Origin of the sequence: Paenibacillus senegalimassiliensis, from assembly GCF_001486585.1 — a bacterium.
Taxonomy (GTDB): Bacteria; Bacillota; Bacilli; order Paenibacillales; family Paenibacillaceae; genus Fontibacillus; species Fontibacillus senegalimassiliensis.
This window is the reverse complement of sequence record NZ_LN909044.1, coordinates 784,871-842,541: the sequence shown is the minus strand read 5'-3', so window position 1 is coordinate 842,541 and position 57,671 is coordinate 784,871. Positions and strand designations below refer to the sequence as shown.

Here is a 57,671-nt window from a genome sequence, read left to right as displayed (position 1 = left end):
TGTACTACAGAGTATATAGTAAGATATTATTTCTTCATAACTATGCATTTTGGTATTTTTATGAGGCGGATAGAATGAAAAGGGACGGAAATTAGCTGAATATATGGGATATATAGGATGAAATAAAGGGGGACGATGGAAACTGTTCCCTACTACGGGCATTGTACTCGTAGCTTAGTAGTTCGGAGGAATTGGCTCAGGTGCATGAAAGTTACATGGGTAAAATTGAAAGATCAGAATAAGGTTTGTTCTATTGAAGTGCTTGAAAGAGTCACAAGTGCTCTGGGCATTTCATTAGAAGCATTTTTTCATTATATCCAACCTCTTGATAGTGTCAGACAAGAAGAATTTACAATGGAAGAGATTGTTGATCAATTACGAGGACGTAATGAAGAGGAGCAAAAGAGGGTGCTGGGAGTAATTAAAGCACTCTTAGAGGATGATCGTAAGGAATGATTTGATGTTTAGGGCTGCAATATATATCTTTGATTAATCTGTAGTCAAGCAGCCTGATATTCCCTCTGAACATAGTGACATCAAGCTCAGTTCCGTCCCAGTAAGGGTTAAGTGTGGTGTTATTTTCCTTATAGGTCAATGCGGACTCCCAATCTCCAGTGCGATTCTAAAGCTATTCCATCCCCTGTGCTCTCCCTTGCCGAAACTGCTAAAAGATACGTTGTTCCGTCGAAATTGAACGTCTTGTCCAGAAATTTCAGCAGTTGCTCCTTCATGCTTGTGTTTGTGTGAAAGTTTTCTTCCATTTCAATCCCCTCCTAATTTATTGGCGTTCAATATATTAATATTTGCCTATGATTTTTTTGCTTTACGGTAATAGAGGATTGTATTGATATTCAAAATATTATAAAAAAGAGAAAAAATAAATAGAAATTGTATTGTGTAGCGTTACACAATACAATATGTTTATTGTTATTCTTATATTTTTCAGAGGAGGGTATGGAATGGTTGCTAATTCTGAGGACGGAAAGAAATTTGTTGGTTCATACATTAGAAAAACAGTTATTCCGCAAGGAATGACTGTAAAAGATGCTGCTGAACTATTAGGTGTGGGGCGCCCAGCGTTGTCTAATCTTCTTAACGGAAATGCTTCACTTTCTGCTGATATGGCTGCACGTATTGAGCGAGCGTTTGGCAGTAGTGCTCAGGAGTTGATGGATATGCAAGCAATAAATGATACAAAACAGGCTCAGGAAAAAGGCGTTACTGCGTCTACGAAGGCGTATATACCTCCTTTTATGCAGTTTAAAGCTAACGATATAGAACAATGGGCATCTACAATTAAAGCTCGAACCCGCTTTGCAGTTTTTCTTCGAACCTTGATAAACTCAACAGGACAAAAAATCAAGAAAATTGATTTTCCTGGAAATGATGATGCTGAGCGTCCAGGTTGGGACGGATTTCTAGAGACTGAAGAGGGCACTCCGTGGATACCAACTGGATTGTCTGGCTGGGAGTTTGGCATTAACAACGATCCAAAGCCAAAGGCAGATAAAGACTATAAGAAGAGCGTTGAGCAAACTGCAATTGAAGAAAGAAAGAACATTACTTTTGTGTTTGTTACACCGAGACGATGGGATAAGAAGAATACATGGAGAAAGGAACGTTTGAACGAGAAGAACTGGAAGGATGTGCGTGTCTTTGACGCCAGCGACCTTGAACAATGGCTTGAACAGTCGATTTCTGGCCAGGCTTGGTTTTCAGGCGAAATTGCTGTTCCTGCTCAAGGTGTAAAATCTCTCGATAAGTGTTGGGAGCAATGGGTCGTAGATACTGAGCCTGCTCTGACAGAGGCATTATTTGAAGAGGCAGTGGAAAAATCGGAGTCCACTGTGCTAAAAAAGTTAACAGATTTCGAGCCAATTACGATATGGAGCGATTCTACAGTTGAAGCGTTAGCATTTTTGAACTGTTTATTTTCAGTTAATAACTCTCAACTGTCACAATTTCGCGATCGAGTAGCCGTATTTACAACGCCTGATACTTTACCAAAGCTGGCGACAAAGCCTGCAGATTTTATAGCTGTAATTCCCAATCGTGAAGTGGAACGGGAATTCGCCCCTTACAAAAAAGATTTGAGGGCTATCATCATATACCCTAGTAATGGTACTAATTCGGAGCCTGATATTATTTTAGAGCCACTGAGTTATGCTGCTTTTCATAAATCTTTAGGTGCTATGGGATACAATGACGATGAAATAAATAAGTTGGGTCATGAGTCTGGACGATCACTGACTGTCTTGAGGCGCAGACTTTCCAGCTTGGAAGGCGTTCGTTCACCGGAATGGGCATCTGATAAAAAAATAACAACGCTGCTTTCTTGTTTTCTTTTTGCAGGAGTATGGGATGATTCGAATGAGGCGGATAAAGCAATTCTTTCACTTTTGGCGGATAGTTTAAACTACTCTGAACTTGAGCGAGAGTTTGCTGACCTTTTGTTACTTAATGATAGCCCAGTTTGGTCTATTGGTCGTATGCGTGGATTGGTTTCAAAAATTGATGCTTTATACGCTATTAATAAAAGGTTGGTATGGGAAGATATTAAGCGGTTTTTAGATGTAGCAAGATTGGTTCTTTCCGAGGATGACCCGTCATTAGATCTACCTGAGGAGCAGCAATGGGCGGCAAGTATTTATGGGAAAACACGAGAGATTTCATCCAGATTAAGAAAAGGGATCAGTGAATCTTTGGTGCTCTTAGCTGTCCATGGAGAGGCACTTTTTCGAGGAAGATTAGGACATAATCTTGAGTCCGAAGTCTGCCAACTCATTAATTCACTCCTCAGTCCTCTTACAGTACGCAAATTAGAAGCGCAGTCTAGTGACCTACCTACTTACGCAGAAGCAGCTCCAGACATTTTTCTTAAAATTTTTGAGAATGATCTCAAATCAGAAGATCCTCAGTCTCTTAGACTAATGAAACCTGTAAATGCAGGCTTTTTTGGGCGGCATTCAAGGACTGGATTACTGTGGGCCTTAGAAAGTGTTGCATGGTCACCAGAGTATCTTATTAGAACTGTCGACATTCTCGGAAAACTTTCGGAGCCAGAATTGAATGATAATTTGGTCAATAAACCAATTGCCAGTCTTGGTGCCATCTTCCGTAGCTGGATGCCCCAGACTACTGCGCCTTTGGTCGCAAGAATTGCAGCATTTAAATTTTTGGTTAGAAAATATCCTAAAGTTGCATGGCCTCTGTGTATGGAGCAAATTAGTTCATATTCAAAGATTGGTTCATACAGCTATAAGCCTCGTTGGAGAACTGGCGCTCATGGTGCTGGGCAACCGGTACAGTACCATGAAAGTAACGAGTTTGTTTTGAAATCACTTGAATGTGCAATTGGGTGGGGTTCCCATTCAGTAGATACATTAGGGGATCTTGTGTCTCGCAGTGGACACCTGCCTCATGAGTATCAGGATCAAATCTGGAATCTTGTTGAAGCCTGGAGCAGTGGCGCAAATGAAGAGGATAAGGCAATTCTTAGAGAAAAAATTAGGACAACCACTTTCACGCGACGTGGGAAGATGAATAAAAACAAATTGGAACAGCGTGCGCGCAAAGCATACCATATCTTAGAACCCAAAGATATAGTCGTCCGTCACGAATGGTTATTTAAGAATCAGTGGGTTGAAGAATCCTATGCAGAAATGAAAAGTGAGGAGTTTGACTATAACACATACTCTACCAGAATTGAGACTCTGAGATTAGAAGCACTTAAGACAATAATGTGTGAGAGAGGACTTGATGGAGTATTAGAACTTGCAGGCCGTGGGGAAACCGCATATCTCATTGGGGACATGCTTTTCAAAATTGTACGCGATCATCGTAAGGCGCTAGATTTATGCAAAAATATTCTTGCGCGTGGGGTACTGGATGACTCACACGTTCGCCAGTTGATAATTTCAGGGTTGATGTTAGGACTAGTAAATGAAGGGCAAGCTGCTCTTATCCACGAATTAATTGATCCTAACGATAATAAAAAGAGTGTATCTTTATTGCTTCAGGCACCCTTTTCTAAAGAAATTTGGGATATTGTCGAAACATTGGGTTCCGAAGTAAAGGAGAGTTACTGGAAGAAAATCACTCCGTCATTTTCCTTTCGAAATGAAAAGAAGGATTACATTCAATATGCCCTTGATCATCTTATCAGTGTTAACCGACCTAGAGCTGCTTTTAGATCAATACAGTATTGTTTAGATATAGTTCCACCAGAGCTTTTATATAGAATTGTCGCGGCTATAGCTACTAATTCTGATGAAACTACGGGAAGCTATTTGGTTGATAGCTATCACTTAAAAGAGGCATTTAAAGTATTGACAGCTAGTGGAGAGATACCTTTTGATCAAATGGCAGGCCTAGAATTTCAATTTATTGAGGCTCTTTCTGGAGAAGAAGCAAGTATCCCAAATCTCGAGAAATATGTCGAGGCTCATCCAGAACTTTTTGTACAAGCATTAGTCATGGTATATAGAAGAGCTGATGGGGGAGAGGACCCTAAAGAATTGCAAGCACCAGATCAACAAACAGGAGAACAACGCGCAAAGGGAGGATATCGCCTCTTGGAAAAGTTGTCTTCAATCCCGGGGCACGACAGTAATGGGGAACTGAACCCAGAATTAATTGAGCAGTGGGTTCAAAAAGTTCGTGAGTTAGCAGGTGAGCTATCTCGTAGAGATATTTGCGATATTTGTTTAGGAACCCTATTCTCTAAGGCTCCAGTTGGTAAGGATGGAATTTGGCCTTGTGAACCTGTTCGTGAAGTTATTGGAAGTATTTGGACAGAAAGGTTTGCAAGAGGTTTATGTACTGGTCTCTATAACAGTCGTGGTGTTTACTGGGGTGGAGAAGGTGGAGAGGAAGAGCGCCGACTGGCTGAAAAGTATGCAAACTGGGCCGCTGCCTTAGAATTTAGCTACCCATTGGTTTCAAATATTCATAAGGAGATGGCTAAGTCCTATGTGCGTGATGCTATATGGGAAGATGAACGAGCAGAGGTGCGTAGACGTTTGCTTGAATGAGATATAGAAACAGTTATAAATACTTAAACTTATTGCTTAAAGTGTTGTAAATGTGTTGTTTAGATGTAAAGATGATTTAATTTATATTCTGATAGATTATCATCTGATATAATTTTCCAATGAGTCGGTTGTTGCCGATAGGGAGGATACAAATGAAATTAATTTCGTTGTTTAATAACAAGGGAGGCGTTGGTAAGACAACGCTTGCATTTCACTTGTCACACAGTTTGTCTGAAATGGGTTATAAAGTTCTTATGATCGATGCTGACCCTCAGTGTAATTTAACAATCTGTAGCTTACAAGATGAAGAAATTAAATCAATTTGGGAGAAAGAAGACGAATTTATCGACGGCTTTGAATCTGCGATGAATAAAATGGCTGAGGCAGAGTTCGTTAGGCATAATGCGGAACCGCGCACATTACATTATCTTTTGAAGCCTACTGAAGAAGGTACAGGGGAAACCGGAATATTGCCTCCACCTGTCGAATTGACCCCTAACTTAGGACTGATTCCTGGTAGATTAACCATGCATATGTATGAAGATAAAATTGCAGAGAGATGGAATGGTGTCTACAGGGGAGACCCACTATCTATTCGTACTATTACAAAGATTCGAAATTTGGCTGAGTTATATAGTGAGGATTTCGGCTATGATTTTACTATTGTCGATACTTCTCCAAGTCTTGGAATATTAAATAAGGTTATCATCTCAACTGTTGACGGATTTCTTATACCTTGTCTGCCGGACATGTTTTCTTTATATGGAATAAGAAATATTGGGGATTACTTAACGAGATGGAAGAAGGAGTTTGAGACAGTTTACGGTTTAATCTCCGATGAAAAGAGAGCTCAATTCCCCAAAAATTTTGTTAGGTTTTTAGGATTTACAGTATATAATGCAAAAAAATATCGTGGTGCTACACCATTAGATTTAGCTCAAGCACATTATGATTATGCAATAAAAATACCTGAAACAGTTGTGGATTTTATACAGTACGAGGTTCGAGAACACCTTTCAGAAGATATGCTTGAAAATCCAATCGGAGGCACCTCAGTGATGCATTCTCACAATACTTTTCCGAATATTACACAAAAATATAAAAATCCAATGTGGAAAATCCCTAATTTGGATAATCTTGAGAGAGATGACATTGCTACAATTAGAGGAGGAAGCAGAGTAATATATGAAGCTACTAGGGAAAAGTATGAGGAATTTACCAACGATTTGCTTAATCGGGTCCATACTTTAGATGAATAGGGGAATCTGTATGGATAAAGATGAGTCTATCAATTCTTGTATTAATCTATATAAATCTAACCATCATAAGTTTTTGCAGTTTTTAGATGGGGTTAAAGTATTTTTTGAAACAGAGCCTCCGTTCAACATTGAAAGTAATTGTGTTATTCATTCAATAAAAAGTAGGTTAAAAGATCCCGAGCATTTAAGGGATAAGCTTGAGAGAAAATGGAACGAAGAAAACCCAATACTAATCGATAATTTCTTCAGTAGAATAACTGACTTAGCAGGAATTCGAGTTCTCCATCTTTATCATGATCAATTTCCAGTAATTCATTCTAAAATTATGGAGAAGGTTGAACAAAATGATTGGTGGCTTGCAGAGTCACCTAAAGCGTATACTTGGGATCCGGAAAGTGTGAAGTTTTATACTGATATGGGGTTAGAATGCCAGCAAAAGGAAAGTTTCTACACAAGTATTCATTATTTAATAAAACCAAGAGAAGATAGTCTTATAACTTGTGAAATTCAAGTAAGAACATTATTCGAAGAAATATGGGGTGAGATTGATCATACAATTAACTATCCTCATCCGATTGGAAGTATCGCATGTAATGAACAAATAAGAGTTTTATCAAAATTAGTTTCTACAGGAACCCGATTAGCCGACTCCATATTTCGCACTTATAATGATCATATTAAAGTTTATCCTGGGGGCCACTCTGATTGAGTGGCCTTAAAACTTGCCGCTTCAGCTATCGCGGTGAATCGTATCATAAGTAGGGGCAAGTTTTATACGAAAAACTCGCAGGAGCCTGTATTTACAGCATATCCACGATAGGAGGAGGGTAGGCAATACTCTGGTCGTGGCGGTGCATAAACGGGTTTCTGCGGGTTTATTTGTATTATCAGAAAGAAAGATGACGTACCTCAAAAGGAACTTTTTTGCCAATTTACAACAACGCTTTTCGCTGTTTTTGCTAAAGTGGATAGTTTGAGAAAATAGCTATTTCACCCTGGAGTTTTAATTCTAGTTCTTGATCTTCAAGTCCTTAGGGATACCGAGCTGAATCTACTTTGAAGCGCTTATTATTAGTAAATTAATTCATAAATGAAAGAATTCCAACGCCAGTTGGAGACCAATAATGCCACAAGGATGCCATTTACAGGTATATTCAAATTGGAGTACTATAGACCTATACTATATTTAGGAGGAGGTTCTACATAATGGGAAGTAGCGGATATTCAGGTGGTAGTTACGGAGGAGCAGGCGGAGGTACTGGTAATAGTTGTGGAGGTACGCTAATCATTCAGCTTATTATTAACCAAAATCAAAGCAACATCTGGTCTATTACTGCTGTTAATGATGATGTTTACATAAACCTAAATAAAAAAGTATCTTTACCTGTACTAGAAATTCTAAGCTTGAAGGGCAACATGCTGATTGGTGTTGCTCCTCCAAGCTTTGGCTGGATTATCAATTGTATTGATAGTGGTTGGCAATATCAAGGAACAATTATTAAAAAAGAAGGTTCCGAGTATGACCCACGAATAACGGTACAACTCAATGGTGTGAAATGATATGGTAAATACTCATCATGCAAGTGTTGTGTTAAAGGAATTATGGGATGTGTATGGCGGTTCAATAGAGCAAGAGTATAGTTCATTAAAAAAAACAAAAGAGCATGTCCTTGATGAATTTTTCTTTGTTTTATTAGGTGGTTTCGGAATAAGTTATGAATTGAATTTTTCAGGTCTTCAGGTCCTTAAAGAGCAGGATTTATTTAATGAATCTTTCTATCAAGAAAAAAATATGCTAAACATCATTGAAGAAAAGATTAGAGGAGAGTTTTCAAAAAAACAATTTTCTCCAGCTACTTCCAATGGTCAGCTAAGAAAGTATAGATATACCGAGACAAAACCTAGAATAATATCCAATGCTTGCTACTGGTTATGGGAAGATTGTGAATGGGAGCTTCAAGAAAAATTACAGTCTTTGAATTCTTGTGAGTCAAGAATGTGGTTATGTAATTGCCCTGGAATAGGTATGAAGTCTGCAAGTTGGTTATTAAGGAATACAGGGTTTAGTGAAGACTGTGCTGTGTTTGATGTTCATATTATAAAATTCTTAACCTATTTGGGATTTCAAACTGATCAACCACTAACTGAGAAAATATATTTGAAATTAGAAGATGGATTACGAAAAGTGTGTAACAGCATAGGAGTATCTTTAGGAAAGATGGATTACTTATTATGGCTTTTGTCTAGAAATGGGTTTCTTGATTACGCAAATCGAGGTGAACGTGTATGAGTCTCGCTGTATTTGGAGAAATTGGATTGGATCTTTTACTCGATAGTGATGCAAGAATAACTCCTAGAATTGGTGGGGCTGGTTTGTATGCGGCTATGGCCGCAGCAAAACAGGGATTAAAAATAGACTTTTTCACTGTTTATGGGCCTGAAATTGAACAATACAGCCTGAAATTTTGGAAAGTTATGGGGATTTCAACACAGCAATCATTGTATTTGGATAATTATAGTGTGCCCAGATACTTAGTAACGGGATACAAAGCTTTTGAGCATAAAAACAGCACACCAATGACTGATGTGAAAATGGGGGTGAATTATAATCCTTCTCTAAACAATGAGTGTAAAGGTTTGTTACTGTTTCCCCTGGACCACTCCTTCCCCGAATCTATGTGTAGACACGCATTTGAAAAAGGCATTCCTATATTTCTGGATCCGAAGCCTAATGATAAATCTATAAAGCAAGCCAGAGGAATCCTAAAATATGTAACAGTACTTTTAGTAAACGAAGAAGAAGCACTGTTGTTATCAGAATCATTGGAGATTAATGAGGCCATTAGGAAAATAGAGAAAATGGGACCTAAGTACACAATAATTAAAAGAGGTCATAAGGGCTGCATTTTGGTTCAAGGTGAAAAAACAATTGAAATTCCTGCATATAAAAGTAATGTTGTTTGTACTCTTGGTTCGGGAGATGCTTTTGGGGGGGCTCTTGCAGCTACATTTTTGGAAACTGGGGATATTGAATATAGTGTTCAGATTGCAAATTGCGTGGCAGCTAATTTTATTGAGAGCTTCGCTATTGAGACATTAATTGACAAAGCTGGCGTAGAAAAAGATATCCATTATCGTGAGAAGTTTATAATTAATGAAGCTAGTCCAAAAAGAATATATCTAGCGGGTCCATTCTTTAGCAAGCAAGAATTAGATTGGGTTCGCCATGTTGAAAATAGATTGGAAAATGCTCGATTTACTATCCTATCTCCTTCAAGAGAAAATGGTGTAATTAATAATGATACATCGCTTGAGCAAAGATACAATATCTTCCAATCTGATATTAATCTTTTAAACTCTGCTGACATTGTGATAGCCCTATTAGATCATGATGATCCAGGCACATGCTTTGAAATAGGGTATGCTTTTCAAAAAAAAATCCCTGTATACGGTTATAAAACATCTCAAAAAAGCCCAAATAATATGATTCAATTTGGGTGTGTTCAAACAACTGATAATATTGAAGAACTAATAAGGGTCTTATATGAACAAAAGTAAAGTTGTACTGCTATTTTCTGGTGGAATTGACTCTACGGTCCTTTATTATTGGCTGAATGATGCCAATTTCGATGTTTTTCCTATTCATATTAATTATGGACAAACTACCTATTTAGGTGAAATAAATGCTATTAAAGAGTTGATCTTAGATTTAGGAGAATTTATACGGCCACCTTTTTTCATAGAGGTTCCGGGTCTCAGGCAAATAGGTTCAGGTACACTAGTCGGTGAATTTGTTTCAGATAATTATTCAATTGATAAATGGAACAAGGATGAGTTTTTTCCGAATAGAAATATGATATTCATTTCTATCGCTGCCTCTTATGCATTTAAAATAGGGGTTCATAGGATAGCTATTGGAGTGGTGGGCGAGAATACTTATTCCGATACAAGAAGCTCCTTCATTAATAGTATTACCACTACACTGTCCGAATCGTTAGCAGATTTTGAAATTATAGTACCATTTGTTGATCATAACCGTAAACTTGTGTTAGATGAATCAATAAGGCTAAATGTCCCGATAGAAAAAACATTTTCTTGTAATTGTCTAGGAGATAGACACTGTTTATTGTGTAATAGCTGTTTAGACAGGCAGCATGCTTTGGAATGGCTGGGAAAGCAGAATGCATTTTAGTTATAAGACCAGCTTCTATCGCTGGACTTATCTACTCTTATTATACCAAACCAAATTGACTATCTATGAAATTCAACCTACTAACTAGATGCGGTCAAACGTGGAGTGATTTAACTAATGCTTCTTGTTTAAATTTTATTTATAATTGGAGATGAGTAGGTTGCCAAGAATGGAATGGAGAAAATTGCTTAATAGTAAAAGAGTAAGAAAATCAGAATCACTATATCCCAAATTACACCGGAATGAATTTGATAAAGATTACGAAAGAATCGTTTATTCTTCCTCCTTACGTCGTTTACAAGATAAGGCTCAAGTCTTTCCACTTCAGGAGAATGATTTCACTAGAACGAGACTTACACATTCTCTGGAAGTAGCTTCTTTAGGAAGATCAATTGCTTGGGAGATTGCTGTTTGGTTATTGGATGAAAAGAAGGTATTTAAAGATTTTTGGAAAGCAAAAGAACTAGCTTCTTTAGTAGAAGTTACTTGTTTAGTTCATGATTTGGGAAATCCACCATTTGGTCATTACGGAGAAGATATTATTAGAAATTGGTTTCAAAACTGGTTTCAAAGTGATACTTTTAAAGAAATAGAGAAAAAATATATTGAAAATGGAGATATCCCCCTGAATGAGCAACAAATGAATGATTTTAAACTCTACGAAGGAAATGCGCAAGCTATTAGAATATTATCTAAACTTCAATTCTTAAATGATCAATTTGGAGCAAATTTCACCCTTGGTTCATTAGCAACTTTAATGAAGTATCCATGGGCGTCAGATCACGAACTCGCTATTAGCAAGAAAAAGTTTGGTTATTTTTACTCGGAACGGGAATTGTTTGATAAATTAAATAAAGAGGTTGGGATCGGAGAACAGAGGCATCCAGCGACTTATTTACTTGAAGCTGCGGATGATATCGCATATTTATCAGCAGATATTGAGGATGGAGTTAAGAAGGGCTCTGTTCCTTGGGATGAAATTTATGCTGATACAATTAAAGAATTTTTTAAAAAAAATTATCCAAAACAATATGAAAATCTAGAAACAAACAAGATTAAAGCTTTGAAAAATAAAGTTCCCGATAAAAAATTAGTTGGTGTCCAAAATTTCAAAGTTGTTGCTCAAGGCATTATGATTAATGCGGTTGTTGAATCTTTTAAAGATAATTATGATTCTATTATGGAAGGTACCTTTGAGGGAGATCTATTAGAAAAATCATCTGCAAAAGAATTGAAGAGAATATTGAAAAACATATCAATTGAATATTGTTATAAAAATTCTGAGGTATTAACTCTTGAGTTAGTAGGGGATAGGGTGCTTACTGATTTATTGAATTTATTTGTTAATGCTGTAGTAAATATTGATGAAAAGCCAAAAGCAAAATTGAGGGAAGAAAAAATATATCATTTGATATCGGCTAATTTTAAACATATCCAAACATTAAAAGATGGTGTACCAACGCTAGAGATTGATCAACTATCATTATATATGAGATTGTTATTGGTTACAGATTTCATTTCTGGGATGACAGATTCCTATGCAGTCAATTTACATCAACAACTTATGGGAATAAAGCTACCATAAAATCTAAAAAAAAGGTGATCATATGGACACCGAAATAACGATAAAACATGAAATCTTGGGATTACTAAAAACACACACTGAAGCAAGTAGATTTATAGAATTACTTTCTCAAATAGGAGAGTTACTATTTTTTGGTGGATCCATAAGGGATTATTACATTAATCAGAAGTATGAGACTTTACCTCGTGATTTTGACATAGCCATTAAATTTGATTCGAATAATTCTAAAGAATCTAATAGCACGCTTCAATATATATTGAAAAACTATAACTATAAAAAAAATCGTTTTGGTGGTTATAAAGTACAGGTAGAGCATATAGAATTTGATATATGGGACATGAAAAATACTTGGGCTTTTAAAGAAGAGAAGTTGGTTCCTAAAGAAGAAAATTTAGTAAAGACGGTTTATTTGAATATAGATGGAATAGTATATAATTTTAATAAAAATATTCTTTATTACGATGAGATAAATAAGTCCTTAGAGGACAAATTGATAGACATAGTACTGGATGATAACCCTCAAAAAAAATTAAATTTATTACGAGCTATTGTATTTAAAAAGAAATACAACTTGCAATTTTCTTCAGATCTTATAGATGAATTCAAAAAAAACATAAAAAGTAAAAGTGATTTTAGTAATGAACTTTATTTGCTTCAATTTACTCATTATAAGGAAGAACGTTTAAATATAGAGGAGATACGAAGAGAACTTTCTACAATGACATGGTAATTATGTATAATTTCCAAATGAGATGTGATTTCTGACGTTAACCGTGTACGAGCATAGAAAATCGTCTCTGTGGAAGAGGGAATTGGATTGGTCTTAGGTTACTCTCCAGATAAGAACACCTTTTTAAATATAGCTTATGTAAAAGTAGTTGTAAGCTAAAGTAGATAACTTAAAATAAATGCTTCATTAAAGCTTTTTGTCTATCTCATAGAGTATCTTAGCCACTATAAGCTACTGCAGTCAGGATGTTGAACTTTATTATAAGTGACGGGATTTTTTAAAAGAAGAACTCGCAGGCACCTGTATTTAAAGCATGTGGGCCATTGGAGAAGTTAAGATCTCGCTCGGCCGGATCATTGCGTAAACGGGCTTCTGCGAGTTTATTTGTGCTTCAGAGTGCCCTCCACGAGCTGCTAAGTCGATTTTATTAAATTCATTAATCTCCATCCAACCACATTCAAAATATCCGCAGTTTTTTCAATCAGCATATCCGCAATTTTTCGATCTAAAGTAAAGTCTTCTTCCGAATAACATAGGAGATCAATTTTATGTACTAGGTCAGCAATTTCGGGATCGATATTGAGGTTTTTACATATAAGCAAAAGGAAATCATCAAAGATGATATCTTGGCTATATGGATTGGACTTGTTTTCATAAATATACAGAGCACGTGCTGTGGACGTTAGCACTAAGTTGCATAGTATGAGGGAAGTTTTGAACTGATGCTTGTTTCTCATCAAATAAGCCAACTGCATATAATGGTTAGCTAATTTTTGATAATTCATTATTCTGTAGCAGATATCTTTTTCCATCAATTCACATCCTTAGAGGTAATTCGGATACACCTTAATGATACATATAAATATTAAAAATACAAATGATATCTATATATCGGTGTTTACTCTCAGGAATCTTGTCTACACTTTTGACTTAGAGAGGGTGTATGACGTGAAAGATAAAGAAATATTAAAGCTCGTAGGCGCTCGTATTCGAATATTGCGTAAAGAAAGGGGCCTGTCCCAAGAAGCTCTAGGAGAAAAGGGAGGGTTTCACTTTTCATATATTGGTCAGGTGGAAAGAGGGGAGAAGAACATCTCCTTGCTCAATTTAACCCAAATTGCTGAAGCACTTGAAGTTAATTTGATTCAACTCTTTTCTTATGTGGATGAGAAAATTGAAGTTACATCAACAGATAACAGTATTCAAGAGGTTGTTGAAATGCTTCGAGAAACTACGGATGAGAAGATAAAACTGGCTAAAAACGTATTGAAGGAAATTTTAAAAGCGAACACTTAGGAATTTAGAAAAGACTTTTCGGGGTTAAAGGAGTATTTATGAAAGAAATCATCGGGTTTATACTACTAATTATTGTTTTAGGTGTTATATCTGGCTTGCTGCAAGGTACTAAGAAAAAAAACGTAGCCGCTCTCCAAGTAAACGGAAACCAACAGATAAGAAGGGGACTTCCGCTTCATTCAATCGTTCTTCGACAACATGTAGGCCGGATGAGGTTATCATTAGCGCACCTTTGGATCAAATCAATGGAGCAGAGTTTGAAAGATTGTTGTCACTCTATTTCCGGGATCAAGGCTATGCGGTAAAAGAAGTGGGCGTTGGTGGAAGAGATGGCGGTGTAGATTTGGTTATCATTGATAAACGAGGCGAGAAGACTGCCGTACAAGCCAAATGTTACGCTGAGCATAATAAGGTGCAGGTGATGACTGTCAGAGAACTGGTGGCTGCCAAGCGTAATCATGATTGCATCCTCTCCCTGCTCATTACTACTTCTGATCTTACCGCTGATGCGAGACGGGAAGCCGAACAGTTCAAAGTTGATTATTGGCATGGAGGACTTATAGAGAATAAGCTCCGAGCTTGGGGGAAATGGCAACCGGGGAAAGGGAACAAGAAGCCTAAAAAAGCTACTCCAACTGGTTCAACTGTTAAAACCATAACTTGTGCCTGCGGCGCACCGATGGTTGCACGTAAGAACAAGGAGGGAAAGGCCTTTTGGGGATGTAGCACCTACCCTGTTTGTAGAAAAACAAAAGCAATGTAATTCATAAATCAATTGCAGACTAAGACACAAACGACCGTCGAGAAGGCAGCTTTCACTGACTTTTTGGACGGTCGTTTGTATGGATTGGCCTCTATTTGCAGTTATATGCGAGAATGACCCTAACGTCGAGAAATGGTTGGAATCATCTTCATAGGGTATTTTTCTGCTCTTACGTCTAAGTGCAGAGGTTTTCGTGAATAATAAAAGAAAATCATAAAGCAATCTCGAATATTTTTATGATGAGATTTTTCTTTATCTATCTGTGAATGGTGGTGAGTGCATGAACGAACAAATTATTACTGCGGCAATGCAAGTGCTGGAAGAACATCATGGCTTTGCTCGGACGAAGGAGTTTATTACGGCTGGTATATCTCCTTATTACATAAAAAAGCTGGAGTCCATTGGCGAAATTGAACGGATTAAGCAAGGAGTTTATCGACGGGCTGGTCAAATTAACGAACTGCCCAATGAAATGGTTGAAGTATCCAAGCTAGTTCCCAAGGGGGTTATCTGTCTTCTCTCTGCCCTCTCCTACTATGAACTGACAACCTATAATCCTTGGGGATATCACGTTGCTATTCATCGCGGCGGTAAAAAACCAAAGCTTCCAGACTACCCGCCCATTAAAATAATTTATTTGGCAGATGCTCAGTTCAACATAGGTATCGATGAGATTAGTATTGATGGCTCGGCAGTTAAAATTTATGACCGTGAAAAAACAATCTGCGACATGGTGCGGTACCGCGAAAAGATTGGTATTGATTTGATGAAGGAAGGGCTGAGGAATTATCTTCAATTCCGTCATAACCAGGCTTGTCTCTTATGCTGATAAGCTACGGATTCGAACTGTTTTGCAAAAGTATTTGGAGGTGCTGATCTGATGAGTGAGATTAAGAATATCCCCGCCTCTATTTCAGAACGCTTGAAAAATATAGCGAAGAAATCAGGAAAATCATTTGATACGTTGCTGCTCCTTTATTTTCAAGAGCGTTTTTTATATCGCTTGTCCATCTCCGGTTACAGGGATAAATTTATTTTGAAAGGCGGCTCGTTCCTATTCTCACAAACTCAATTTAAAGCTCGCTCAACCAAGGATGTTGACTTCTCGCCAGACAGATTGCTAATGAGTTAGACATATTAAGGGAGTCATTTGTTACGATTTGCTCCATACACGTTCCTTCAGATGGCATTATGTTTCAACTGGATGAAATGACAACGGAGAGAATTAAAGAGGATGCTGACTATGAGGGAGTAAGAGTCAAAGTAACGGCTCTTCTAGGGCGAATGAGAAAGAGCTTGCAGTTTGATATCGGGTTTGGTGATGTCGTAGTTCCGAAGCCGCAGCTTATCGACTACCCTGTTTTGCTTGATATGGCAACTCCACAGGTGCAAGCCTACTCGAAGGAATCCGTCATTTCAGAAAAATTTGAAGCGATGATTACATTGTCGGTAATGAACAGTCGGATGAAGGATTTTTATGATATCTATATCCTGCTAACGACTAATGATTTTGATGGTCGCATTCTTTACGAGGCAGTGTTTGAAACATTACAGCGACGAGGTACAGTATTGGAAAAAGAACATCCTTTGTTTATTGCAGATTTTGCTGAGGATGAGAGTCGGACAAAACAATGGCTGGCTTTCGTACGCCGTTTAGGGATTGATGAACCGCCTGCATTTAAGATTGTAATGACTTATCTTGTTGATTTTCTTAAGCCTATCTATCAATCAATACTTAACGAGAAAGAGTTTTTTGGTCATTGGAGTTGTATAGACAGAGCTTGGATGTAACAGGGTACAGAATATTCACAAAAAAATGAGGATAACTGGTGGCTGCCAAACGCAATCATGATTGCATCCTCTCCCTGCTCATTACTCCCTCTGATCATACAGGGAGCCCGGGCCTCCCAGGACCAAAACACAAAGGACCGTCGAGAAGGCAGCTTTCACTGACTTTTTGGACGGTCTTTTGTATGGATTGACCTCTATTTTCATGGGGGGCAGGGAAAGTAAGAAACCCCATAGATATATGTGATCTTCTGCTTATGTTTTTTGCAGTTTAGAGTGTAAGATAGGTTTCGTAAAAAGGTAGTCTAGGAAAACTTGCCGTTACAGCGAGCACCTAGAGCCATACACAAGCAACCCTAGATTCCCGCAAATTTATGGGTTCATACGGAGGACAAAATGACTGAATTATTAGCTCCAGCAGGAAATATGGAGGCTTTAAAGGCTGCAATATCCAATGGTTGTGATGCAGTATACTTAGGCATGAAAAAATTTGGTGCACGTGCATACTCATCTAATTTTGATTTGGAATCGTTAGAAGAGGCTGTTGCGTATGCGCACCTGAGAAATATTAAAATCTATATCACCATGAATACTATCGTTTTCGAGAACGAGGTTGAGGAAATGAAGGAGCAAATACGCCAATTAAATGATGTCGGTGTGGATGGTATTATCGTCCAGGATCTGGCTGCTTTCAATTATATCGTGAACAATTTTCTTGACATGGAGGCGCATTGTTCAACTCAAATGGGGATAGACGATTTAGACGGAACTTTATTATTTAAAGAGCTTGGTGCCAAGCGAGTGGTTCTATCCCGCGAGGTTGAGATGAAAAAAGTAAAAGAGATCAAAAGAAAAGCTGAAATCCCTTTAGAAATTTTCGTTCACGGTGCTTTATGTGTATCTTATTCGGGGAACTGTCTAATGTCAGGATTAATGGGCTATCGAAGTGCAAATCGCGGAAGATGTGTGGGCTCTTGCCGTAAGGAATATGAACTGGTGGATAAGACATCAGATATCTCTTTTGGGAAGAACCATATTCTGTCTACTAAGGACTTGAACACCATCGACTATATCGAGGATTTAAGGGAAATCGATTCTTTAAAAATAGAAGGTCGAATGAAAGTGCCTACATATGTTGCTAATGTTGTATCCAAATATCGCCTGGCCTTAGATCATACAATCACCGAAGAGGATAAAGAAGATCTGAAAAAAACATTCAATAGAACATTCACCAAAGGATATTTATTCCGCGAAGATAAGAGAGATATTACGAATATCTTAAGACCTAATAACTTTGGCTATGAAATTGGAACCATCAGCAAGATGATTAAAAACATGTACGAAATCACACTTACACGTCCTTTAAATCAGAACGATACCATCCGAATAAGTCACAACAAGGAAGATGTTAATTTAACGGTTGCCAAGCTGTACGATAAAGAGGGCGAATTAATTAACAAAGCCGATCATGTCTGCTACATCAAAATCAAAGAAAAGCTGTCTGTGGGCGATCTAGTGTATAAAACGAAGGATTATTTCTATAACAAAGAATTAGAAGCATCCCTGGAAAAAGAATTTAAGCGATTTGACCTCGATATTAGAGTATATGCACGTCCAGATTCAAAGCTATTCATAGATGCGGAGGGCTTAGGCTTTCATTATTTCTATGAGAGCGAGGAAATACTAAGCGAAGCCATTAATAATCCAACCACAAAGGAGCAGGTAATCAAGCAATTCTCAAGATTAAATGATACGATATTCCAGCTTCATCAGGTGGATTTTGAAGAATGCCATGCGTTTATCCCAGCTAAACTGTTAAATGCAGCAAGAAGGGATATTGTAGTGGGCTTATATGACCTAAAGCTTAACAGCCAAGAGAAAAGAACCAAGGCTTGGGAAGCAAAAGAAAAAATAAGCTTTGCCCCTAAAAAGCCATACCTTACGGCCTCTGTAACGACGAAGGAGCAGTATGATGCTTGCGTGAACTGTGGAATCGAGGAAATCTATTTTAACAACGTGGTTAGAAGAAATCAGAATCATTATAAGGAAAAAGAAGGGCAGCTACTCATCGGAGGGTACGGTGGAATTTATCACTACAGAGGGAGCAATCCGTTTGTTACGGACTATTCGCTAAATGTTGTTAATGCTACCAGTTGCTATGAATTACACAAATTGGGCGCGCGACGAGTCACCTTATCTTATGAATTGAATAAGAGTCAAATTGAAGATTTAATGAATGCCTATGTTGAAGCAAATGAGGGCTATCCCGCACTGGAAATGATTGTATACGGCAAGACGCCTTTGATGTTTACAAAATATTGCCCGATGAAAAAAATGGATCTATGCAAGATTTGCAAAACAAAGAGCTACGAGTTAAAGGATGAGCACGGAACGTTCCCGATCATTTCCCATGATGATTGTACAACGACTCTCCTTAATGGGAAGACGCTTAACCTTCTGGATGAGTTGCCCAATCTCAAAGGAATCGAGGCGCTCAGATTAAACTTCACCGTTGAATCCAAAGAGCAGGTTATGAACGTCATTCATATGGCGTCAGGTAAATTAAATGGCTCGATGAATCAGGCTACCTTTAATCAGGAAACAGACACAAGAGGACATTTTAATAAAGAGATTGTGTAGGCAGCCTGCCACCCCTTGATCTTACCGCAGCGTCAATTGCTAGAATAAACCTAGAACTCGGAAGGGAGTCTTAGGGATGAACAGATCTGTTGCCATAATTGGGGGGAATGGGAAAGCCCTATGGTTATGGCATGTGTGTGACCATACCGGATGGTGTCGGGGGGCTTTACGCTTTGACTTTGATGGAGCCTGTGAAAGCAAATAACTAACCGGGTCCCCAAACCAACATAATCCTAATCTAGCGCGATGTGCTATAATTCTGACAATAAAAACTTGCCACGGACCGGTTGTCTCCATCCCATGTCATAACCGGCTGAGTTTATACCAACCCTAACGAAGGAACAGGACGTGCAAACATGTGAGATCCATGCTGAACGCTACTGAGATAACCAACTAAATAAGCCCAAGGGCTAAGGAGCGATTGAGCATGGAGATGACATGGGAGCTGGAGAGCTTGTATCCGTCCTTCGGATCGGAGAAGTATGAGGAAGACCAGACGCGGGCGACGGCGCTCGCACAGGATTTAAAGGAATGGACGGCGCAGCATCTGGATGAAGGCAGCCGCATAGAGGCATTACGGACGCTGGAGACTTATTTAACGCGTTATGATGCATATCGGAGTATTTATCTTTGCCTCTTCAGTTATGCGGAGCTGCGATTCAGTATAAATGGTAGTGATAATGAAGCCATGAATGCGATGGATGAGCTGGAACAGGTGGAGGCCGTGGCTGAACAAGCCCATAACATATTCGGCAAATGGCTTGCCGAGCTGGAGAACTTGGAGTCTCTGGCCGCAGAGTCGGCTTATGTGCGTGGTCAGCTTTTCTATTTGCAGAGATTACGGCAGCAGTCTACGCATCGACTAGGGCAAGAGGCAGAGACAGCGATAACCTTGATGCAGAGCACGGGCTCCAAGGCGTGGGGGAGACTGTACATGCGGACCATCTCTGGCTTGCGCCAAGATATAGCTGTTGGCGGGAAGACCCGGAGTGTGGGGCTATCGGATCTGCAAAATCTGGCTTATGACAGTGACATGGCTGTGCGTAAAAAAGCATACGCCTTGGAGCAGGAAGCCTGCGCGAGCGTGGCAGAACTGAGTGCGGCTTGTATTAACGGCGTGTATGGGGAAGCCATTGCGATATATGGGTTGCGGGGCTACGCCTCTCCGCTGGACAAGGTGCTAGAGGCCTCTCGGATGGAGCGAGGCACGTTAGAGGCCATGATGACGGCGATTCGTGAAGGACTGCCTTCTTTCCACCGCTATTACAGAACTAAAGCGCGGTTGCTGGGGCATTCCGGGGCTTTGCCCTTTCATGACGTATTTGCCCCGCTGGAAGGCGAAGCTTCCGCTCTAATATCTTACTCCACAGCGAAGGATATCATCGTGTCTGGATTCCAGCGGTTTAGTGCGGAGCTAGGCAGATTCGCTGAGCGTGCGTTCCAGGGGCGCTGGATCGATGCAGAACCGCGTGCGGACAAAGGCGGGTTCGGGATGTGCGTCGATATTTTCCCGATTGGCGAAAGCCGGATCATGACTAGCTTCAATGGCCATTATATCGATGTCAGCGTGCTGGCGCATGAGCTTGGACACGCCTACCACAGCAGTTGCCTGATTGGACAACCGATGGTGAACACGGATTATCCTGTGCCGCTTGCAGAGACAGCATCGATTTTTTGCGAAAGCCTTATTCAGCAGGAACTGCTTGAACTTGCGCCGAAGGGCGAGTCATTGGCATTGCTGGAACGGGCACTGTCTGATGCCGGTTATTATATCGTTGATTTCTATGCTCGTTATTTGTTTGAGAGTCGGCTATATGAGCGGAGACAGCTCGGGGCGTTGTCTGTTCAGGAGTTGAACAGCTTGATGCATGAGGCGATGGTGGAGGCCTACGGTAATGGCGTGGATACGGCAAGCATTCATCCTTACCCGTGGATCAGCAAAGCCGGTTATTATATGGCGGGGAATGAGTTTTTGAATTTCCCGTATTCCTATGGCTTGTTGTTCTCCAAAGGCTTGTACGCCCAGTATAAGAAGCAAGGCGATGATTTCGTGCAGCGGTACCGCACGTTTCTTGAAGCCAGCGGACGCACTACTGTTGCGGAAGCTGCAAGGCTCATGGGCGTTGAGCTGGATTCACCCGCCTTCTGGCGGGAGGCGATGGCTCTGCTTGCGGAGGAGATTGAAGCCTTTGCCAACGAGGCATAACATCCCGAGCCGGGGTATACAATAACAAATCTTTAAGAACAGGGTCATCCATTTGAGGATGGCCCTGACCCGGAGGTATCGCAGACTTAAAAGGAGGAGCACATGAGCTGGAGTAAATTAAAGCAAAATTTGGATCAGTTTCTGAGTCCTTCATTAGCTGAAAGGGTGGAATACCGTTCGACAAGCTATCGGTATTTGCCTGATCGGGCGGGGCTTTGTCATATAACGGTGGACAAGAGAAATATCTTTAACATGAAGGAGACCACCAGCCCCATCAAGTGGTATCAGACGGAGCTGGAGATCAAAAACGACCCTGATATCAGGGTTGTCGTTAACGAAGAAGAGCTGGATGCATTAAGGAAAGAGACTCAGGGAAAGGTGCCTGAGGAGCGTCTGGTAATCATGGCCGAGAACCGAAGAAAAACCGAGTGTGCAAAGGAGCTTTTAGCGGCCCAGACAGCGCTCAGCAAGTCCAATTTTACCGTTGTAGCCAACCAGTTCCTAGCTCGCCCCATCGAAGAGAGTCTGGAGAGCAGGGATATATTGCTGAATGTCCTGGCTCTCGTGGACAGACGTGTTGGTAAAAAGCGCTTGCTGAATATGGCCGTGAGAATCAAGGCCAAGCATCCGGCGGTACAATATTTTTATGAGCTGAGGCTGAGTACGTTCTAGGAGGTCGGTTGAAAATATAGGCATCGTAACAAGTAGGGTATAATGACATCATGTAGTAAGCTTGGAGTACGAGCACCGTATACAATCTAATCTAATACAGGAAAAGGAAGTAGACAATTATGATCAGTATCATCATTCCCACCCCCGATGTTACCATTACGAAACAAATTGCTCCTCAGGAAAGCAACATTTACGGCTTCACCCAATTTCACCTGATTACTAGAGAGTTAGGTGGGATTTTTATGTTTTATAACGATAAAGATGAATTGTTGTTCGTGGGAAAGGCTAGAAAGCTAAGACCGAGAATAAAAAAGCATTTTGAGGATTCTGTATCCCCGATCAGAATGCATAGAGACGAAGTAACGAAAATTGAAGTTTGCATCGTTGAAGATCCTGTCCACAGAGAAATTTACGAGACGTATATCATTAATGAAGGCAAGGCCAAGTATAACGAAGACAAAGTATTTTTTAGGCAGGCTTAACTCGCAATGACTGGCTGCCATCTGGCGGCCTTTTTTACTTTCAGCTTCATCATTGATTTATCAAAGCCCTTTAGCAAGGTCTTTTTTTTATTAAGTAGATCTCTACCTATGAAGAGGAAAGAATCCCCCCTATAATAGATACAGAGTGGAATCATGGAGGGGATAGACATGGGAGTAATTAGTGAAAAGTATGTCGATACATGTGAAAACTTTAACAAGGTGCATGCGTTCCTAAGAAAAATGATTACGTTAACAGGTAAACTTCAAACCTGGGAATTTGTCAGATTAGAGTTTTGGAAGTGGAATGAAGCAGCCAAAAGCACAGACCCCAACTTTATGGAGAATCATGCCAACTTGTGGAAGAATGAAGCCGATGAGGTGGTTGGCCTTTTCATTTCCGAATATGGTGGTGATTTCTTTAGTTTGGTTATCCACCCTGATTATCCGCATATAGCCAAGGATATGGTATCATGGGCCAAGAATGTTTGGGGTAAGGAAAATAAGAGGTTAACCACTGACTGTTATGATCATAGTTTGGAGGTTCAGGCATTATTGGATGCTGGTTTCAAAAAAGATTCTCATATTGGAAATACAAGAAAATACGATCTTGAGCATACCGAATATGCCCTATCCTTAGAGGAAGGATACTCCATTAAATGCATGAAGGAAGCAGGGAACTACGAAGGGAAGCTTGATTTAATTCAGCAAATATTCCCGGATTCCCGTTCAGGGAAAGCCGTTTATTGGAGAAAGGATATACCATCCTATTGTGAAGAACTTGATTTATCGGTTGTTGATGATCAAGGGAACCATATAGCTTTCTGTTTTGGATTTGTGGATAGAGAGAATGGTGTCTCTGTTATTGAGACCATTGGGACTCATCCGGATTATCAGCAGCGTGGATTCGGAAAAGCTGTTGTTACAGCATGCTTGATGCAACTGAAAGAACAAGGTGTGAAAACTGCCTATATTACGGGGTTCTCCGTTGCCGCTAATGCGTTATATCAATCCCTGAAGCCTGTGGAGATTGTACCACTTTATTCCTATAGCTATGGGAATGTGGAACAAGGACACGACTGCAAGGATTCATAAATGCAATTCCTCCTAAGTTAAGCTACTGGATACCTGCACAGACCGCTTTCCAGTATCGGAAAGCGGTCTTGTCATGTCTACGCATTATTAAAAGCATACATAAAGCTAATCAAAAAAGAGATAACAAAGGCAAGCACATTGAGAGTTGTGGCGACGATTCCGCATACCAATCCTGCAGTTGCCATGCCGCGGCCCCGTAGCCGAGTTCGCTTGATTTCTTTTAAAGATAAAGAAGATAACACAATCGCAACGATCCCACTGGAGAAGCCAACGATTCCAAGGAATAGGATACTTCCAAATGGTAAAGTAATTAAGGATAGGATACCTAGGATCAAAGAGGGAGTTGCTTTACTGCTCACCTTTGCCTCTGGCGGAACTTGAGATGGGTTTAGCGGAGAAAACCCATGTTGCGGTTCTTGGTAATTGTTATTCAACGAAGATCCTCCTATGATTAAGTCATTATTTCTATTATACTTCTCGTAGTCAATCACTGTATGAGGGGGATTCTCTAATATGAACATTACGAAAATATCTAGAGATAATGCGGAACATTTTACTTGGGGAGATCACTGTGACGGTTGGCGGTTAGTGAAAAGTGATGGTCTGAGTGTGATCCATGAGTCTATGCCAGCAGGTACTTTTGAGGTGAAGCATTACCACCAGAAGGCAAGACAATTTTTCTTTATTTTATCCGGGACGGCGACGATGATTATAGATGAAGAGGTAATTATTTTGGAAGCAAAGGAAGGTGTGGAGATTCCCCCATTAGTTCCCCATCAAATGTTGAATAAATCGACTAGTGAAGTGGAATTTATGGTGATCTCTCAGCCGAACAGCAGTGGTGACCGGATTAACGTTAGCGAATAGATTAGGTAAAATATCTTATAATTTTTAGAGGGTAGGAACATTAGTAATGATAAATGAAAACAAACAGCGTTACCGCTTTAGTGAAGCACCTATATGGAACATTCAGCGGGAGTACTACGAAGATAAAGGAACAAAAGCCTGGAACAATGACCAGGTTCCTCAATATATAACGAGTAATCCGATGATTGCTGCTTCCTATGCGGAAATGATATTCGGATTTCTTCAGGATCGCGCCAATAAGGAATACAGTTCGGAACCGGTTACGATTGTGGAGCTAGGAGCAGGAGCGGGGCGATTTGCCTTCCATTTGTTAAATGAGTTGTGCCAGTTAAGGGATTATACCGGGATTTCATTACCTCCGTTCCGTTATATTATGACGGATTTGGTGACAAATAATGTTATGGCCTGGATGGAGCACCCCGCGCTTCAAGCTTATATTGCCGAAGGGATGCTCGATTTTGCGACATTCGATGCGGTTCATGATACGGCTCTGAACCTTGTTGTATCGGGTACAACGATTCGTGAGGGAGATTTACAGCAGCCTTTAATCGTGATTGCCAACTACTTTTTTGATAGCCTTCCTCAGGAGTTACTTTATGTGGGCGAGGGTCGAATTTATGAGGTGGATGTTTTTGTTGAGTACCCCGAGCACCACGCATCTCTTAAACCGTCTGACTTATTAAGCCAAATCTCCCTGCATTATGAGCATAGGCAGGCCCCGGAGTATGAGCAGGACACCTTCCCATATCGGGATGTCATCGCAGTCTATCAGGAACAACTGGAAGATTCGCATATTTTGTTTCCTGTCGCTGGACTCACTTGTTTAGAGCGTTTGAATCGGTTATCTCAGGCTGGATTTATATTGATAACGGCAGACAAGGGGGATCACCTGCTGGATAACTGGAAATTTGCTGAACCGCCAGAGTTGATCCTGCACGGAAGCTTTTCTTTAACGGCCAACTACCATGCATTTCAACATGTTTTTGAACAAAGGGGAGGCATGGCGTTATTTCCCCCGCATCATTATAAAAATATAAATGTGGGCTGCATTCTCGCTGTAGATAAACCGCTGGACTATTTCAATACCCGATTAGCTTATCGTCAATGTGTTATACGCTTTGGTCCGGATGAGTTTTTCAGCTTGAAAATGGGGATAGATCGCAATCTGGATAACATGGGACTACAAGAGATTTTAAGTTTTTGGCGTTTGGGTGGATATGATGCTGAATTTTTCATTCAAAGTACGAAGCGAATCTCTAGTCTATTGCAGGATGCAGACGATGGGGAGAAACAGGATATTTTAAGAGGTATACGGCTGATGTGGTCCTGGCATTACGTCATGGAGCAGCGTTATGATTTGGCACTGGATGCGGGATTAATCCTGTTTGAGTCGGAAATGTACGAGGACGCCAAGCAGTTCTTGGAAATCTCGATAGAGCAAGAACAAGATGAAGTCGTATCGACCGTATTTTATTGTCTGGCTATTTGTTGTTTCGAGTTAGAGTTAGACGAAGAAGCTCTCGAATACTTGCGGAAATTAATCGAGCTTGAGCCTGATCATGAAGAGGCATTGGCATTGTTAGGCCATTTTGAGTCGAATTAGTTGAAATAATCACGAGTGGTTCACATCAGCAGGCTTTGAGCAAGTTGAAGGGTGTACTTAGAGAAGTATGGCTGGACGGACGAACGCCAAACAGAATCGATTTGCGAAGTTTCATTCCAGAGGGAAGAGAGGCCGTCCGCCACAGCTATTGCATTAATGCTTAAACAGCGTCTATCTTCTAGCCAAACTCTCCCAAATTTCATGTAGCCAGGAGTCGAAGTCAGTAGCTTTGTCGCCCTCGTAAGTATCATAAATATCCAGACGTGTCTTTTGCAGCTTTTCCTTAAACTGCTCGAATGTGTGACCTTTAGGAAGGCTTTTCTTGATCCGCAGCAAAATTTTGTTAAGGCCCTTAAATAGCTCACCCTTATTTTTGGTAGGGGGTTGTACATCTTCATCCAGCTGCTTCAGCTTTAAATAGGCAGCTTCGCGCACCTGAAACACTTGATCACTTGTCAAAACATTTTGCAGCAACTTAATGGTAGGGGGTGTTTTCCAGTCCCCCAATTCGTTCACCGCATCCAATCTTTCTCTCCAGCTTGCTGTCCGATTAACCGCTCGTTTGAGCTCCTTAAAATTTTCCGGCAGTTCGCTGATTTCTCTAACATCAGGGTTGTTCGTCAAAGTTCAATCTCCTTAATCATTGCCATCTCGGCAGAATGATGAATGTTATTTATGTGAAAACTATTATATCACGAACCTGACTAAACTACTCCTATGAAGCAAGGAACGATGCGGAAAGATATGAGGATAAGACGTGTGTGTACTTATCTAGTCCCATACTAGGGGAGGAGGAGACGTTACCCAACGTCACACACCATCATGCGAGTCGATCGATTGCTGTCCATGCTGCTGATCATCTCCGGCATTGGCATTGTTAGGCCATTTTGAGTAGTATGATTTCCTGATTCCATGTATATACTGGTATATACATAGTTTCGGGGGTGTGATAAAATGAGAGAAAAGAATCGAAAAAAGGAGGGACTCTCCATGTCGACCACCGTACAAAAGTGGGGAAACAGTTTAGGTATTCGTATTCCTAGTCAGATAGCAGAAAGGATTGCGGTTAGTCAAGGCTCGGAAGTCGACCTCATTGTGAGTGATGATCATTCGCTCATCGTAATACCAAAAAAGAAAAAGCCGACGTTGGAAGAATTATTGGCCCAATGTAAAGTGGAAAATCGGCATGATGAAATAGATTTTGGTGTAGAAGGGAAGGAATTACTTTAAATGAGTGCGGATCGAGGCGACCTAGTATGGATAAACTTTAATCCCCAGGCGGGTCACGAGCAGGCGGGGAGAAGATCGGCCATCGTGCTCTCTCCAAAGGCTTTTAATGAAACGACGGGGTTTGTTTCAGTGTGCCCAGTCACTCATACAGTTCGAGGCTGGGGATATGAAGTGCTCCTTCCTGAAGGATTGGTATTTAGCGGAGCCATATTAACGGACCAGGTCAAAAATCTGGATTGGCGAGCTAGACGAATTGATATCGTTGGCAAAGTCCCGAACGATGTAGTCAACGAGTGCATAGATAAAATCCATACATTTTTGTAGCAGGTTCCGTACTAGCCACTAATATGTGTAAAAGACACACCCAAGCGGGTGTTTTTTAATGAATAAACTAGAGAACCGTGTTACTCTGAGTAACGGTAAGCTCAAAATTTAGTTATAAAGAAAGGTAACACTAATGATAAAAGTTGATCACTTATCTTTCTCGTTTCCGCAAAAAGAACTATATACAGACATTTCATTTACGCTTGAAGAGGGGCAGCATTGCGCCTTTATAGGAACAAGCGGCAGTGGGAAAAGTACGCTGATTGATATCCTAATCGATCCGGAAAGATATTTGTTCGATGGCAAATTAGAGATCGATCCAAATTGCCGAATTGGGCATGTCAGTCAGTTCCCACAAGTAGACAAAGCTCAAGACACAACTGTTTTTGAATATATAGCAGAAGCCTTTCTTAGGCTACAGAATGAAATAACATTGATTTGTACGGAAATGGAAACCTCATCGGATTTAGACTCACTATTGGAAAAGTATCAACTCGCATTAGATGCATTCGAATCCATGGGTGGCGATGATTTTGAAAGTAGCATTCATAAGCAACTAAATGTAGCCAACCTTATGAAGCTGAAAGATCAAAGGGTATCTGACCTAAGTGGTGGAGAACTCAAGCTCATTCAAGTGATGAAGGAGATGCTTGTTAATCCAGACTTAATAATTATGGACGAGCCCGATGTATTTTTAGACTTTGAAAACCTAAATGCGCTTAAAAAACTTATTAATTCCCATAAGGGAATGCTGCTGGTTGTTACGCACAACCGCTATCTATTGAATCATTGTTTCAACAAAATAATACATCTTGAAAATAAGGAGATCCAGGAGTTTGATGGGCGATATATAGAGTATAACTTCTCCTTACTTCAGACCAAAATTGAGCTGCAAGAGCTGGCATTCGCTGAACAGGAAGAGATTGAGCGCAACGATACGATCATTGATAATCTTAGGGCGATCGCAACTTATAATTCAGACGCAGCCAGAGGTAGAGCGTTAAAGGCCAGAGTCAAGTTTCAAGAAAGACTGGAAGCACGCAGAATTAAAGCGCCGTTTGTTGATATCAAGCAGCCCAATATTAGCTTTGGCATGGATCATGAAATGGGAGATACTCTAGTTGTACAGGTTAATAATTATAGTGCTGCCTTTGATGAGTTGCTGTTACACGAGGTTAACTTTGAAATAAATTCTACAGATAAAGTAGCTATTATCGGTGCGAACGGTACCGGAAAAACGACTTTACTCCGAGAAATCTTCAACAATAATCATGATTCGATTGAAATTAATGCGGATGTGAAAGTGGCTTATTTATCTCAACACCAAGGCGAAACGCTAAAGGATTCGAATACCATACTGGATGAATTCATCGATGCCGGATTTAAAACTTATGATGAGATTAGATCGTATCTTCTAAACTACGGCTTTGAAGGGGAAATCCTGAATCAAAAGATCGAATCTTTATCCGGTGGAGAAAAAAACATGCTGCAATTAGCTAAAGTTGGGGCCAGTCAAGCAAACCTACTACTGCTTGATGAACCGACAAGTCATTTAGACATCTATGCTCAGATTGCACTGGAGAAAGCCATTCAGGACTACAAGGGTGCAATTCTTATGATTTCTCATGATTTCTATTCCGTGGTAAACGGTATGGATTATGTGTTAATCATTGACGATAAGAAGATTAGAAAAATGAGTATGCGGAAATTCAGAAAGATGATTTATGCCAGTCATTTTAATAAAGACTATTTAGAAATTGAACAAAAGAAAAAGTCAGTTGAAATGAAAATAGAACTGGCTTTGAAAGAGACTAATTTTGAACTTACCAAAGGTTTGCTGGATGAGCTGGAGGATCTGATCAAGCTGCTTTAAATGTATAGGGAATGGACCAAAGTTGATTAATTAAAAGGGGTTTACTTATGAGCGAGCAAGGCTTTAAAGATTATAAATTAGGCGAGGACATTACCCGGTCATTGGACAGCTTGGGGTATCATCAACCCACGGAAGTTCAACGCAAGGTGATCCCCTTCGCTCTGGAGAGCAAGGATATGACCGTCAAGTCTCACACGGGAAGTGGGAAGACCGCGGCTTATGGCATTCCGATCTGCGAGCTGATCGCATGGGAAGAGAATCGGCCTCAGGCCCTGATCTTGACGCCAACTCGTGAGCTTGCCGATCAGGTTACGCAGGATATTATGAATATCGGACGATATAAACGAATCAAGGCGACTGCCGTGTATGGAAAGCAGCCATTCGCCAAACAGAAGGTGCAGCTACAGCAGAGAAACCACGTCATTGTAGGCACACCTGGGCGGTTAATTGATCATATCGAGAAGCAGACCATCGACTTGGAGCAGATCAAGTTTCTAGTCATCGATGAAGCCGATGAGATGCTGAACATGGGATTCATCGAGCATGTGGAGAAGATTATTCGCGAACTGCCCCAGAATCGAATGACCATGTTATTCTCGGCGACGTTGCCGAGGGACGTGGAGCGTTTATGCCATAAATATATGAATCACCCATTGGACATCGAGGTACAGACCGAGGCAAGAACGACAAGCCAAATCGAGCATTCACTGTATTCGGTCAGAGACGAGAACAAGCTTAAATTGCTCCGGGAGGTCACGATCGTTGAGAATCCGGAAAGCTGCATTATCTTTTGCCGTACGCAGATCAGGGTTGAAGTGGTGTATAAAGAGCTGCATAAGCACGGATACCCCTGCGGCAGAATTCATGGGGGAATGGAGCAGGACGATCGCACGGCAATGATGAACGCGTTCAAACAAGGCAATTTTCGCTATCTGATCGCAACGGATGTCGCTGCGAGAGGGATCGACATTGAGAGCATCAGCCATGTCATCAACTACGATTTTCCGCAAGAGAACGAGAGCTATGTCCATCGAACCGGACGAACGGGAAGAGCTGGACAATCGGGGACAGCCATTTCCTTCGCCACACCAACCGAAGGGAAATTTGTTGCTAACGTTGAGCAATATATAGGGTTTGAGATCCCGACGAGGAGCCAACCTTCCAAGGAAGAAATCGCACGTCATACCCCTGCATTTGAGTCGAAGATGAAGAACCGTCGAACGGTCAAGAAGGGCCAGGACTCTCGTACGAATCGGGAAATTCTGAAGCTATATTTTAACGGGGGGAAGAAAAAGAAGATCCGAGCGGTAGACTTCGTCGGTACAATTGCGAAGATTGAAGGGGTGTCGGCCGATGACATAGGGATCATCACGATAGAGGAGAATGCCTCCTACGTGGATATTCTCAACGGCAAAGGGCACCTCGTTCTGGGTAAGATGAAGGACACAACCGTCAAGGGCAAGCTGCTGAAAGTGCATGAGGCGAACCGGAAATAAACAAATCAGATAAATAATTTAAATGGGGGTAGCGGCATGGCAGAAGAAGTAATATTAACACAGGATGGATTCGACAAGTTACAGGCGGAACTCGACGACCTTAAATACGTGAAACGCAAAGAGCTGGCGGCGCGTATCAAGCTGGCCATTAGTTATGGCGATTTGAAGGAGAATAGCGAGTACCATTCAGCTAAGGACGATCAGGCTTTTATGGAGACACGCATTATCATTTTGGAGAAAATGCTGAACAATGCCCAGATTGCAGATACGACTCATACTAGTTCAAGCACGGTTCACGTGGGCTCTAATATTGTATTAAAAGATATCGAGTTCGGCGACACACTGGAGTATCAAGTTGTTGGACCTGCTGAAGCAGATGTGGTGAACGGTAAGATCTCTTATGAAAGCCCGCTTGGTAAAGTGCTGATAGGTAAAGCCATCGGCGATACTATCAACGTAGATGCACCGATGGGCATTATTCAATACGAGCTGTTGGAAATTAAGGGGTGGTAGTTCTAACCCGCTTATAAGATACGCTCCTCTTTTTTGCTGACTACTACTTTAGTAGGACCTCAATTATCTGGGATTCTACTATGATGTGGAGAGCAAATGGAATAAATATAGAGGGGCGAGTAGGGATGAAACAAACCGTTATAAATCAAGTCACGGGTGAACAGATTACTTTTTTGGAAACAGCAGACGATACAAATGGAAAGTATTTATTGATTGAAGTTGCACTCCCTCCATTTGGGAAGGGACCACCGCTTCATATTCATGATCAGTTTGAAGAGGAATTCGAGGTCCTTACGGGGACGCTCACCGTAACCTTAAATAAAGCCAAGCATGTATTGCAACGGGGTGACCGCTGCATGGCTCCCCTCAGAACGCCTCATACCTTTACCAATGAGCATGAGCAGCCCGTTCTATTCCGTGTTCGGCTTACGCCTCCGAGCAAGTTCGAGCAATCAGTGCGCATTCATTACGGGCTTATGGACGATGGGCTGACGGATGAGAAGGGTAATCCTCGTTCACTGGCTCATACCGCCTTGGTCTTAACCCTGCAGAACACCCTGATTGTGGGCATTCCCCTCTGGATTCAGCGCTATCTCTTTGCAGCCATTGTCAAACGTGCCCGTAACAAGGGAGCTTATGTGGCCCTGGAAAAGTATACGGGAGAGCAGATGTAATCCATGAGGCTACAATACGGAATCCTCCTTGCTGGCTGAGTTGGCTGGTTGCTCCACGGAAATTTTGCGCTTCATCGGTATAAATAAGGTGATGGCAAGCGCGGCAATGGATAAAATCATCATAAAATAGTAGGCGTCGCTCGCCCCTAAAATCGATGCCAGGGCTTTGAGTTGCTCGGTCGTAGTAGAGGCCTTGTTCTGCATCAGAGAAGCCGCATGACTTGTCGCCTGATTAGTATAAATGGTAATGACGACAGCCGTCCCGATGGCCCCGGCAATTTGCCGTATGGTATTACTGACTGCGGTGCCATGCGTACCCAATTCTTTGGGCAATGCATTAAGTCCGGCCGTATTGAGCGGCATAGTAATAAAGCTTAAGCCTAGTCGTAGGAAGATGGTTCGAATTACGAGATACATATAGGTGGTGGATGCCGATAAATCGGTTACGGCCCACATGGCGGGTATAATGAACAGTAGGCCTGTGATAAATATCGGCTTCGCCCCAAATTGATCGTACAATTTGCCGGTGATGGGTGACATGAACGCATTCACCAGTGCACCCGGCAGGAGTAGAAGCCCGGCTTCCAATGCTGTGAAACCACGGCCCTTCTGTAAATAGATAGGCAATAAAATCATGTCCGCGTACATCATCATGGTGATTAGCAGGTTAATCAGGGACGTTAAGGTAAAGATTTTATGGTTAAAGACAGACAGGTTCAGCAAAGGGTCACCCGATCTGATCTGACGAATACAGAACAAGGCCGTTACAAGAGCTCCAATTGCCAAGGTAGCAATGACCAGGGCATCCCCCCAACCTTTACTCCCCGCACTACTAAAGCCATAGAGAATCAAACCAAAGCCCATCGTCGATAAGAGAACACTTAGCATGTCAAGCTTGGACCTGGAAGTTTCAGATACGTTTACTAAGAACTTGATGGCCAGCAGGATAACAATAACGACAAAAGGAATGAGGCCAATAAATAACCAGCGCCAGGAATGATATTCCACAATAAATCCCGAGAGGGTTGGCCCGATGGCAGGAGCGAATATCACGGCCAGTCCGAGCAGCCCCATCGCCCCACCGCGTTTCTCCACCGGGAAGATGGCGAGCACAACACTCATCAGGAGTGGTATGATAATGCCGGCACCCACGGCCTGAATCATTCGTCCGGCTAAGAGTACGCTAAAGCTGGGAGCTGCAGCACAGATGATAGACCCGGCTAACAAAAATAACATAGAACTTAGAAATAATTGGCGTGTGGTGAAACGTTGCATTAAATAGGCAGTAACGGGAATCAATATTCCGTTAATCAGCATATAGCCTGTTGACAGCCATTGAACGGTGGTGGCAGTAACATCGAATATATCCATTAGGCTACTTAAGGCCACATTCATTAGCGTTTGGTTAAGCATAGATAAGAAACAACCCAGGATTAAGATGGTTAGTAGAATCCCTTTGTTTACTTCCTTCGTTTTTTCTTGCATAGCGGAGCCTCTCTTCATTGCTTTTTCAACACGGTGTCGATAAAATGAATTATATCAGCCCCAAAACGTTAATCCTATTTGCAATTTCCCTAAAACTGTCGACTAATTGACAGAATGGGTCGATTCGTTGACGAAATATCAATAAAGAATGTAGAGGGATGAACATGGATACGAAAAAGAGGGTAGATCCACGCACGATTCGTACAAAAAAGATGATAAAGGAAGCCGTTTTTTCATTATTGGCGGATCATGTGGAGATTTCCCAATTAACGGTTCAAAAAATCACCAGTCGTGCGGGGTTGAATCGGGCAACGTTTTACCTGCACTACGAAGATATTAACGATTTACTGCGCCAGTTGCTGCATGAAATCTTTGACGACCTTTCTAAGAAAGTGGAGCCGTTATTAAAAATAGGGGGGAGCAACGAACCCGAACATATTGCCACCTTATTGAGTTATTTCCAAGAGCACCGGAAGGTCTTTGCTGTAATAGTGGAGCATAAGAGCTTTGCAGGCCACCTGTCCAACCTATTGAAGAACACGATTGAAAAACGGAGAATGGTGGGGAAGCCAGACCCCACCAAGCAACTGGTCTCTATTGATGTGATGATATCGTCCCTGATGGGAATTATGATGTGGTGGATTAAGGATGGCAGCGAATATAGCGCGGAGTACATAGCCAGTCAAATGACTTTGTTATATAAACGAAGATATTTATAAGCAGAGAGGAGCAACACCCATGGAAGTAACCGCGCAGGAAGTAGCGGAATGGATGGTCAAGGAAATCAGGTTTCGAGGGACGTTATATCAGGCGGATGCCATCGAGTATGTGAAAGTTCATTTCGGTGAATCCTTTGTGTTCGTGAATGAGAACGGAAATGCTTCGCTGTCCAAAGAGGTGAAGAAGGCCTTCCGCAAGCAGCATGGCGGCCGAATTGCCTGGGACCGCGACGGATTTTTTTGGGCTTGGACCTAAGCGGGGAGGATAAATCAATGTATATCGTATCTCGGTCACAACCGTTGCAAGAGAGCCAGAGTCAACTGCTCACGAGTGAGGACTTGGCTCTGTACCCGGCAGGCTACGTTCAGTTCATACAGAGATGGGGTGAAGGGACTTACAGAGGTTGGATGAATGTCCAATTGCCCGATACAGAGGTACTGAAGCCCTTCGCTGATTATGGGTTATGGGAATTTGACGAGGATAGTCCCATTCAAGAGCAGCAAATTAGCGAGTGTATCTCGATAGGTACAACGGTAGATGGTGACTTTCTGGCGGTGCATCCCAAGGCCGGACTGCTCTGGCTGCCCCGTCATGCAGATCAGGTCAAGGCAATTTCGTTAGAACAGGAACAGGCTGCACAGACGGCGGGGGACGACGATACGTATTCTTTAGTGCTTGATGATATCTACCGCCAGGTGTACGAACGCAGCCAGGAGGACGGCGTTTATTATGAGCCGTGGACAGGCACACGGAGTCATGTCTTTTTGCATTTGCAGACAGGGGAAGGCCAGCCTTCGCTACCCGAATTGGCCGGAGAGTGCCGGGCAGCCTATCCGCCCGACTTTTCCATAGAGACTCCCTATGTTTGCCTCCTGTTCTATCGACAACTGGAAGGCTATATACGTTTTAACTATGCCTATGAGAAAGAAGTAGCTGTCTTCTACGAGTTGGATAGGGAGCAGGCATTCAGCGTTATGCAGCAATGGCTTGTATCCAAAGGCTGCAAGATTATGGCCTAAAACAGGACCAGAAGAGTGGAGTGGTACAATGATCGTCCTATTAGCGCATGATTTTGCGTACCCACTTCACCTTGTCGCCATAAGGCGGGAACAAGAACGGGATGTCGAGCTTTGTACTTTTGCTCAGCACACTTTTGGTATGGGAGAACAGCTCGAAGCTGTGTTTGCCATGATAGGCACCGATGCCGGCATGGCCTACTCCACCAAAGGGCAACTGAGGGTTGGCCACATGGCTGATCGTATCATTCACGCAGCCTCCGCCGAAGGAGACACGGCTCAGCACCTCCCGTTCAACAAGGGAATCCTCTGTGAACAAATACAGCGCAAGCGGCTTGGGCCGACCATTCACTTGTTCAATGGCCTCATTCAGACTACCAAAGCTCACAATCGGCAGGATAGGTCCAAAGAGTTCGTCCTGCATCGCGGCATCTGACCAAGCGGCAGGGGCGAGTAGCGTTGGCTCAATGTAGAGCTCCTGCTTGAGGGCGTGACCCCCAACACGCACTTTGGCCTGATCCGCTTGCAAGATGCCTGCTAGCCGATCGAACTGACGTTCATTAACGATTCGTCCATAGTCGCCGCTCAATCTGGCATCGGTTCCGAAAAAAGCGGCGAGGACCAACTTCATCTTCTCCAGCAACGGCTCCTGAATCTCCTCATGAGCCAATACATAGTCCGGAGCAATACAAGTCTGGCCTGCATTCAACATCTTTCCCCAAATAATCCGTTTGGCAGCAACCTCCAGATTGGCCGTTCGATCCACAATAGCTGGGCTCTTGCCTCCCAGCTCAAGCGTGACGGGGATGAGGTTCTTGGCGGCCGCCTCCATCACAATCTTGCCTACAGGCACACTTCCTGTAAAGAAGATGTAGTCGAAGGGGGAGTGAATCAACGCCGAAGTAGTCTCCTTCTCGCCTTCAATGACACGGATATACGATTCATCGAAGGTATTTCCGATCAGCTTCTTGATGACCGCTGTGACCGCCGGGGTATTCTCCGAAGGCTTCAGGACGGCGGTGTTCCCGGCGGCAATAGCCCCAATCAGCGGTTCAATCAGTAGCTGGAACGGATAGTTAAAGGGGCCAATAATTAGAACGGTGCCATAAGGTTCCTTGTGCATATAGCTCTTGGCAAGTCCATGATACAGGGGTGTTCTGACTTTCTTTGGCTTCATCCACCGCTTAAGATGCTTGCTTGCGCTGCGAATGCTGTCCAGGGTGTAGCCAATCTCTGTAGCGTAGGCCTCAAATTCGCTCTTATGGAGATCCTGATACAGAGCCGATAATAGTTCCTGCTCATGCTGCCGGATTGCCCCAGACAGCTTCTCAAGCTGCTCCAGACGATATGTTGCGCTACGTGTGCAGCCGCTGTGGAAGGTCTGGCGATGCTCCCGAAGGATGTCTTCAATCTGCGCTTGTGTCCACGATTCCATTGCTTGTGTCCCCCTTACAACTGTACTTCCTTAAGGCTAGGCATTCCCGCTTGGGCGCCAAATTTCATGACGGAGAGCGAAGCGGCTCGCACGGCGAAGGCGAGAGATTGCTCCAGGCTCCATCCCGAGGCCAGACCAAAGCCAAGGGCTCCATTCAAGCAATCACCAGCTCCGGTGGTATCGACAGCCTTGACCATCGGCGCGGGAATCGTCATGGGCTGGTCATTTTGAAGATAAGAGGCGCCTTCACGCCCCCGGGTCAAAATCACTTTATGGCTGTAGTGACGGCTCCATTCATTTAACGCAGCTTGCCAATCCGATTCCACTTGGGATGCTTGCTGTTGCAGAGAACTGCTGTAGAAGGCGAACTCGGTCTCGTTGGGTGTAAAATAGTCAGCCAACGCCAAAATATGAGGGGTCAGCTCGCGGGCCGGTGCCGGATTAAGAATGGTTGGCACACCAGCTTCACGCGCAATTCGTAGAGCGGCTTCGACGCCATCCAGCGGAATTTCCAATTGCACGAGCAGAATATCGGCTTGGCGTATGGTCTCGGCTGACTGCTCAACCCGTTCAGCCGTTACATGTCCATTGGCACCGGGAACGATAATGATGCTGTTATCCTCGGGGGTGTGCACAATGGATGCCACACCGGTGTGCGTATCCGTAAGCTGGGAGACGTTGCTCGTAGAGACACCAAACCCCTCCAATTCAGCTAACATGGAGCGGCCGAAGGTATCGTCGCCCACAGCACCAATCATATCAACCTGGGCGCCAAGTCTGGCACAGGCCACCGCCTGGTTGGCGCCCTTGCCTCCTGGAATATAGTGAATAGACTCCCCAGTGAGCGTCTCGCCCGGTAAAGGCATCCGGCCAGAGGATACAACGAGATCTTGATTTAAACTGCCGACAACGGCAATACGTGGAATTTTCATAAGGAACTCCTCATCATGTATGGTGAAAAAAACGTCTAGAATCATAATTATAATAACTGTGTGGCAGAGTTAAGGCAAACGCGGACTATATAAGTTGAACTTATGTTTAACGCAAAGAAGCAGACGAGAAAATGTTCTTACGATCGCTGCCCCTCATGGATTTCTTTTATTCAATAAATTCTTATAAGGTAGAAATCCATTCCCAAAGGCGAACGCTCCGCTTCTTCAGAATCATTTTTCTCGCTTGCTTGTGTTGCCTTTTCTTTAATTCAACTTATATAGCGCATAAGATGTCTTGCCCACACCTAAGCCTAAAAGCCATTCGCTCATTTAAACAAAAGCAAGACCCCGGGAACGTTGTTGTAGTTCAACATTCATTCCCGGGGTCTTATCTATTCATCTGTGCCGTTACACTTCGAACTGAGCAACTTTTCCTTCTGTATCTACATAATCAATGACTGTGCGGCCTTGGTTCAGGTCAATATGCAGGGTGCAGCGTAGCTCACCTTGGGTCCATTCCAGCCGGACCTCATGGCTGGCTGATTCCAATACGTGGAACTCGCCGCCAAAGACAGGGTATTCATTGCGAAAGCGAATTAACGCGAGTAGGCGCTGAACGGCACCTTGGCCCACGGCCTGCTTGATCTCGTCCATACTGTAGTTATGGCGGTTGATCTCCCGACCTTCGCCCGTGCGGCGTACTTCCTCTTCATCGTTCTCTCCGAACAACAGTCCCACATAATACACCTGCGGAATACCCGGGGTGAAGAACTGGATGGCACGGGCCGCCAGATAAGCGTCGTCGTCACTACTCAGCACGGAATAGTAAGAACAGCGAATCTGATGCACATCAAATCCATCCTCATCCTTATGCTCGTCAGACACGATAAGACTGAGATTGGCCCCGCGCTCAAGGCAAGTATCGACCAGCTCACGCGCTTCCTTGGTGTCAATCATTCCGTCCAGGTCGGGCTTTACCGGGATGCCGTCATGGCAATCCAGCATGGTGAACTGCTTGGCGGGGCGCGTGGTTAGGTACTTCTTCAGCGCATCCGCATTTTTATTCAGGAGCGTATCCAGAATACGGTAGGGCAGAATGAAGTCATAAATCCAGAAGCCGTGCTCAGCCAGCTTATATTGAATGCTGTAGTGGGAATGAACCTCTGGTAATAATTCGATGTCCATTGAATCGGCCAGTTCCTTAATCCAGTCCAGGAACTCATAGATGTCGGGCTCCACGAAGAAGCAGCTTGTCCCAAGCTTCTTGATGATGTAGCCTACTGCATCCAGCCGCACAATCTTCACGTGATTCTTGCGGAAGTTCTCGAAGATATCCGTTAGCAGACGCTTGACCTGCTCTGAATGAATATCAAGGTCAATTTGCTCGGATGGATCGGTTTTGCCGAACGTCGTCCACACTTTTTCTTCTTCGCCCGTCTCTTCAATCGTGAAGGTGGAGTAGGGACGAGGGCGACGCAGGAACATTTTATCAATATCGGCTTGAACAGGTTGTCCATCGGCCCAGACTTTGTCTAACGTGAGGAACAAATCGGCATAGGGTGAACGTCTGCCTTGTTTCAGAAAATCCTGAAAATAAGCTGACTGCCGCGAAATATGATTGACCATCACATCCAGCAGGATATCATGCTTCTCGCCAATGGCTCGTACATCTTCCCAGGAGCCAAAGGCAGGCTCAATCTCGAAATACGTAAGTGGGGCAAATCCCCGGTCCCCCGAAGAAGGAAACGGAGGGAGGATATGAATGCCACCCTTGAAAATATCTGCAAAATGCTCATTCAGCACCTGGTTTAAGGTTTGCAAGCTCCCGCCCAGGGAATCAGGATACGTAATCAGTTGCACTTGATTGTGAATCGTCATGCTGCTTGTCCTCCTAGAGTTGGTACTTCGTCTTGAACGTCTCAAGTAGCGGTAAGTCGACGACGGCCCCTGTATATTGCAGCTTGTACGCGCTGACAGCCAGCCCGAATTCAAGCGCCTTGCCCACGGGATAGCCCTTCACAAGGGCGGCATAGAATCCGGACCAGTAGGCATCCCCGGCCCCTGTTGTGTCGGTGACCTCTGTTGCCAGCGTATCGAATTGCAAGGTCTCTTGTCCATTGGAGACGAGCGCACCATCCTTGCCCAAGGTCAGAATGACCAGCTTCACGCCCAGGTCGAGGAACTTCTGAAGCTGATTCTCCGGGGTGTCCTTTCCGAATAACCGCTCGGCATCATCTTCCGAAGGCTTGGCAATATCGACAAGGGGAAGAATGGTCTTCAAATATTGTACCCCATCTTCACCCTCTTCCCATAGGGCGGGATGATAATTGGGGTCGAAGCAGACGAGCGTTCCGTTCTGACGCGCTTCCTGAATCACTTGCTCTACGGCCGACCTAACGGGCTGTCTGGACAAGGGCCAGCAGGAGAAGTGAACGATCTTCGTCCGATGCAGCGCAGCACGTAGTTCCTCGGTGAAGCCCAAGCGGTAGTCGGCTCCCCGGTAGAAGATCGGAATGGGCGTAGACTGGCTCTTATTCACCACGACCAGGCTGGTGGATTCATTCACCCGCTGCACGCAGCTTGTATCCATCTCGGCTCTATTCAGATGCTCGACCAGAAATTGCCCCAGCCCATCCTCACCTACCGCAGATGCTACAAGGGGACGGATGCCTAATTTCTTGGTATTCATGGCAATATTTGCGGGCGAGCCGCCGAAATAGCGGTGATACGTCCCGTTCTCCAAGGTATCACCGTAATCGCCAGATATCATGTCCACTAGCAATTCACCAACCGTTAGCAGATCGAGGTCCTTCTCTTTAAATTCCACACTATGTTCAAAATCAAACATGGGTATTCCTCCTTAGTCAAAGCCCCTGATTGTTTTTCTTATAAGACATAGGAGAGATTCCCGTCACATTCTTAAAGAGCTTGGAGAAATAGAGGGAATCCGATATGCCCACGGAAGCCGAAATCTCCTGAATGTTAAGGTCTGTCTCCTGCAGCAGCACCTTGGCGTTCTGGATGCGAATCTTCCCGATATATTCCGGAATGGACATTCCGGTGATTCGCTTGAAGTAACGGGATAGATAGGAACGGCTGTAGTTAACGTGCTTGCACAGCATATCAACATCGATATGCATGTAATAATTTTGCTCAATGAACAGAACGGCTTGCTGCACCACACTTTCAGACCCGGTTCGCAGGCCAGCTTCGCCATAATGCTTGGTACCTTGCTCCACCAGGTGGAAGATATGCAGCAGATAACTGATGCATAGCAGTTGCCCGTCTTGCGACTCCGGAAGCTCCTGGATCAGCAGCAGCATTTTGTTGATGATAGTATGCGTAGTAATTCCTGTTAGGCAACAGTGATTTATATCCAGTCCCATCAGGCTCAAATAATAGGGAATATGCTTGCCGTTGAAGGAGACCCACATGATCTCCCAAGGGTCCTCGGGATCGGCATAGTAGAAGTGCTTCTCCCGGGGAATCAGCATGAACATGTCGCCCTGGCTCATTATTTTGTTAACATGATCGCCCTGCGTTAAGTAGCCTTTGCCGCTGATGACAAATACCATCTTGTAATTCTCCAGGACGCGTGGACCTACGACATGATCTTTGCCGCATTTTCGGTGACCTGCCCAGGTAATGTAAGGAGACTGCTCCATTTGCATTTTGGTTGGTGAGTGAAAATGTTGTACGATATGCTCTTCCATCCCTGCTTCACCCCCAGAGAGTTACCCGTAATGTTAATGATTTCAAAGAAAGCCCCATAAGGGGCGGAGCAAGGGGCCGGCCTATTCGGCGCCAGTCACCCATTGCTCTGTGAAGGAGAGAAATTTCATCGTGCGACGGTTGCCGAAAGAATAAGCCGCATGAATGCTTCCGTCCGCAGCTTGCATAATGCAAGGGTACTCGTATCGGCGGTTGCGAATCAGGTTCTTGTGGCCGCTGAAGCCTTCGCCCGTCTCCACATGGCGGCGGTATGGCCAGGTTCTGCCCTCATCCTCAGAGATAGCGACAGTAACCGGACAGCGTTCGAACGGCCAGACGGTGATATCCGGCTTGTCGTTGAAGCGCAAATCATTATAGATGATGGCGAGATTCCCGCTCTCAAGCTTAATGGCCGAAATGCTGGAGTTATTGTTCGGTAGCTCGGTGCGCACCGGCTCTGTCCAAGTATCTCCATTGTCGTCGGATTTGGCAAAATAAATATTGTCTGCTGCCCGGCTGCGGAACAGTCCGATCAGCTTGCCCGGTTCCATCTCAATCACGTTACAGTGAACGCGGCCACGACTCTCAGGAACCTCGACGCTGCGCCAAGTGGCCCCTTCGTCATCAGAGATATTCATAACCGTGATATCACTGCCGTTGCGAGTATTGTCATTGAAGCAGATCCAGTTCTCGAAGATCCATCTTCCGCTGGACAGAATCTGGATTTTCTGACGGCAGAACGATCCCTCGCGTGAGAACATAACTTCTGCCTGCCCCCAGGTATGTCCATTGTCCTTGGACACCTTGCGGTAAATTTTGGAGGTATATTGCAGGTTGAATTCGGGATGCTCATCCGCTGTACGGGCCCGCTGAGCCGTGTACATCACCCACAGTTCACCGTTCGGATGAAGGAATAAGGACGGGTTCTGCTCACTGAAGCCGTTATCGTCGGAGATTCTCACTGCAGGAGTCCAGGCCTCGGAGCCGGCAGCGAGGCGGGACATCACAATGCTGACATCCGAGTTGCCTTCATCGGAACCGGCAAACCAGACACAGAGCAAATCGCCATTAGGCAGCTCTTGCAGGTCGCAGGCATGACTTGTTTCAAAATCGCAAGGCAGCAAGGACTCTACGAGTCCAAGGCGGCGGTTGAAATACAGCTTGCCGTCTTCAGTAAGGTCATTGAGTTCGATCATTGGATTGTTTAACATAACGCGCTCCTTCGGTTAGCTATATTGGGTGGGGTTACTTCACGGAACCGATTAGAATCCCCTTCTTGAAATACTTCTGTACGAACGGATAGATCAGGACAATTGGGACCATGGCCACGAAGATGGCCGCAGCCTTCAGGTTGCCCGGATTCAGCATAATGCCGTTCTGGATAATCGTGCGGAAGGCGGTATTGGAATCCCCCGAACTGATAACCAGCCTTTTCAGCATAACCTGAATGGTCTGAAGGTCCGGATTTTGCAAGTAAATCAGCGGCATCAGGTATTGGTTCCAGATGAACACGGCGTAGAAGACGCCAATGGTCGCCAAGATCGGCTTGGAGATGGCCAGATAGACCTGACTCATAATCTGGAAATCGTTAGCTCCATCAATTTTGGCTGCTTCCTCAAGCTCAGGTGGCAGACCATCGAGGAAGGTCTTCGTAATAATCAGGAACTGTACGTTGATCGCATTGGGAATAATCATAACCAGCCAGTTGTCGACAAAGCCCAGTTTGTTCAGAACGACGTAGGCTGGGATAATCCCCGCTTCAAATACCCAGGTGAATACGAACAGGCTCATAATGATATAGCGCCCTTTTATCTGTTTGCGGGATAACACATAAGCTGTCATATACGTCAGCAGCAGGGCAACCACGGTGCCAAGAACCGTATAAATTCCTGAATTCAGCAGCCCCTTGAAAATGCCGAGGTTCGAATTCGTCAGAATATATTGATAGGCTTGCAGATTGGGGTTCTTCGGGAAGAACACTACATCCCCTGCGGCGATGCTTCTCCCATCACTGATGGAAAGAAAGAATATATACAGGAAAGGGTACGTGCAGATAAGAGCAATCAATAGTAGAAATAGGTTGTTGAAGATGTCGAACAGGCTGAATTTTTTCGTGCTCATCATCCCACTCCTTTCTCAGAATAGTCGCGTATCGGAATATTTAGTGGACAACTTGTTAGTGCCAACAACCAGAACATAGGCGACAACGGATTTCAGCAAGTTCACTGCCGTGCCGTAGCTGTATTCCGGGAATCCCGTGCTGGCGAAGGCCAGGCGGTATACATAAGTCTGAATGACGTCGGCTGTCTCGTAGACACTTTGGTTGTACATCAGCAAGATCCGGTCCAGATCGACCGTGAAAATATTACCCACACTGATAATCAGCATGATGGCAATCGTTGGCTTAAGGGATGGCAAGGTAATGTGAAGCATTTGCTGAAAGCGGCTGGCGCCGTCCAGCGAAGCTGATTCATAAACAGATGGATCAATCGCTGCCATGGCAGCAATATACACGATTGCTGAGTAGCCGAAGGTTTGCCATACCTGAAGTAATACATAGTTGCTGCGGAACCATCCGGGTTCAGCCATAAAGTAGATCGTATCCAGGCCCAGTCGGCCCAGAATATCGTTCACAAGACCAGTTGATGGCGAGAGCAGCGTATACAGAATGCTGACCATAACCGCCGAAGAGATGAAATAAGGTAAGAAACTTAGCGATTGCACGCTTCCCTTAATCCAGCGGACCCGTACCTCGTTCAGCAGTAAAGCGAACAGAATCGGAATGGGGAACGTGAATAGCAAGGAATAGAACGCGAGAATAATCGTGTTTTTGACGAGGGTCCAAATATAAGGGTCCTCGAAGATATGCATGAAGTGCGCAAGACCGACAAAAGGACTGCCCAGTACACCGCGGAAAGCGCTGAAATCTTGAAAAGCGATAATCATGCCACCCAGCGGAGCTAGCTTGAACAATACCAAGCTGATCAGACCAGGCAACAGCATGAGCAGCAGTAGCTTGTTAGTATTCATATAGGAGAGAAAACGCTGCATCCATGATTTGCGGGGAAGCTTCGTCATTCTTTCGCTTGTTATCACTTTCTCCACCACCCATTTATCTGTAGATTTGCTTAATTAGGGTCCGCGCCGTCCCTGGAGAGGATGGCGCGGATGATGATACTTATTTGTACATTGCGTCGTAAGCTTCTTGTTGAATGGCTACAATGTCCTTGTATCCTGCGGCTTCCATCTCACCGAGGAATGCATCCCATTCCGTCATTGCACGTTTACCAGTTACGAATTGAGTCACACCAGCGTTAACAGCTTCATTCACCTTGGAGGACAGGTCAGCTAGTTTCTTAGCTTGATCTGCTGTGTAAGTGACTTGCACGCCAGTCTTCAGATTCTCATCTGTGAACAACTCATGAGCTGCTTTGCGTACAAGCTCCGTATTCCAGGAGTAGAATGCATCGTTATCCATAGGTTTAGCAAAGGTAAGGCGGTCGTTCAGGAAAGACCAGCGTGGCTCGCCAGCAGGTGTTGCTTCCTGTTCGGAGAAGTCCACAATGTATTGCTTCTCTCCACGTTCTTCCTTATAGCTTTCCCCTTCAACGCCCCAGGATACCAGTGTTTGTCCTTCTTCGGAATAGAGGTAATCCAGGAACTTGATAATCGTTTCTGCTTTGTCTTCGCTGTCTGCGTTAACAACCATAGCTCTTAAAATGTTGTATTGTGTTTCTGTGTTCTGTACCGATGGGTTTCCGTTCAGGTCCTTCAGATAAGGCAGAATAGCAATCGTATAGTCCGGATCATTTTCGGGTCCGCCGTTATCCAGGAACCATGATGGACGTGTCAGATAGTCATAGCTGAGGGTGCCTTGTCCAGTCAGCATCTTCGATTCCCAGCTCTCCTCAGTACCGGAGCCAGCTACCCATTCGGGATCAATCAAACCTTCATCATAAAGCGTTTTGTACCATTCCACCATGTGCTTGTACCCTTCCGAGTAGAGGTCGGTACCTGTTTTACCATTGCCATATATGCCTCTGGATACACCATCATCATAGTTGGCGGCTGCATTGAAGGCACTTTGGAAGCGAATGTAGCCTTCACGGCCGACCATCGGATAATAGTTCTTGTCAGTTGCTCCGTAATGCGCTTTCAATTTGCGCATGGCGTCAGTCAACTCGTCGATCGTTTGAGGCACAGTTGTAATTCCAGCCTTGTTAAAGTGATCGGCACGATAGAAGATGAAGTCCGCAAACCGCGGTGCTTCGGAGACTAAGCCGAAGATTTGTCCGTCTTCATTGGTAATCAGTGTTTTGTAAGTTGGGTTCGCTTCAATATAGGCTTTGATATTGGGACCAAATTCCTCGATATAAGGAGCCAGATCGACAAATGCACCTTGCGCACCGTACACGGTAGCTTGCGAGATCGACACGATACCTGAATCAGGGAAGGTGCGGCTGATGATCTTCTGGTCTACGGAAGCATAGTATTCATCGTCATTGGAGCCGCCCGGAACGAATTCCACGGTGGTGCTAGTTGCCTCCTCCACATATGGATACCACTTGTCCTCTTTCAACCAATTAATGAACTTGTCATGCATCAGATAGGAAAAGCTGCCGCTGGCACTTCCTCCTGTATTAGTATTTCCGTTGTTACCTTTGTTCGTGTTGGCATTTGGCGAGCAGGCAGTTAATATACTACCTACCATAAGCAAGGTAGCAAAGACTAAATAAAACGCTTTCTTTTTTCTCAACTTGTGTTCCCCCTCTTAATGTAATTTGAAGCATTGTAGGTGTTTCTATAATTAGTATCTCACGACCTAATTATATTATTAATGCAAAAATAGCTATACCTCATGGAATTTTGCGCACAAAACCTTTTTTGTGCTATTTCTTTTTTTAATTAGTTGCATTTTGCAATAACATTAACGAATTTCATAGTAAACCTCTCTCCGTGTAATTAGCCACCATCTGGCGTACTTCTTTGAGTGCCTGTGGCGTCAAAGGAGCGACGGGACGACGGGACGGTCCTGCCGACAAACCGATCTCTTCGAGTACCGCTTTTAACACCGAAGGTAAGGTACCGAGTGCGAAGGCCGCCCGCAATTCGCGGAGAACGCGTTGTGCCTGTTCGGCCTGCTCATATTCACCACGGCTCCAATGTTCATAAATGGACACCACCGTGGATGGGAAAATGTTGGCTGTTGCCGCGATAGCCCCCTTGGCCCCTGACATAAGCCCGGATAAGATCAGTGAATCGGTTCCGGCAAGTACAGAGAACGAATCCGGTGTGCGGTCAATCAGTTGCAGGATGTTATCGAAGCTGCCGCTGCTGTCCTTGATGCCCACTATGTTTGGTAACTCAGCCAGCTTGGCTACGGTCTGCACGGTGAGCGTATTGCCTGTACGGGCCGGAATGGTGTAAAGCACGATAGGGAGCGATGTATCTCCTGCTACAGCCTCAAAGTGATATTGTAGCTCTGGCTGCGTATAGGTCAGAAAATACGGCGTGATGACCGATAGTGCATCGGCTCCAGCTTGCTCCAGTCGCTGAGCAAGACGGCGGGTCTCGCTCGTTCCGGGACAGCCTGCCCCGGCATACACCGGCACGCGTCCTTCTGTCTCGTCGATTACGATCTGCGCAACGGTCAGCTTCTCTTCAAACGAAAGGTTAAAGAATTCTCCATTGGTACCGAGGCAAAAAAGTCCATGCACTCCGGCTTCGATATAACGGTTGACCATCTCTCGCAAGGCCTTCTCGTCGATCTCCTCCTGGGAATTGAACGGAGTGACCATTGCAGGTATAATTCCCTTTACTTCGAGCATCAATCTCAGTCCTTCCTTGTTGGTTCATGTGTCTATATCTTCAGAATCATTTTTCTCGCTTGCTTGTTCTGCCATATCTTAATTCAACTTATAGCTCTGATTCAGCCGGAGCCAGCTCGACGGCAGAACGGATCGCTGCCAGCATGCTTCGTTCATCTGCAATGCCTTTACCGGCAATATCAAAGGCTGTACCGTGGTCAACGGAGGTGCGGATAATACCGCCCTTCAGTCCGATGGTGATATTGACGCCTTCTTCGATGCCAAGCACCTTGATCGGCGTATGACCCTGGTCGTGATAGCAGGCTACAACGATGTCGAAGTCTCCGCGCATGGCTCGGTAGAACAAGGTGTCTGCCGGTGCTGGACCAAATACATCCATGCCTTCTGCCCGTGCTTTCTCTACGGCAGGAACCAGCTTCTCTTCTTCCTCACCGTTGCCGAACAAGCCATTCTCCCCCGCATGAGGATTGATTCCACACAGGGCGATGCGTGGATGCTCATTGCCTGCTGTTCGCAGCACCTGATCTGCTAGCTTCAGTACATTGTAGGTACGCTCTGGAGTAATCATCTCTACAGCCTTGATTAGCCCAACATGAGTCGTGAGATGAATGACCTTGAGTTGGCCTGTGGACAGCATCATGGAGAAATCTTCGGTCTCGGTCAGCTTGGCCAAAATTTCTGTATGCCCCGGATAGAGATGGCCTCCCTTGTGTAGGGCTTCCTTGTTAAGTGGAGCCGTACAGATGGCCTGAACTTCGCCAGCCTTGGCTAACTCCACGGCCTTGGCAATATAATGGAATGCTGCATTTCCCGCTGCGGCAGACAGTTGCCCGAAAGGCAACGCTTCTGGCAGCAGATGTAGGTCGATGCAATCAATACTTCCTTGCTCGAAACGCGCTTCCGCCACTTTCTCCACCGTGTGAATTTTCAGATCATTCTGACCTGAGATTACGGCTGCTCGCTCTAGCGTATCGGCGTCACCAATGACAATCGGATGACACATGTCGTAAACATCAGCATGGGACAGCGCTTTCACGATGATCTCAGGCCCAACACCGGCTGCATCCCCCATCGTAATGGCAATAATCGGCTTCATATGCTCACACCTCTCTGCAAGGCCTTCATGGAGCGAACCAATACTTGATCGCTGCCGAAAGCTCCTGCTTTCGTAATAATATATCTGCCTGATTCACCCGGCGTCCGTCCAAGCGGAACCCCGTTCTCCACCTCATCAATCAGCTTGATTTCTACATCGCTTAAATGGTGGCAGACTTGCTTTGCGGTATCTCCTCCGGTCAATACCATATGGCGGATTCCGCATTCGGCGATAATATCAGCAGCCACCCGGCCTAGTTCCGCACTAATGCGCTCGCCAATCTCTGTAGGGCTTAGCCCATTGCTCTCCCCGAGCTTGCGAACTCGTTCAACTTCTTCCGGATCGCCTGAGGTATAGAGAGCTACATGCTTACCATCTTGCGAAATTCTGTCAATGGCCAGCTTGCGGACCCGGTCTAATTCTATTTCACAAGAGTCAGGGAACAGCAGCTTGCTTGACTCAACCACGATAGCCGAGACGTTTTCCTCCTTCACCAGTTCAGTGAGTTGCCTACGTGACCACGGGTTGACGCTGCCGACCACAATAATCACACAGTTCGCATCGTTATACAGGGAATTTCTGGTAGGCGATGCTGGTTTTTCGCCCGATAATATCATATTAGCTTGCTTTGGATCTTCTCTCATAGTGCGGAGAATTTGCGCCGTCAAAGCGCCAGCCAAGCCGGCAGATCCGGCCCATACCACTTTCGGGTGACCGACCCCTTCGGGGAATAAAGAGGCGATCAAGGCCAAATCCTCTTCCCGGTCTGCATCAAACACCAGATAGGGAATTCCTGAATTACGGTATCCAGCAATCCGTTCATCCAGCTTGGCGCGTTCTCCTCTAAGCCATTCCAATGAGATGAGGGCCGACGGATGGCGGCTTTGCCGCTCAAGAATAGCTGAGAAGGTGGATTCTGTAGCGGGATGTTTGGGATCATAAGCCATCTCTGTCTCATGTAGCGGCCTTCCGTTCACATACACAATCCCGTTCTTTAACGTGCGACCAGCCCTGGGAAAAGAAGGGGCGATGACAATAAAGTCAGGCTGCAGCGTCTCATACACAGCATCCAATTCACTACCAATATTTCCACGCAGCGTGGAATCAAACTTCTTGTATACGACAGGAGCGGAGGCTTCTCCACCACGCTCGAGGAACAGACAGACATCCTTGACTCTCTGATAAGCCTCCAGGGGAGGGAGAGAGCGGCTGTCGGTATCAAATACAACGGCTTCTTGTTCGCCGCCCGTTTTTAGCTCAAGCAGTACAGAGGTGGCCAAGCCTTGACGAGCCATCTGCACGCCTGTATCGTTTGCTCCGGTTAAGTCATCTGCGATGACGGCAATGTTCATTTTTCTACCCCCCCTCCATACAACCAATACACAAGTACGGCTCGATACTGCTCCAGAGGCAGTTATTTATTTTTTTAGAGGTTGTTCAAAAGTCGTTTTCTCCGAAAACGTGTAGCTCCGCTACTCAGCCCCTAGCTTCATCCAACCTTCTCGGTCCTATAAATCCGGCTTTTGAACATGTACTTAAATGTTAGTCTTTTTTTAATTTACGCCATAGGGTCGAGCGATTGATGCCAAGCCGCTTGGCGGCGAGGGACTGGTTCATATCCTCCTGCTCCAGCACGGTGCGGATAATATCTCGCTCGATGTCCTCCAGCGGTTGCCGCAGGTTCAATCCATCTTTGCTGAGGTCCGGAGCCAATTCGCTCTGAGCTTTCCGACTTCCTTCCTCCAGCAAGGTCAACGCTTCCTGTTCAATGAACGGTCCTTCCGCTGCGGAGACAAACAGGTCCATCACTGTGCGTAGCTCGGTAAAATTACCCTGCCATGGGTGCGCCAGGAGCACTTCCATGACTTCCTCGCGAATCCCCACAATCTGCTTGCCTTGACGTTCATTCGTCCAAATCAGGCAGGCACGGATGCTACGTTCCAGCCAGGATGTATCTCGTAAGGCGGAAAGGGAGAAGTTGCGGCTTTGAAAGCTGCGAAGCATCTTGCCAGCCAGTTGTTCCTCAGTAGCAAGTGTCTCCGGGTCTCGATCAAATAGGAACACCGTCTTCACCTTGCGCTTAAGGATGAACTCTGCCAGCTCTCTCTGCTGCTTAGCAGAAAGGATCTCAGCTCCTTCAATAGCAGTGACGCGACCACCGCCGTACAGCATCAGTTCCATCATGACCTTCAGCACTTCTTCCGACGATTGGCGAATCTTGAGGTACAGGATGCCGTCTCGGGATTCCGCAATTGTGGCATTAATAATGTAGCGCTTGCGCCCGCTGCCCTTTTCACCATATACAGCTACCGGATAAGCCAGAAAGTCCGCTTCTTGCCGATCTTCTTCCTGATGGGAGAAGTAAGGGGCATCGGCCAGAAGGTAGCTGGCGGTGAGACCGATATGTTCGGGTTCCTCGTTGGACGCAAGTAGCATATAGAGCTGTCGTTCATCGGTAATGGGTAGGGATTGTACCTGTATAACCAGACCTTGTTCCGGTTCATGAACGGCTGTTGTCCGGTCAAATTCTGCTCCCCGACTAACATCGCGCAGCATTTCACGCAGCCCTGGATATAGAGTGTACAACGTATCTGCTGTGTCAGGGAGCTTCAGCAGTTGCTTGAAGCAGGAGTTAGCGAACTTCAGCTTGCCGCCTTGATCTACAGCCGCATACCCACCTTGCAACTTGCCTAGCATGGACTCGTACATCTCGTTCTTGTTCCGCAGCTTCTCAGCCGATTTATGGAGCTGTCTTGCCCGCGAGAACGCTTCCATTAAAGACTCTTTGCCGGAGGTGATCAGCACGCCCTGCATTCCGCTTTCCGCTGCCATTTTGACCGTGATGCTGTCACCAATGACCACCTGAATGCCTCTGGCCTTGGCATCTGCCAGGGCAGCTTCAACTTCCTGCTCTTGATGGATTACCTTGTAAGAGATATTGACCTCCATCAAGCTGGACACGGACATGAAGCCTTCAATAATGTTGGGAAATCCAATCATTTCACATTTGGCATTATATCCTTTTACCAGGGTCAGAATTCGCAGTATGTCGAATCCAGAAACAGGAATCTCTACAACTGGCAGGTAAGAGTGCTCTTGCAGCAGCTTGGCGGTACCGCCTCTACTGATAATGACGTCATAGCCTTCCATGTGAATACGACTAATCAGCGGCAGCACCCTGGACAAATCTCCATGCTCTACAACAACTTCGAACTCCTGCAATTCATCCTGCAAGCTTAACGTTAATTCAGATAACCCCGGGTAAGGAGCAATGACGATGGTTTTAATTTTCATGCAACGACTCATCCTTGTTTTTTTATGCCATTATAACCCAACCATTACTCTTTAGGAAGTATTAAACAGTCCTGCTGATGCTTAATGGAAGAGCTTGGCGTACACAGATCCAATATCATCAATTGACATCGATTTTGGATTATTGTTCATCAGCCGGGTAACTTGAGAAGCTGCCAGCGACAGTTCAGGAATGTCTTCACGTGCTGCTCCAAACAGCGTCAGATCCTGTGGAATACTCATTTCCTGTGTCCACAATCGAATCTGTTCAATCACACGTTCCGCGTCACGTTGTTGTCCTTCTCCTGTCTGAAGTCCCATCGCCCCGGCAACGATAGCTAGCCGTTCCACAATCGCATCGAGATTAAACTCCATCACATGAGGCAGCAGCATGGAATTGGCCACGCCGTGCGGCACATGGAACTTCCCACCAATGGGGTAAGCCATAGCATGGACAGCCGCCGTTCCAGCACAAGTAAGCGCCATTCCTCCGTACATGGAGCCAATCAGCATCGCTTCTCTGGCTTGTCTGTCGTCGCCGTGGTGATAAGCCTGCAAGATGCTCCCGGAGATATTGCGGATGGATTCCAGAGCAAACATATCGCTGAAGCGGTTAGCCTTATTCGAAATAAACGATTCGAGCGCATGAGTATAGGCATCCATTCCTGTCGAAGCCGTAATCTCAGGTGGTAGGCCCAGCGTCAATAGCGGGTCCAAAATAACGAGTTCAGGTAGCAAATAGCGACTGACCACACCGATCTTCAGCTCTTCCTCCGGTAAAGTTACAATGGCGTTTGGCGTTACTTCCGAACCTGTGCCCGAAGTGGTAGGGATCAGTACCGTTGGGATACCGGGATTCGGGATCAGATCGGTTCCCAGCATTTCTCGTACAGAAAGGTTATTGGTTTTCATCACAGAAAGCAGCTTCACGACATCCAGCACACTGCCTCCACCGATACCGATGATGGCATCACAAGGAACTTCGGCAATGGCGTTATAGAGCTCATCAAGCTGAGCAATAGTCGGTTCGGGCTGAACATCAGTATTCGGGTGCACGGCGATGCCGCCGCGGTTCAAGAGAGCCGTTACTTCATCCAGCGTCCCGCTGCTTTGAAGAAAAGGTTGCGATACCAGAAGTACCGATTTCAAAGGACCTAACTTTTGCAGATGCTCCACAATTCGCTCTAAGGAGCCGCAACCCGCGATAATACTACGGGCCGTTTGAAAGAAATACTGTTCCATCTTTATCTTCTCCTCTAGATGACTTGATACATCAACTATCGCCCTAAGTATAGCATATTGTTGCTTTATTACAACACTTTGTTAGTTGTTTGAGAGTTAAATTAAAATAATGTTGTATTATGCAACTAATATGATCTAAAAATGAACTTTAAGCCATAGGATGAACTCTTCATAGCATTGCCCAATAAAGCAAAACGACCTCCATCCCATTGAAAAATAGGGTGAAGGCCGTTGTTGCTGCAATCTTAATATAGGCATGTCATCTCAATAGTTGGAAAGCTTATACACAAAATACACCAGGCTGGATAGAATGCCACTTAACAACATCACAATGGCTGAATCGAAACCATTTAATTCGAGCTTGAACTGGTATAGTACCATAATCGTAATGCTAACCAAAATCATAACTATAAAACCAACGGAAAAAGCAGCTTTTCCATGTGCCATAATCCGCTCGTCATTTTCTGTCTGGGGGACTGGGTTTGCTTTCTTTTTATTCAAGTACAGCACGACAAAATTGATCATGGAGCAAATGAGTAAGCCAAACCCCAGTGGCATAGCAAATGACAGTTCGTCGTTATTTAGCACTATGGCTTGATAGAGAGCTATTGTAAAAACAATTACGCCGATGATCCCCATACCGATGGAAGCCAGGTTCCAGGTTCTCAAATCCCATCACTCCTCTTCATCAAAGATAAAAACCTGCTCAATCGTTGTGTTGAACACACGGGCAATATTGTAAGCCAGCCTGATCGAGGGACTATAGCGTCCTCTTTCCAACGAAATAATTGTTTGTCGTGATACGTTAACCCGTTCAGCGAGCTCTTGCTGAGTCATCTGGTACTCACGCCGGAAGAATTCAATTTTGTTTTTCAAACCGATTACCTCACTCTGTGTTGTAAAGCTAACTTTACATTCAAGATATAGCAAAAGGCTGTGAAAGTCAAGTTTACTTTACATTTAGTTATAAAAGGGGTATTGCAATTCATAGTTCAATCCCATATTATAGACAATATATATCCATAATTAAAAGGCTTGATCTATTTTTTTATTTATTTTAATCATGGATATTAAAGGTCTTTAAATGTTTTATTTAATTCTAATATAGAAAGCGTGGGATTTCGATGAGTGATTTTTTTAATGCAGAAGTGTGGGAAAGCATATGGAAGGAAGAGTCTGAGGTGAAGCGTGCCAGAATGAAGAAGAATGGAATCGATTTTACCCGATCCTTTGACGCTAAGGCACAGACCTTTGACCAGCAATCGTTCAGTAAAGAAGGCAAAGAGCGATCCCGGCGAATTATGGGTTGGCTGGAGGGGCAGGGAGTAACGCTGGACAATGCCTCTGTACTTGATATTGGCGCAGCATCCGGAGTATTCTCGGTGCCGTTCGCAGAGCGAGGGGCCAAGATAACGGCGATAGAGACCTCACCCCCGTTAATTGACCTGTTGAAGCAGAATACTTCAGATTTTGCCGATGGACAGGTGCAAATTGTACCCTCCCCATTTGAAGAAATTGACGTCACGGCGATGGGCTGGGACAAGTCCTTTGATCTGGTTTTCGTCTCAATGTGTCCAGTCATTCATGATTGGGAAAGTGTAGAGAAGTTGCTTCAGTGTGCCAGCAAGTTCTGTTATCTCAGTATGCCGGTCGTTCCTTCTGAGCATAACCTGGTCAAGGAAGTTTGGCCGCTGGTCACGGATCAGCCCTATCCATCGAAGCTTACCGAAATGGGTTATTTATTACATCTATTGTACCTTAAAGGGTATTCCTATGAATCGCTGGTGACGAGAGAAGGCAAGTCGAAGGAAGTCACCAGAGAAGTGGCTATACAGGAAGTGATGACTTGGCTGGAATACCACCACCGCCTACCGATGGATGATCATAAACGTAAGATTGTCAGCGATTATTTAGCACAGGCCTATCCATCTGATCGGGTCGTCATCCGGGAGGAGGGGCGCTATGGGAAGGTACTGATTCGCCTAGAGGATCAGAGTATGTACACGCTCCAATCTCCTCCCGCAGACTGAGGCAGGTTCCGTCTGCAGACAGTTTAACACCTCCGACTTCCTAAGTAAGATAAATGTAGGAATCTGGAAGCAGGCTACTTTAGTTTGCTTGGGAGAGGGAGGGATAAGGGCGATGGAGACAATTATTGAAGTCAGGGGCATCAGCAAGGCTTACGGAAAAAGGAGTACGAAAGAAAAGGTACATGCGGTCCGCGACGTTTCTTTCGATGTTCATCGGGGCGAGGTGCTGGGCTTGCTGGGCCCCAATGGCGCAGGGAAGACCTCAACCATTAAAATGCTCTGCGGCTTGCTGCAAGCGGATAGTGGTTCCATCCATATTAACGGTTTGGATATGGGGAAGAAGAGACTTAAAGCACTGGAGAATATCAGTGCCGTGCTGGAAGGAAATCGTAATCTGTATTGGCGGCTGACCGTGCGGGAGAACCTGGAGTATTTTGCTGGCAATCGAGGATACTCTCGCAAGCAAATCGCCAATCAGGCTGATAAATTGCTCCAGCAATTCAACCTGAAGGAGAAGGAGCATGAATTGGTCAACGGGTTATCGCGGGGGATGCAACAGAAGCTGGCCATTGCTGTGGCCTTGCTGGCGGACACGGACGTTATTTTATTGGATGAGCCAACATTGGGCCTGGATGTCGAGGTAAGCTATGAGTTGCGTAAAATCTTGCGAACGATTGTGAAGGAAGAACAGCGTACCATTATTATTAGCTCCCATGACATGCCCGTTGTTCAGGAGCTTTGCGAGCGCGCCATTATCATCAACAAGGGTGAAGTCGTAGTAGACGACAGGGTGGATAACCTCATGAGACTGTTCGAGACAAGAGCCTATTCAATCAAGCTGGGTGGGCCACTCAGTGTGGGCCAGGAGAATAAGCTGCGGTTCCGGTTTCCGATGAGCACCTATACAGCCCATGCCCATGAGTCTGTTCTGGAGGTTAATCTGGAGCAAGGCCAGGAGATTTATGAGCTGTTTGATTTGCTGAAAGAGGATGGAACCATGGTGGAGAGCATCGACCGTACGACCATTGACTTTGAACAGGTATTTATCCAGATCGTAAAAGGAGGTATGGCTCATGAGATGGTTCCATCTATTTAATGCCAACTTTCGCAAGGAATACATCGAAATGAAACGGTACCTACCGAATACCCTTGCCTTGGTATTTACCTTCTATATTATCTTCCTGGCGGCTTTCTTTGGCATTATGTTCATCGGCGACCCAGCCAGCTTTGAGATGAATGTCCAGTATTCAATTATCAGTGTCGTCTTCTGGAGCTTAACGATGATGACCATGAACTTTATTGGCTTCTCGGTCATTACCGAAGCTACCCGAGGTACCCTGGAGCAGATTTATATGTCACCCATGGGCGTATGGAAAATCATGCTCACTCGCATCATCAGCCAATTCGGCTTGCAGTCTGTCATCATGGTCCTCCTGCTCTATGGGGCGATGGCGACCTCTGGTCAATGGCTAAGTCTTAACCCGATGACTACGATTCCTATCATTCTTGTTACGATGATAAGCATGCTTGGAGTCAGCTTTATGATCGCAGGCCTGGCTATCATTGTGAAGCAAATCCAGGCTTTCCTGCAAATCTTCCAGTTCGTCTTGATGGCGCTGGTGTTTGTTCCGCTGTCTGTTGCCCCGTTCCTGGCCTTTGCTCCCTTCGTTAAGGGGGTTGATATGGTCAGAAACGTCATGCTCCAGGATCTGACACTGACGGAGCTACCTTTGTCCGATTATGACGTGCTGTTAGTTAATTCCGTGGTGTATTTAACTCTGGGGCTCCTTGTGTTTCATTCGTGTGAGCGAGTAGCCATGAAGAAAGGCCTGCTGGGCCAATATTGACTCAAGCTCTTCCTAGCGTACGGATAAAGGCCTCCAGATTACTTGTAAGCAGATCTGTATTTGCCAGATTACTCTTGGCGAGCACGCTTCGGATGTCCTCGGCAAACACAGTCAAGCTGTCTGTCCCGGCCTCGCCGAATCTATTCTTACTCATGATGTCCTCAATAGATTGTTTATTTTGGGTGGTTGCTGCCTGCTGGGGCTGCACCCACTCTTTTTGCGTAGGGACCTTTTTAGCAAAGCCAAGCAAAATGCTGGCCCAATCCTTGCCGCTAGTGATTGCCTCTTCTAGCTTAGCCAAGGTCTCCGGCTCGTATTTCTTCATCATATAAGTCAAATGCACGTAATCCTCAGGGGCTCCGAAAGGTCGCGAAGGTAGAACCGCAGCTTGAGCTTTACCGGTCTCCGAATCTATAGTTCGAGCTTGGGAAAGATCGGCAATTTGCTGGAGGGTGTTCATCAATTCTGTCGCAGTATTGCCTTTAATATAATTGTCCGCGATATATTTGCCTTGTGCCAGGCCCAGCTCTAATAGGGCTGCGTGACCCTCTCCACTAGTGGTGTCGGTGTTCAGATTAGACGAGATAAGGCCATAAATGGCGTCTTTGACCTCATCAGGTTGATCCTGGAGAATCCGGGATAATGATTCATGGATTTGGGCGTTGCCAAAATAGACAGGGGCATGATGGGTAACATCAGAGGCTGCGAGCGTTCTGGCCG

56 protein-coding genes (1 of these 56 cut by a window edge) are annotated in these 57,671 nt (G+C 44.4%); 34 read left to right on the top strand and 22 right to left on the bottom strand.

All coding sequences use genetic code 11. The features are described from left to right. The first annotated feature begins 225 nt into the window (after positions 1–225). A complete protein-coding gene (locus BN3279_RS09610; RefSeq protein WP_222860883.1) occupies positions 226–456 on the top strand; it encodes a hypothetical protein in 231 nt (76 codons plus the stop codon). 128 nt (positions 457–584) lie between these two features. On the opposite strand, the gene BN3279_RS23745 is transcribed toward BN3279_RS09610, so the two are convergent. Next, positions 585–761, bottom strand: a complete 177-nt coding sequence (locus BN3279_RS23745; RefSeq protein WP_157686447.1) for a hypothetical protein — start codon at positions 759–761, stop codon at positions 585–587. Between the two features lie 198 nt (positions 762–959). Between BN3279_RS23745 and BN3279_RS09605 the strand changes: the two genes are divergently transcribed. The 9 genes from BN3279_RS09605 (at position 960) to BN3279_RS09565 (ending at position 12,799) form a co-directional block, all read left to right on the top strand. Continuing rightward, on the top strand, positions 960–5,033 hold the full coding sequence (locus BN3279_RS09605; protein ID WP_059050387.1) for a HigA family addiction module antitoxin: 4,074 nt from the start codon (positions 960–962) through the stop codon (positions 5,031–5,033). 152 nt (positions 5,034–5,185) lie between these two features. After that, entirely contained in the window at positions 5,186–6,292 is a 1,107-nt protein-coding gene (locus tag BN3279_RS09600; RefSeq protein WP_059050386.1) for a ParA family protein, read from the top strand. 10 nt (positions 6,293–6,302) lie between these two features. After that, positions 6,303–7,001, top strand: coding sequence for a RelA/SpoT domain-containing protein (locus BN3279_RS09595; RefSeq protein ID WP_059050385.1), 699 nt, complete (start codon positions 6,303–6,305; stop codon positions 6,999–7,001). 497 nt (positions 7,002–7,498) lie between these two features. Continuing rightward, a complete protein-coding gene (locus BN3279_RS09590) occupies positions 7,499–7,852 on the top strand; it encodes a hypothetical protein (protein WP_059050384.1) in 354 nt (117 codons plus the stop codon). A 28-nt stretch (positions 7,853–7,880) separates the two neighbouring features. After that, a complete protein-coding gene (locus tag BN3279_RS09585; protein WP_222860882.1) occupies positions 7,881–8,582 on the top strand; it encodes an 8-oxoguanine DNA glycosylase in 702 nt (233 codons plus the stop codon). Then, positions 8,579–9,850, top strand: a complete 1,272-nt coding sequence (locus BN3279_RS09580; protein ID WP_059050382.1) for a PfkB family carbohydrate kinase — start codon at positions 8,579–8,581, stop codon at positions 9,848–9,850. The genes BN3279_RS09585 and BN3279_RS09580 overlap by 4 nt, the downstream gene beginning before the upstream one ends. After that, positions 9,837–10,484 carry a 7-cyano-7-deazaguanine synthase gene (locus BN3279_RS09575; protein WP_059050381.1) on the top strand — a complete coding sequence of 216 codons (648 nt, stop codon included), beginning with the start codon at positions 9,837–9,839 and terminating at the stop codon, positions 10,482–10,484. Before BN3279_RS09580 ends, BN3279_RS09575 begins: the two co-directional genes overlap by 14 nt. A gap of 169 nt (positions 10,485–10,653) precedes the next feature. Beyond that, positions 10,654–12,069, top strand: a complete 1,416-nt coding sequence (locus BN3279_RS09570; RefSeq protein WP_082673016.1) for a deoxyguanosinetriphosphate triphosphohydrolase — start codon at positions 10,654–10,656, stop codon at positions 12,067–12,069. 22 nt (positions 12,070–12,091) lie between these two features. Then, a complete protein-coding gene (locus BN3279_RS09565) occupies positions 12,092–12,799 on the top strand; it encodes a hypothetical protein (RefSeq protein ID WP_059050379.1) in 708 nt (235 codons plus the stop codon). Between the two features lie 413 nt (positions 12,800–13,212). Here BN3279_RS09565 and BN3279_RS09560 read toward each other — a convergent pair whose 3' ends face one another. Next, a complete protein-coding gene (locus BN3279_RS09560) occupies positions 13,213–13,611 on the bottom strand; it encodes a hypothetical protein (RefSeq protein WP_059050378.1) in 399 nt (132 codons plus the stop codon). 136 nt (positions 13,612–13,747) lie between these two features. Between BN3279_RS09560 and BN3279_RS09555 the strand changes: the two genes are divergently transcribed. The 10 genes from BN3279_RS09555 to BN3279_RS09515 all read left to right on the top strand — a co-directional run bounded on the left by BN3279_RS09555 (position 13,748) and on the right by BN3279_RS09515 (position 23,738). After that, positions 13,748–14,095 carry a helix-turn-helix domain-containing protein gene (locus tag BN3279_RS09555; RefSeq protein ID WP_059050516.1) on the top strand — a complete coding sequence of 116 codons (348 nt, stop codon included), beginning with the start codon at positions 13,748–13,750 and terminating at the stop codon, positions 14,093–14,095. Between the two features lie 232 nt (positions 14,096–14,327). Further along, on the top strand, positions 14,328–14,858 hold the full coding sequence (locus tag BN3279_RS09550; RefSeq protein WP_232436800.1) for a restriction endonuclease: 531 nt from the start codon (positions 14,328–14,330) through the stop codon (positions 14,856–14,858). 280 nt (positions 14,859–15,138) lie between these two features. Further along, positions 15,139–15,687, top strand: coding sequence for a type IV toxin-antitoxin system AbiEi family antitoxin domain-containing protein (locus BN3279_RS09545; RefSeq protein ID WP_232436799.1), 549 nt, complete (start codon positions 15,139–15,141; stop codon positions 15,685–15,687). Positions 15,688–15,738: 51 nt separating this feature from the next. Next, on the top strand, positions 15,739–15,990 hold the full coding sequence (locus tag BN3279_RS24350; RefSeq protein WP_262362524.1) for a nucleotidyl transferase AbiEii/AbiGii toxin family protein: 252 nt from the start codon (positions 15,739–15,741) through the stop codon (positions 15,988–15,990). Beyond that, the gene (locus tag BN3279_RS09540) at positions 15,975–16,649 is read left to right on the top strand and encodes a nucleotidyl transferase AbiEii/AbiGii toxin family protein (RefSeq protein WP_332310110.1); all 675 of its coding nucleotides are present in this window, start codon (positions 15,975–15,977) and stop codon (positions 16,647–16,649) included. The genes BN3279_RS24350 and BN3279_RS09540 overlap by 16 nt, the downstream gene beginning before the upstream one ends. A 393-nt stretch (positions 16,650–17,042) precedes the next feature. Next, positions 17,043–19,286, top strand: coding sequence for a U32 family peptidase (locus BN3279_RS09535; protein ID WP_059050377.1), 2,244 nt, complete (start codon positions 17,043–17,045; stop codon positions 19,284–19,286). 427 nt (positions 19,287–19,713) lie between these two features. Next, entirely contained in the window at positions 19,714–21,492 is a 1,779-nt protein-coding gene (locus tag BN3279_RS09530) for a M3 family oligoendopeptidase (RefSeq protein WP_059050376.1), read from the top strand. Between the two features lie 102 nt (positions 21,493–21,594). Continuing rightward, a complete protein-coding gene (locus tag BN3279_RS09525; RefSeq protein ID WP_059050375.1) occupies positions 21,595–22,164 on the top strand; it encodes an SF0329 family protein in 570 nt (189 codons plus the stop codon). 119 nt (positions 22,165–22,283) lie between these two features. Further along, on the top strand, positions 22,284–22,646 hold the full coding sequence (locus BN3279_RS09520) for a nucleotide excision repair endonuclease (protein ID WP_059050374.1): 363 nt from the start codon (positions 22,284–22,286) through the stop codon (positions 22,644–22,646). 168 nt (positions 22,647–22,814) lie between these two features. Continuing rightward, positions 22,815–23,738, top strand: a complete 924-nt coding sequence (locus BN3279_RS09515) for a GNAT family N-acetyltransferase (protein ID WP_059050373.1) — start codon at positions 22,815–22,817, stop codon at positions 23,736–23,738. Positions 23,739–23,815: 77 nt separating this feature from the next. On the opposite strand, the gene BN3279_RS09510 is transcribed toward BN3279_RS09515, so the two are convergent. Then, positions 23,816–24,172: a DUF4190 domain-containing protein gene (locus tag BN3279_RS09510; RefSeq protein ID WP_059050372.1), complete on the bottom strand. Its 357-nt coding sequence runs from the start codon at positions 24,170–24,172 to the stop codon at positions 23,816–23,818. A gap of 79 nt (positions 24,173–24,251) precedes the next feature. On the opposite strand from BN3279_RS09510, the gene BN3279_RS09505 reads away from it, so the two are divergent. Together BN3279_RS09505 and BN3279_RS09500 are read left to right on the top strand one after the other, a co-directional pair. Further along, positions 24,252–24,605 (top strand): cupin domain-containing protein, encoded by a 354-nt coding sequence (locus BN3279_RS09505; RefSeq protein ID WP_059050371.1) that lies wholly within the window; start codon positions 24,252–24,254, stop codon positions 24,603–24,605. A 46-nt stretch (positions 24,606–24,651) separates the two neighbouring features. Continuing rightward, complete coding sequence (locus BN3279_RS09500; RefSeq protein ID WP_059050370.1) at positions 24,652–26,208, top strand: hypothetical protein; 1,557 nt, start codon at positions 24,652–24,654, stop codon at positions 26,206–26,208. 171 nt (positions 26,209–26,379) lie between these two features. Here BN3279_RS09500 and BN3279_RS09495 read toward each other — a convergent pair whose 3' ends face one another. Then, complete coding sequence (locus BN3279_RS09495; RefSeq protein ID WP_059050369.1) at positions 26,380–26,832, bottom strand: HEAT repeat domain-containing protein; 453 nt, start codon at positions 26,830–26,832, stop codon at positions 26,380–26,382. A 330-nt stretch (positions 26,833–27,162) separates the two neighbouring features. Between BN3279_RS09495 and BN3279_RS09490 the strand changes: the two genes are divergently transcribed. From BN3279_RS09490 to BN3279_RS09465, 6 genes are all read left to right on the top strand, one after another. Next, positions 27,163–27,438, top strand: a complete 276-nt coding sequence (locus BN3279_RS09490; protein WP_059050368.1) for an AbrB/MazE/SpoVT family DNA-binding domain-containing protein — start codon at positions 27,163–27,165, stop codon at positions 27,436–27,438. Further along, positions 27,439–27,762, top strand: coding sequence for a type II toxin-antitoxin system PemK/MazF family toxin (locus BN3279_RS09485; protein ID WP_059050367.1), 324 nt, complete (start codon positions 27,439–27,441; stop codon positions 27,760–27,762). A gap of 133 nt (positions 27,763–27,895) precedes the next feature. Then, entirely contained in the window at positions 27,896–29,635 is a 1,740-nt protein-coding gene (locus tag BN3279_RS09480; protein WP_059050366.1) for an ABC-F family ATP-binding cassette domain-containing protein, read from the top strand. 47 nt (positions 29,636–29,682) lie between these two features. Next, positions 29,683–31,131 carry a DEAD/DEAH box helicase gene (locus BN3279_RS09475; RefSeq protein ID WP_059050365.1) on the top strand — a complete coding sequence of 483 codons (1,449 nt, stop codon included), beginning with the start codon at positions 29,683–29,685 and terminating at the stop codon, positions 31,129–31,131. A 36-nt stretch (positions 31,132–31,167) separates the two neighbouring features. Beyond that, a complete protein-coding gene (greA, locus tag BN3279_RS09470; protein WP_059050364.1) occupies positions 31,168–31,644 on the top strand; it encodes a transcription elongation factor GreA in 477 nt (158 codons plus the stop codon). 125 nt (positions 31,645–31,769) lie between these two features. Beyond that, positions 31,770–32,318, top strand: a complete 549-nt coding sequence (locus BN3279_RS09465; protein WP_059050363.1) for a cupin domain-containing protein — start codon at positions 31,770–31,772, stop codon at positions 32,316–32,318. A gap of 9 nt (positions 32,319–32,327) precedes the next feature. Here the strand turns inward: BN3279_RS09465 and BN3279_RS09460 are convergent, their stop codons facing one another. Then, positions 32,328–33,803 carry a DHA2 family efflux MFS transporter permease subunit gene (locus BN3279_RS09460; RefSeq protein WP_059050362.1) on the bottom strand — a complete coding sequence of 492 codons (1,476 nt, stop codon included), beginning with the start codon at positions 33,801–33,803 and terminating at the stop codon, positions 32,328–32,330. A gap of 164 nt (positions 33,804–33,967) precedes the next feature. On the opposite strand from BN3279_RS09460, the gene BN3279_RS09455 reads away from it, so the two are divergent. The 3 genes from BN3279_RS09455 to BN3279_RS09445 are packed head-to-tail and all read left to right on the top strand — an operon-like array spanning position 33,968 to position 35,542. After that, positions 33,968–34,522 carry a TetR/AcrR family transcriptional regulator gene (locus BN3279_RS09455; RefSeq protein WP_059050361.1) on the top strand — a complete coding sequence of 185 codons (555 nt, stop codon included), beginning with the start codon at positions 33,968–33,970 and terminating at the stop codon, positions 34,520–34,522. Between the two features lie 19 nt (positions 34,523–34,541). Continuing rightward, on the top strand, positions 34,542–34,778 hold the full coding sequence (locus tag BN3279_RS09450) for a DUF6953 family protein (RefSeq protein WP_059050360.1): 237 nt from the start codon (positions 34,542–34,544) through the stop codon (positions 34,776–34,778). Between the two features lie 17 nt (positions 34,779–34,795). Continuing rightward, the gene (locus tag BN3279_RS09445) at positions 34,796–35,542 is read left to right on the top strand and encodes a hypothetical protein (RefSeq protein ID WP_059050359.1); all 747 of its coding nucleotides are present in this window, start codon (positions 34,796–34,798) and stop codon (positions 35,540–35,542) included. Between the two features lie 40 nt (positions 35,543–35,582). Here BN3279_RS09445 and BN3279_RS09440 read toward each other — a convergent pair whose 3' ends face one another. The 16 genes from BN3279_RS09440 to BN3279_RS09365 all read right to left on the bottom strand — a co-directional run bounded on the left by BN3279_RS09440 (position 35,583) and on the right by BN3279_RS09365 (position 53,950). Then, complete coding sequence (locus tag BN3279_RS09440) at positions 35,583–36,974, bottom strand: aldehyde dehydrogenase (protein ID WP_059050358.1); 1,392 nt, start codon at positions 36,972–36,974, stop codon at positions 35,583–35,585. 14 nt (positions 36,975–36,988) lie between these two features. After that, positions 36,989–37,906, bottom strand: a complete 918-nt coding sequence (gene rbsK / locus BN3279_RS09435) for a ribokinase (protein WP_059050357.1) — start codon at positions 37,904–37,906, stop codon at positions 36,989–36,991. Positions 37,907–38,314: 408 nt separating this feature from the next. Continuing rightward, on the bottom strand, positions 38,315–39,784 hold the full coding sequence (gtfA, locus tag BN3279_RS09430) for a sucrose phosphorylase (RefSeq protein WP_059050356.1): 1,470 nt from the start codon (positions 39,782–39,784) through the stop codon (positions 38,315–38,317). A 13-nt stretch (positions 39,785–39,797) separates the two neighbouring features. Beyond that, a complete protein-coding gene (locus BN3279_RS09425) occupies positions 39,798–40,754 on the bottom strand; it encodes a carbohydrate kinase family protein (RefSeq protein WP_059050355.1) in 957 nt (318 codons plus the stop codon). Between the two features lie 16 nt (positions 40,755–40,770). Further along, positions 40,771–41,619, bottom strand: a complete 849-nt coding sequence (locus BN3279_RS09420; protein WP_059050354.1) for an AraC family transcriptional regulator — start codon at positions 41,617–41,619, stop codon at positions 40,771–40,773. Between the two features lie 81 nt (positions 41,620–41,700). Continuing rightward, on the bottom strand, positions 41,701–42,828 hold the full coding sequence (locus tag BN3279_RS09415) for a sialidase family protein (RefSeq protein ID WP_198343576.1): 1,128 nt from the start codon (positions 42,826–42,828) through the stop codon (positions 41,701–41,703). Positions 42,829–42,862: 34 nt separating this feature from the next. Next, positions 42,863–43,738 carry a carbohydrate ABC transporter permease gene (locus BN3279_RS09410; protein ID WP_059050353.1) on the bottom strand — a complete coding sequence of 292 codons (876 nt, stop codon included), beginning with the start codon at positions 43,736–43,738 and terminating at the stop codon, positions 42,863–42,865. A 15-nt stretch (positions 43,739–43,753) separates the two neighbouring features. Next, a complete protein-coding gene (locus BN3279_RS09405) occupies positions 43,754–44,695 on the bottom strand; it encodes an ABC transporter permease (RefSeq protein WP_059050352.1) in 942 nt (313 codons plus the stop codon). A gap of 100 nt (positions 44,696–44,795) precedes the next feature. Continuing rightward, a complete protein-coding gene (locus BN3279_RS09400) occupies positions 44,796–46,373 on the bottom strand; it encodes a type 2 periplasmic-binding domain-containing protein (protein WP_059050351.1) in 1,578 nt (525 codons plus the stop codon). A 181-nt stretch (positions 46,374–46,554) separates the two neighbouring features. Continuing rightward, on the bottom strand, positions 46,555–47,445 hold the full coding sequence (dapA, locus tag BN3279_RS09395) for a 4-hydroxy-tetrahydrodipicolinate synthase (RefSeq protein WP_059050350.1): 891 nt from the start codon (positions 47,443–47,445) through the stop codon (positions 46,555–46,557). Between the two features lie 88 nt (positions 47,446–47,533). Continuing rightward, positions 47,534–48,541: a 4-hydroxythreonine-4-phosphate dehydrogenase PdxA gene (gene pdxA / locus BN3279_RS09390; protein ID WP_059050349.1), complete on the bottom strand. Its 1,008-nt coding sequence runs from the start codon at positions 48,539–48,541 to the stop codon at positions 47,534–47,536. Further along, on the bottom strand, positions 48,538–49,893 hold the full coding sequence (locus BN3279_RS09385) for a four-carbon acid sugar kinase family protein (RefSeq protein WP_059050348.1): 1,356 nt from the start codon (positions 49,891–49,893) through the stop codon (positions 48,538–48,540). Before BN3279_RS09385 ends, pdxA begins: the two co-directional genes overlap by 4 nt. A 190-nt stretch (positions 49,894–50,083) precedes the next feature. Next, the gene (locus BN3279_RS09380) at positions 50,084–51,835 is read right to left on the bottom strand and encodes a PrpR N-terminal domain-containing protein (RefSeq protein WP_059050347.1); all 1,752 of its coding nucleotides are present in this window, start codon (positions 51,833–51,835) and stop codon (positions 50,084–50,086) included. A gap of 81 nt (positions 51,836–51,916) precedes the next feature. Then, positions 51,917–53,074, bottom strand: a complete 1,158-nt coding sequence (locus BN3279_RS09375; RefSeq protein ID WP_059050346.1) for an iron-containing alcohol dehydrogenase — start codon at positions 53,072–53,074, stop codon at positions 51,917–51,919. A 264-nt stretch (positions 53,075–53,338) separates the two neighbouring features. Beyond that, a complete protein-coding gene (locus BN3279_RS09370) occupies positions 53,339–53,743 on the bottom strand; it encodes a hypothetical protein (RefSeq protein WP_059050345.1) in 405 nt (134 codons plus the stop codon). A gap of 6 nt (positions 53,744–53,749) precedes the next feature. Further along, positions 53,750–53,950 carry a helix-turn-helix transcriptional regulator gene (locus BN3279_RS09365; protein ID WP_059050344.1) on the bottom strand — a complete coding sequence of 67 codons (201 nt, stop codon included), beginning with the start codon at positions 53,948–53,950 and terminating at the stop codon, positions 53,750–53,752. 248 nt (positions 53,951–54,198) lie between these two features. Between BN3279_RS09365 and BN3279_RS09360 the strand changes: the two genes are divergently transcribed. The 3 genes from BN3279_RS09360 to BN3279_RS09350 all read left to right on the top strand — a co-directional run bounded on the left by BN3279_RS09360 (position 54,199) and on the right by BN3279_RS09350 (position 56,951). Then, complete coding sequence (locus tag BN3279_RS09360) at positions 54,199–55,104, top strand: class I SAM-dependent methyltransferase (RefSeq protein WP_059050343.1); 906 nt, start codon at positions 54,199–54,201, stop codon at positions 55,102–55,104. Between the two features lie 112 nt (positions 55,105–55,216). Further along, positions 55,217–56,200: an ABC transporter ATP-binding protein gene (locus tag BN3279_RS09355; RefSeq protein ID WP_059050342.1), complete on the top strand. Its 984-nt coding sequence runs from the start codon at positions 55,217–55,219 to the stop codon at positions 56,198–56,200. Further along, positions 56,178–56,951: an ABC transporter permease gene (locus BN3279_RS09350; RefSeq protein ID WP_059050341.1), complete on the top strand. Its 774-nt coding sequence runs from the start codon at positions 56,178–56,180 to the stop codon at positions 56,949–56,951. The genes BN3279_RS09355 and BN3279_RS09350 overlap by 23 nt, the downstream gene beginning before the upstream one ends. A gap of 1 nt (position 56,952) precedes the next feature. On the opposite strand, the gene BN3279_RS09345 is transcribed toward BN3279_RS09350, so the two are convergent. Further along, a protein-coding gene (locus BN3279_RS09345; protein ID WP_232436798.1) for a hypothetical protein crosses the window boundary here: on the bottom strand, positions 56,953–57,671 show its 3' portion. The gene runs 142 nt beyond the window's last position; 719 of the gene's 861 nt are visible here — the last part of the coding sequence; its start codon lies off the right edge, out of view — the gene reads right to left on this strand; the stop codon is at positions 56,953–56,955.

Coding starts and splice junctions, on each gene's coding strand:
- BN3279_RS23745 (WP_157686447.1), bottom strand. CDS start 761: ATGGAAGAAAACTTTCACACAAACACAAGCATGAAGGAGCAACTGCTG.
- BN3279_RS09605 (WP_059050387.1), top strand. CDS start 960: ATGGTTGCTAATTCTGAGGACGGAAAGAAATTTGTTGGTTCATACATT.
- BN3279_RS09600 (WP_059050386.1), top strand. CDS start 5,186: ATGAAATTAATTTCGTTGTTTAATAACAAGGGAGGCGTTGGTAAGACA.
- BN3279_RS09595 (WP_059050385.1), top strand. CDS start 6,303: ATGGATAAAGATGAGTCTATCAATTCTTGTATTAATCTATATAAATCT.
- BN3279_RS09590 (WP_059050384.1), top strand. CDS start 7,499: ATGGGAAGTAGCGGATATTCAGGTGGTAGTTACGGAGGAGCAGGCGGA.
- BN3279_RS09580 (WP_059050382.1), top strand. CDS start 8,579: ATGAGTCTCGCTGTATTTGGAGAAATTGGATTGGATCTTTTACTCGAT.
- BN3279_RS09575 (WP_059050381.1), top strand. CDS start 9,837: ATGAACAAAAGTAAAGTTGTACTGCTATTTTCTGGTGGAATTGACTCT.
- BN3279_RS09570 (WP_082673016.1), top strand. CDS start 10,654: ATGGAATGGAGAAAATTGCTTAATAGTAAAAGAGTAAGAAAATCAGAA.
- BN3279_RS09565 (WP_059050379.1), top strand. CDS start 12,092: ATGGACACCGAAATAACGATAAAACATGAAATCTTGGGATTACTAAAA.
- BN3279_RS09560 (WP_059050378.1), bottom strand. CDS start 13,611: ATGGAAAAAGATATCTGCTACAGAATAATGAATTATCAAAAATTAGCT.
- BN3279_RS09545 (WP_232436799.1), top strand. CDS start 15,139: ATGAACGAACAAATTATTACTGCGGCAATGCAAGTGCTGGAAGAACAT.
- BN3279_RS24350 (WP_262362524.1), top strand. CDS start 15,739: ATGAGTGAGATTAAGAATATCCCCGCCTCTATTTCAGAACGCTTGAAA.
- BN3279_RS09535 (WP_059050377.1), top strand. CDS start 17,043: ATGACTGAATTATTAGCTCCAGCAGGAAATATGGAGGCTTTAAAGGCT.
- BN3279_RS09530 (WP_059050376.1), top strand. CDS start 19,714: ATGGAGATGACATGGGAGCTGGAGAGCTTGTATCCGTCCTTCGGATCG.
- BN3279_RS09525 (WP_059050375.1), top strand. CDS start 21,595: ATGAGCTGGAGTAAATTAAAGCAAAATTTGGATCAGTTTCTGAGTCCT.
- BN3279_RS09520 (WP_059050374.1), top strand. CDS start 22,284: ATGATCAGTATCATCATTCCCACCCCCGATGTTACCATTACGAAACAA.
- BN3279_RS09515 (WP_059050373.1), top strand. CDS start 22,815: ATGGGAGTAATTAGTGAAAAGTATGTCGATACATGTGAAAACTTTAAC.
- BN3279_RS09505 (WP_059050371.1), top strand. CDS start 24,252: ATGAACATTACGAAAATATCTAGAGATAATGCGGAACATTTTACTTGG.
- BN3279_RS09500 (WP_059050370.1), top strand. CDS start 24,652: ATGATAAATGAAAACAAACAGCGTTACCGCTTTAGTGAAGCACCTATA.
- BN3279_RS09490 (WP_059050368.1), top strand. CDS start 27,163: ATGAGAGAAAAGAATCGAAAAAAGGAGGGACTCTCCATGTCGACCACC.
- BN3279_RS09485 (WP_059050367.1), top strand. CDS start 27,439: ATGAGTGCGGATCGAGGCGACCTAGTATGGATAAACTTTAATCCCCAG.
- BN3279_RS09480 (WP_059050366.1), top strand. CDS start 27,896: ATGATAAAAGTTGATCACTTATCTTTCTCGTTTCCGCAAAAAGAACTA.
- BN3279_RS09475 (WP_059050365.1), top strand. CDS start 29,683: ATGAGCGAGCAAGGCTTTAAAGATTATAAATTAGGCGAGGACATTACC.
- greA (WP_059050364.1), top strand. CDS start 31,168: ATGGCAGAAGAAGTAATATTAACACAGGATGGATTCGACAAGTTACAG.
- BN3279_RS09465 (WP_059050363.1), top strand. CDS start 31,770: ATGAAACAAACCGTTATAAATCAAGTCACGGGTGAACAGATTACTTTT.
- BN3279_RS09460 (WP_059050362.1), bottom strand. CDS start 33,803: ATGCAAGAAAAAACGAAGGAAGTAAACAAAGGGATTCTACTAACCATC.
- BN3279_RS09455 (WP_059050361.1), top strand. CDS start 33,968: ATGGATACGAAAAAGAGGGTAGATCCACGCACGATTCGTACAAAAAAG.
- BN3279_RS09450 (WP_059050360.1), top strand. CDS start 34,542: ATGGAAGTAACCGCGCAGGAAGTAGCGGAATGGATGGTCAAGGAAATC.
- BN3279_RS09445 (WP_059050359.1), top strand. CDS start 34,796: ATGTATATCGTATCTCGGTCACAACCGTTGCAAGAGAGCCAGAGTCAA.
- BN3279_RS09440 (WP_059050358.1), bottom strand. CDS start 36,974: ATGGAATCGTGGACACAAGCGCAGATTGAAGACATCCTTCGGGAGCAT.
- rbsK (WP_059050357.1), bottom strand. CDS start 37,906: ATGAAAATTCCACGTATTGCCGTTGTCGGCAGTTTAAATCAAGATCTC.
- gtfA (WP_059050356.1), bottom strand. CDS start 39,784: ATGACGATTCACAATCAAGTGCAACTGATTACGTATCCTGATTCCCTG.
- BN3279_RS09425 (WP_059050355.1), bottom strand. CDS start 40,754: ATGTTTGATTTTGAACATAGTGTGGAATTTAAAGAGAAGGACCTCGAT.
- BN3279_RS09420 (WP_059050354.1), bottom strand. CDS start 41,619: ATGGAAGAGCATATCGTACAACATTTTCACTCACCAACCAAAATGCAA.
- BN3279_RS09415 (WP_198343576.1), bottom strand. CDS start 42,828: ATGTTAAACAATCCAATGATCGAACTCAATGACCTTACTGAAGACGGC.
- BN3279_RS09410 (WP_059050353.1), bottom strand. CDS start 43,738: ATGAGCACGAAAAAATTCAGCCTGTTCGACATCTTCAACAACCTATTT.
- BN3279_RS09405 (WP_059050352.1), bottom strand. CDS start 44,695: ATGACGAAGCTTCCCCGCAAATCATGGATGCAGCGTTTTCTCTCCTAT.
- dapA (WP_059050350.1), bottom strand. CDS start 47,445: ATGCTCGAAGTAAAGGGAATTATACCTGCAATGGTCACTCCGTTCAAT.
- pdxA (WP_059050349.1), bottom strand. CDS start 48,541: ATGAAGCCGATTATTGCCATTACGATGGGGGATGCAGCCGGTGTTGGG.
- BN3279_RS09385 (WP_059050348.1), bottom strand. CDS start 49,893: ATGAACATTGCCGTCATCGCAGATGACTTAACCGGAGCAAACGATACA.
- BN3279_RS09380 (WP_059050347.1), bottom strand. CDS start 51,835: ATGAAAATTAAAACCATCGTCATTGCTCCTTACCCGGGGTTATCTGAA.
- BN3279_RS09375 (WP_059050346.1), bottom strand. CDS start 53,074: ATGGAACAGTATTTCTTTCAAACGGCCCGTAGTATTATCGCGGGTTGC.
- BN3279_RS09360 (WP_059050343.1), top strand. CDS start 54,199: ATGAGTGATTTTTTTAATGCAGAAGTGTGGGAAAGCATATGGAAGGAA.
- BN3279_RS09355 (WP_059050342.1), top strand. CDS start 55,217: ATGGAGACAATTATTGAAGTCAGGGGCATCAGCAAGGCTTACGGAAAA.
- BN3279_RS09350 (WP_059050341.1), top strand. CDS start 56,178: ATGAGATGGTTCCATCTATTTAATGCCAACTTTCGCAAGGAATACATC.